This is a genomic window from Mesorhizobium sp. P3_A8 (genome assembly GCF_056402995.1).
The window spans coordinates 1-53,973 of sequence record NZ_JBFUGI010000007.1; the positions used below are offsets into that span (position 1 = coordinate 1).

At 63.5% G+C, this 53,973-nt stretch carries 62 protein-coding genes (1 of these 62 only partly in view); 40 read left to right on the forward strand and 22 right to left on the reverse strand.

Annotated features, from left to right (window positions below):
* Positions 1-233: 233 nt before the first annotated feature.
* Positions 234-665 (forward strand): hypothetical protein, encoded by a 432-nt coding sequence (locus AC1DX4_RS17400; protein ID WP_477221474.1) that lies wholly within the window; start codon positions 234-236, stop codon positions 663-665.
* Between the two features lie 203 nt (positions 666-868).
* On the opposite strand, the gene AC1DX4_RS17405 is transcribed toward AC1DX4_RS17400, so the two are convergent.
* Positions 869-1,936, reverse strand: a complete 1,068-nt coding sequence (locus tag AC1DX4_RS17405; protein ID WP_477221475.1) for a TraB/GumN family protein — start codon at positions 1,934-1,936, stop codon at positions 869-871.
* Positions 1,937-1,998: 62 nt separating this feature from the next.
* Positions 1,999-2,937, reverse strand: a complete 939-nt coding sequence (locus AC1DX4_RS17410) for a tyrosine recombinase XerC (protein WP_477221476.1) — start codon at positions 2,935-2,937, stop codon at positions 1,999-2,001.
* A gap of 119 nt (positions 2,938-3,056) precedes the next feature.
* Here AC1DX4_RS17410 and rimM point away from each other — a divergent pair, with 119 nt between their 5' ends.
* Genes rimM through AC1DX4_RS17425 form a run of 3 tightly spaced genes read left to right on the forward strand, consistent with a single transcriptional unit; the run spans position 3,057 to position 4,790 of the window.
* Positions 3,057-3,656, forward strand: a complete 600-nt coding sequence (gene rimM, locus AC1DX4_RS17415) for a ribosome maturation factor RimM (protein ID WP_477221477.1) — start codon at positions 3,057-3,059, stop codon at positions 3,654-3,656.
* On the forward strand, positions 3,653-4,354 hold the full coding sequence (trmD, locus tag AC1DX4_RS17420) for a tRNA (guanosine(37)-N1)-methyltransferase TrmD (RefSeq protein ID WP_477221478.1): 702 nt from the start codon (positions 3,653-3,655) through the stop codon (positions 4,352-4,354). Before rimM ends, trmD begins: the two co-directional genes overlap by 4 nt.
* On the forward strand, positions 4,347-4,790 hold the full coding sequence (locus tag AC1DX4_RS17425; RefSeq protein WP_477221479.1) for a DUF4279 domain-containing protein: 444 nt from the start codon (positions 4,347-4,349) through the stop codon (positions 4,788-4,790). The genes trmD and AC1DX4_RS17425 overlap by 8 nt, the downstream gene beginning before the upstream one ends.
* 7 nt (positions 4,791-4,797) lie before the next feature.
* On the opposite strand, the gene AC1DX4_RS17430 is transcribed toward AC1DX4_RS17425, so the two are convergent.
* The gene (locus tag AC1DX4_RS17430; protein ID WP_477221480.1) at positions 4,798-5,550 is read right to left on the reverse strand and encodes a sulfite exporter TauE/SafE family protein; all 753 of its coding nucleotides are present in this window, start codon (positions 5,548-5,550) and stop codon (positions 4,798-4,800) included.
* Positions 5,551-5,880: 330 nt separating this feature from the next.
* Between AC1DX4_RS17430 and rplS the strand changes: the two genes are divergently transcribed.
* From rplS to AC1DX4_RS17475, 9 genes are all read left to right on the forward strand, one after another.
* Positions 5,881-6,426, forward strand: coding sequence for a 50S ribosomal protein L19 (rplS, locus tag AC1DX4_RS17435; RefSeq protein WP_477221481.1), 546 nt, complete (start codon positions 5,881-5,883; stop codon positions 6,424-6,426).
* A gap of 155 nt (positions 6,427-6,581) precedes the next feature.
* The gene (locus tag AC1DX4_RS17440; RefSeq protein WP_115141895.1) at positions 6,582-6,995 is read left to right on the forward strand and encodes an organic hydroperoxide resistance protein; all 414 of its coding nucleotides are present in this window, start codon (positions 6,582-6,584) and stop codon (positions 6,993-6,995) included.
* On the forward strand, positions 6,992-7,528 hold the full coding sequence (locus AC1DX4_RS17445) for a MarR family winged helix-turn-helix transcriptional regulator (protein WP_477221482.1): 537 nt from the start codon (positions 6,992-6,994) through the stop codon (positions 7,526-7,528). The genes AC1DX4_RS17440 and AC1DX4_RS17445 overlap by 4 nt, the downstream gene beginning before the upstream one ends.
* Before the next feature lie 158 nt (positions 7,529-7,686).
* On the forward strand, positions 7,687-8,487 hold the full coding sequence (locus AC1DX4_RS17450) for a transporter substrate-binding domain-containing protein (protein ID WP_477221483.1): 801 nt from the start codon (positions 7,687-7,689) through the stop codon (positions 8,485-8,487).
* Positions 8,488-8,713: 226 nt separating this feature from the next.
* A complete protein-coding gene (locus AC1DX4_RS17455) occupies positions 8,714-9,520 on the forward strand; it encodes an amino acid ABC transporter permease (RefSeq protein ID WP_477221484.1) in 807 nt (268 codons plus the stop codon).
* 53 nt (positions 9,521-9,573) lie between these two features.
* Entirely contained in the window at positions 9,574-10,209 is a 636-nt protein-coding gene (locus tag AC1DX4_RS17460; protein WP_477221485.1) for a class I SAM-dependent DNA methyltransferase, read from the forward strand.
* Positions 10,210-10,701: 492 nt separating this feature from the next.
* A complete protein-coding gene (gene leuC, locus AC1DX4_RS17465) occupies positions 10,702-12,111 on the forward strand; it encodes a 3-isopropylmalate dehydratase large subunit (protein WP_477221486.1) in 1,410 nt (469 codons plus the stop codon).
* A gap of 163 nt (positions 12,112-12,274) precedes the next feature.
* Positions 12,275-13,471 (forward strand): GGDEF domain-containing protein, encoded by a 1,197-nt coding sequence (locus AC1DX4_RS17470; protein WP_477221487.1) that lies wholly within the window; start codon positions 12,275-12,277, stop codon positions 13,469-13,471.
* Positions 13,472-13,545: 74 nt separating this feature from the next.
* Positions 13,546-14,757 carry a GGDEF domain-containing protein gene (locus AC1DX4_RS17475; protein WP_477221488.1) on the forward strand — a complete coding sequence of 404 codons (1,212 nt, stop codon included), beginning with the start codon at positions 13,546-13,548 and terminating at the stop codon, positions 14,755-14,757.
* Between the two features lie 63 nt (positions 14,758-14,820).
* Here the strand turns inward: AC1DX4_RS17475 and AC1DX4_RS17480 are convergent, their stop codons facing one another.
* Positions 14,821-15,183, reverse strand: coding sequence for a hypothetical protein (locus AC1DX4_RS17480; protein ID WP_477221489.1), 363 nt, complete (start codon positions 15,181-15,183; stop codon positions 14,821-14,823).
* A gap of 250 nt (positions 15,184-15,433) precedes the next feature.
* Between AC1DX4_RS17480 and AC1DX4_RS17485 the strand changes: the two genes are divergently transcribed.
* The 7 genes from AC1DX4_RS17485 (at position 15,434) to AC1DX4_RS17515 (ending at position 20,872) form a co-directional block, all read left to right on the forward strand.
* On the forward strand, positions 15,434-15,874 hold the full coding sequence (locus tag AC1DX4_RS17485) for a hypothetical protein (RefSeq protein ID WP_477221490.1): 441 nt from the start codon (positions 15,434-15,436) through the stop codon (positions 15,872-15,874).
* Positions 15,875-16,133: 259 nt separating this feature from the next.
* Positions 16,134-16,556, forward strand: a complete 423-nt coding sequence (sdhC, locus tag AC1DX4_RS17490; protein WP_477221491.1) for a succinate dehydrogenase, cytochrome b556 subunit — start codon at positions 16,134-16,136, stop codon at positions 16,554-16,556.
* A complete protein-coding gene (gene sdhD / locus AC1DX4_RS17495; protein WP_477221492.1) occupies positions 16,556-16,954 on the forward strand; it encodes a succinate dehydrogenase, hydrophobic membrane anchor protein in 399 nt (132 codons plus the stop codon). Before sdhC ends, sdhD begins: the two co-directional genes overlap by 1 nt.
* A gap of 1 nt (position 16,955) precedes the next feature.
* Complete coding sequence (sdhA, locus tag AC1DX4_RS17500) at positions 16,956-18,791, forward strand: succinate dehydrogenase flavoprotein subunit (protein WP_477221493.1); 1,836 nt, start codon at positions 16,956-16,958, stop codon at positions 18,789-18,791.
* A 2-nt stretch (positions 18,792-18,793) separates the two neighbouring features.
* Entirely contained in the window at positions 18,794-19,228 is a 435-nt protein-coding gene (locus AC1DX4_RS17505; protein ID WP_477221808.1) for a DUF3052 domain-containing protein, read from the forward strand.
* The gene (locus AC1DX4_RS17510; protein ID WP_477221494.1) at positions 19,228-20,007 is read left to right on the forward strand and encodes a succinate dehydrogenase iron-sulfur subunit; all 780 of its coding nucleotides are present in this window, start codon (positions 19,228-19,230) and stop codon (positions 20,005-20,007) included. The genes AC1DX4_RS17505 and AC1DX4_RS17510 overlap by 1 nt, the downstream gene beginning before the upstream one ends.
* Before the next feature lie 235 nt (positions 20,008-20,242).
* Entirely contained in the window at positions 20,243-20,872 is a 630-nt protein-coding gene (locus AC1DX4_RS17515; protein WP_477221495.1) for a YceH family protein, read from the forward strand.
* Between the two features lie 129 nt (positions 20,873-21,001).
* Here AC1DX4_RS17515 and AC1DX4_RS17520 read toward each other — a convergent pair whose 3' ends face one another.
* On the reverse strand, positions 21,002-21,427 hold the full coding sequence (locus AC1DX4_RS17520; protein WP_477221496.1) for an OsmC family protein: 426 nt from the start codon (positions 21,425-21,427) through the stop codon (positions 21,002-21,004).
* A gap of 108 nt (positions 21,428-21,535) precedes the next feature.
* Between AC1DX4_RS17520 and AC1DX4_RS17525 the strand changes: the two genes are divergently transcribed.
* From AC1DX4_RS17525 to AC1DX4_RS17540, 4 genes are all read left to right on the forward strand, one after another.
* A complete protein-coding gene (locus AC1DX4_RS17525) occupies positions 21,536-21,892 on the forward strand; it encodes a hypothetical protein (RefSeq protein WP_477221497.1) in 357 nt (118 codons plus the stop codon).
* The gene (locus AC1DX4_RS17530) at positions 21,889-22,245 is read left to right on the forward strand and encodes a YciI family protein (protein ID WP_477221498.1); all 357 of its coding nucleotides are present in this window, start codon (positions 21,889-21,891) and stop codon (positions 22,243-22,245) included. The genes AC1DX4_RS17525 and AC1DX4_RS17530 overlap by 4 nt, the downstream gene beginning before the upstream one ends.
* 160 nt (positions 22,246-22,405) lie before the next feature.
* Entirely contained in the window at positions 22,406-22,933 is a 528-nt protein-coding gene (locus tag AC1DX4_RS17535; RefSeq protein ID WP_477221499.1) for a hypothetical protein, read from the forward strand.
* A 278-nt stretch (positions 22,934-23,211) separates the two neighbouring features.
* Entirely contained in the window at positions 23,212-23,610 is a 399-nt protein-coding gene (locus AC1DX4_RS17540) for a GFA family protein (protein ID WP_477221500.1), read from the forward strand.
* Here the strand turns inward: AC1DX4_RS17540 and AC1DX4_RS17545 are convergent.
* Positions 23,607-24,866 (reverse strand): ubiquinone biosynthesis hydroxylase, encoded by a 1,260-nt coding sequence (locus tag AC1DX4_RS17545; RefSeq protein WP_477221501.1) that lies wholly within the window; start codon positions 24,864-24,866, stop codon positions 23,607-23,609. The two genes, AC1DX4_RS17540 and AC1DX4_RS17545, sit on opposite strands and share 4 nt — an antisense overlap.
* 99 nt (positions 24,867-24,965) lie before the next feature.
* Here AC1DX4_RS17545 and tesB point away from each other — a divergent pair, with 99 nt between their 5' ends.
* The 8 genes from tesB to AC1DX4_RS17585 all read left to right on the forward strand — a co-directional run bounded on the left by tesB (position 24,966) and on the right by AC1DX4_RS17585 (position 33,718).
* Positions 24,966-25,826, forward strand: coding sequence for an acyl-CoA thioesterase II (tesB, locus tag AC1DX4_RS17550; RefSeq protein WP_477221502.1), 861 nt, complete (start codon positions 24,966-24,968; stop codon positions 25,824-25,826).
* Between the two features lie 322 nt (positions 25,827-26,148).
* Positions 26,149-26,487, forward strand: a complete 339-nt coding sequence (locus AC1DX4_RS17555) for a P-II family nitrogen regulator (RefSeq protein WP_010912291.1) — start codon at positions 26,149-26,151, stop codon at positions 26,485-26,487.
* Positions 26,488-26,518: 31 nt separating this feature from the next.
* On the forward strand, positions 26,519-27,880 hold the full coding sequence (locus AC1DX4_RS17560; RefSeq protein ID WP_477221503.1) for an ammonium transporter: 1,362 nt from the start codon (positions 26,519-26,521) through the stop codon (positions 27,878-27,880).
* A gap of 280 nt (positions 27,881-28,160) precedes the next feature.
* Positions 28,161-28,436: a hypothetical protein gene (locus tag AC1DX4_RS17565; protein WP_477221504.1), complete on the forward strand. Its 276-nt coding sequence runs from the start codon at positions 28,161-28,163 to the stop codon at positions 28,434-28,436.
* Between the two features lie 207 nt (positions 28,437-28,643).
* Positions 28,644-31,310, forward strand: coding sequence for a DNA translocase FtsK (locus AC1DX4_RS17570; protein ID WP_477221505.1), 2,667 nt, complete (start codon positions 28,644-28,646; stop codon positions 31,308-31,310).
* Between the two features lie 130 nt (positions 31,311-31,440).
* Positions 31,441-32,112 carry an outer-membrane lipoprotein carrier protein LolA gene (locus AC1DX4_RS17575; RefSeq protein ID WP_477221506.1) on the forward strand — a complete coding sequence of 224 codons (672 nt, stop codon included), beginning with the start codon at positions 31,441-31,443 and terminating at the stop codon, positions 32,110-32,112.
* A gap of 157 nt (positions 32,113-32,269) precedes the next feature.
* A complete protein-coding gene (locus AC1DX4_RS17580) occupies positions 32,270-33,076 on the forward strand; it encodes an exodeoxyribonuclease III (RefSeq protein WP_477221507.1) in 807 nt (268 codons plus the stop codon).
* A gap of 105 nt (positions 33,077-33,181) precedes the next feature.
* A complete protein-coding gene (locus AC1DX4_RS17585; RefSeq protein ID WP_477221508.1) occupies positions 33,182-33,718 on the forward strand; it encodes a GNAT family N-acetyltransferase in 537 nt (178 codons plus the stop codon).
* A 2-nt stretch (positions 33,719-33,720) separates the two neighbouring features.
* Here the strand turns inward: AC1DX4_RS17585 and AC1DX4_RS17590 are convergent, their stop codons facing one another.
* On the reverse strand, positions 33,721-34,176 hold the full coding sequence (locus AC1DX4_RS17590) for a cyclic nucleotide-binding domain-containing protein (protein WP_027031869.1): 456 nt from the start codon (positions 34,174-34,176) through the stop codon (positions 33,721-33,723).
* A gap of 223 nt (positions 34,177-34,399) precedes the next feature.
* Entirely contained in the window at positions 34,400-35,083 is a 684-nt protein-coding gene (locus tag AC1DX4_RS17595; RefSeq protein WP_477221509.1) for a response regulator transcription factor, read from the reverse strand.
* A gap of 144 nt (positions 35,084-35,227) precedes the next feature.
* Between AC1DX4_RS17595 and AC1DX4_RS17600 the strand changes: the two genes are divergently transcribed.
* Positions 35,228-35,764, forward strand: coding sequence for a L,D-transpeptidase family protein (locus AC1DX4_RS17600; protein ID WP_477221809.1), 537 nt, complete (start codon positions 35,228-35,230; stop codon positions 35,762-35,764).
* A gap of 172 nt (positions 35,765-35,936) precedes the next feature.
* Here the strand turns inward: AC1DX4_RS17600 and AC1DX4_RS17605 are convergent, their stop codons facing one another.
* Positions 35,937-36,191 (reverse strand): hypothetical protein, encoded by a 255-nt coding sequence (locus tag AC1DX4_RS17605; RefSeq protein WP_477221510.1) that lies wholly within the window; start codon positions 36,189-36,191, stop codon positions 35,937-35,939.
* 166 nt (positions 36,192-36,357) lie between these two features.
* Between AC1DX4_RS17605 and gcvA the strand changes: the two genes are divergently transcribed.
* Complete coding sequence (gcvA, locus tag AC1DX4_RS17610) at positions 36,358-37,287, forward strand: transcriptional regulator GcvA (RefSeq protein WP_477221511.1); 930 nt, start codon at positions 36,358-36,360, stop codon at positions 37,285-37,287.
* 28 nt (positions 37,288-37,315) lie between these two features.
* Here the strand turns inward: gcvA and AC1DX4_RS17615 are convergent, their stop codons facing one another.
* The 7 genes from AC1DX4_RS17615 to tsaD form a co-directional block, all read right to left on the reverse strand.
* Positions 37,316-38,053 (reverse strand): glycosyltransferase family 25 protein, encoded by a 738-nt coding sequence (locus AC1DX4_RS17615; protein ID WP_477221512.1) that lies wholly within the window; start codon positions 38,051-38,053, stop codon positions 37,316-37,318.
* Between the two features lie 15 nt (positions 38,054-38,068).
* A complete protein-coding gene (locus AC1DX4_RS17620) occupies positions 38,069-38,485 on the reverse strand; it encodes a DUF1761 domain-containing protein (RefSeq protein WP_477221513.1) in 417 nt (138 codons plus the stop codon).
* 69 nt (positions 38,486-38,554) lie between these two features.
* Positions 38,555-39,253: a class I SAM-dependent methyltransferase gene (locus tag AC1DX4_RS17625; RefSeq protein ID WP_477221514.1), complete on the reverse strand. Its 699-nt coding sequence runs from the start codon at positions 39,251-39,253 to the stop codon at positions 38,555-38,557.
* Positions 39,208-39,633: an EVE domain-containing protein gene (locus AC1DX4_RS17630; protein ID WP_477221515.1), complete on the reverse strand. Its 426-nt coding sequence runs from the start codon at positions 39,631-39,633 to the stop codon at positions 39,208-39,210. Before AC1DX4_RS17630 ends, AC1DX4_RS17625 begins: the two co-directional genes overlap by 46 nt.
* A gap of 40 nt (positions 39,634-39,673) precedes the next feature.
* Positions 39,674-39,970, reverse strand: coding sequence for a YciI-like protein (locus AC1DX4_RS17635; protein ID WP_027042903.1), 297 nt, complete (start codon positions 39,968-39,970; stop codon positions 39,674-39,676).
* 35 nt (positions 39,971-40,005) lie between these two features.
* Positions 40,006-41,022: an NAD(P)H-dependent glycerol-3-phosphate dehydrogenase gene (locus AC1DX4_RS17640; RefSeq protein WP_477221516.1), complete on the reverse strand. Its 1,017-nt coding sequence runs from the start codon at positions 41,020-41,022 to the stop codon at positions 40,006-40,008.
* A complete protein-coding gene (gene tsaD, locus AC1DX4_RS17645) occupies positions 41,019-42,104 on the reverse strand; it encodes a tRNA (adenosine(37)-N6)-threonylcarbamoyltransferase complex transferase subunit TsaD (RefSeq protein ID WP_477221810.1) in 1,086 nt (361 codons plus the stop codon). Before tsaD ends, AC1DX4_RS17640 begins: the two co-directional genes overlap by 4 nt.
* 100 nt (positions 42,105-42,204) lie before the next feature.
* Here tsaD and hemC point away from each other — a divergent pair, with 100 nt between their 5' ends.
* From hemC to AC1DX4_RS17675, 6 genes are all read left to right on the forward strand, one after another.
* On the forward strand, positions 42,205-43,131 hold the full coding sequence (gene hemC, locus AC1DX4_RS17650; RefSeq protein WP_477221517.1) for a hydroxymethylbilane synthase: 927 nt from the start codon (positions 42,205-42,207) through the stop codon (positions 43,129-43,131).
* A gap of 2 nt (positions 43,132-43,133) precedes the next feature.
* Positions 43,134-43,850: a uroporphyrinogen-III synthase gene (locus tag AC1DX4_RS17655; protein ID WP_477221518.1), complete on the forward strand. Its 717-nt coding sequence runs from the start codon at positions 43,134-43,136 to the stop codon at positions 43,848-43,850.
* A 111-nt stretch (positions 43,851-43,961) separates the two neighbouring features.
* Positions 43,962-45,422 carry a COG4223 family protein gene (locus AC1DX4_RS17660; RefSeq protein WP_477221519.1) on the forward strand — a complete coding sequence of 487 codons (1,461 nt, stop codon included), beginning with the start codon at positions 43,962-43,964 and terminating at the stop codon, positions 45,420-45,422.
* A gap of 10 nt (positions 45,423-45,432) precedes the next feature.
* Complete coding sequence (locus AC1DX4_RS17665) at positions 45,433-47,034, forward strand: heme biosynthesis HemY N-terminal domain-containing protein (protein ID WP_477221520.1); 1,602 nt, start codon at positions 45,433-45,435, stop codon at positions 47,032-47,034.
* Between the two features lie 37 nt (positions 47,035-47,071).
* The gene (locus tag AC1DX4_RS17670; RefSeq protein WP_477221521.1) at positions 47,072-47,551 is read left to right on the forward strand and encodes a tellurite resistance TerB family protein; all 480 of its coding nucleotides are present in this window, start codon (positions 47,072-47,074) and stop codon (positions 47,549-47,551) included.
* An 18-nt stretch (positions 47,552-47,569) separates the two neighbouring features.
* Positions 47,570-48,286: a glutamine amidotransferase gene (locus AC1DX4_RS17675; RefSeq protein WP_477221522.1), complete on the forward strand. Its 717-nt coding sequence runs from the start codon at positions 47,570-47,572 to the stop codon at positions 48,284-48,286.
* Positions 48,287-48,327: 41 nt separating this feature from the next.
* On the opposite strand, the gene AC1DX4_RS17680 is transcribed toward AC1DX4_RS17675, so the two are convergent.
* From AC1DX4_RS17680 to zwf, 6 genes are all read right to left on the reverse strand, one after another.
* The gene (locus AC1DX4_RS17680; RefSeq protein ID WP_477221523.1) at positions 48,328-48,636 is read right to left on the reverse strand and encodes an NIPSNAP family protein; all 309 of its coding nucleotides are present in this window, start codon (positions 48,634-48,636) and stop codon (positions 48,328-48,330) included.
* 44 nt (positions 48,637-48,680) lie between these two features.
* Positions 48,681-49,919 carry an MFS transporter gene (locus AC1DX4_RS17685; RefSeq protein WP_477221524.1) on the reverse strand — a complete coding sequence of 413 codons (1,239 nt, stop codon included), beginning with the start codon at positions 49,917-49,919 and terminating at the stop codon, positions 48,681-48,683.
* Between the two features lie 161 nt (positions 49,920-50,080).
* Positions 50,081-51,181: an aminotransferase class I/II-fold pyridoxal phosphate-dependent enzyme gene (locus AC1DX4_RS17690; RefSeq protein ID WP_477221525.1), complete on the reverse strand. Its 1,101-nt coding sequence runs from the start codon at positions 51,179-51,181 to the stop codon at positions 50,081-50,083.
* A gap of 125 nt (positions 51,182-51,306) precedes the next feature.
* Positions 51,307-51,765 carry a Ros/MucR family transcriptional regulator gene (locus tag AC1DX4_RS17695; RefSeq protein WP_477221526.1) on the reverse strand — a complete coding sequence of 153 codons (459 nt, stop codon included), beginning with the start codon at positions 51,763-51,765 and terminating at the stop codon, positions 51,307-51,309.
* Positions 51,766-51,978: 213 nt separating this feature from the next.
* Entirely contained in the window at positions 51,979-52,683 is a 705-nt protein-coding gene (locus tag AC1DX4_RS17700) for an ROK family protein (RefSeq protein WP_477221811.1), read from the reverse strand.
* Between the two features lie 14 nt (positions 52,684-52,697).
* Positions 52,698-53,973 carry the 3' portion of a glucose-6-phosphate dehydrogenase gene (gene zwf, locus AC1DX4_RS17705; RefSeq protein ID WP_477221527.1) on the reverse strand. 101 nt of this gene lie beyond the right edge of the window, so only the last 1,276 of its 1,377 coding nucleotides appear in the window; its start codon lies off the right edge, out of view; the stop codon is at positions 52,698-52,700.

The window sequence follows — 53,973 nt, forward strand, 5'->3', positions numbered from 1 at the left end:
CAAGCCAGCGGCCAATCCAAGCCAGCGGCCAATCAACTCTCCAAGCGATGGCGGACAAAGACGGCAGGGACCATGATGACGTCGGGTGTTACCCGGTCCTAAGGGCGGTCGCCTGCCGCCGGGACTGCTGGCTGTGATGGGCCGCAGTCCCGGCCGCCAAACTACCCGATCCTTCTCAAACAATCCTATGGCGAAGCAAGGAGCGGAGCGACGCGGCGCAGACCATAGGATCCATGCCGCGACTTCAAGGCGTTGCAGCGGTGCAGGCTTCTGCTCCGCTGCATTCCTTGGCTGATGTCGCGGCATGGATCCTCGGGTCGAGCCCGAGGATGAGGAAGGCGTTGGTGCTTGGCGCTATCGTCCAAATGCAAAACGGCCCGCTCTTCAGCGGGCCGTTCGTATTTGATATCGAGCCGATCAGTTGGCCGGAGCAGGAGCCGGTGCTGGCGCGGGTGCCGGAGCTGGCGCGGGGGCCGGTGCAGGCGCAGGCGCAGGCGCCGGTGCAGGCGCCGGAGCTGGTTCGGCTGGCTTGGCCGGTTCAGCTGGCTTCATCGGCTCTGCCGGCGCGGGCGCCGGGGCCGGTGTGCTGGCCGCTGGCGGCTCGGCGGGTGCCGGATGTTCGCCGCTTCTGCCGAAAACGTAATACGCGACAATCGCCAGGATAACAACGACCAGCGCGATCAGCCAAGGGCTCCCGCCACCGCCGCTTGGCCTGGGAGTGTCGTTTGATGGATTCGCCATAAAAGTGTCCTCCGTGGATGAAAATGATCAATCAACAGCCATCAACGCGCAACCGTTGAATGGGTTTCACGCTAGCGAAGGAAACCGCCGGAAACGCGGCGTTTTGGTCCCCCCACTGCCATCCGACTCAATTGACGGCGGTGACAGTATAGCCGGCTTTGCGGAAATCCTCGACCAGTCCCTGCGGACCGGGAAGGTGGAGCGCGCCGACCGCCATGAAGGCATTTCCTTTGGCCAGGATCGGCTCGGCATGATCGACCATCACCTTGTTGCGGCTGGTGATCATGGTTTCCTCGAAGGCCGCATAGCCGGCGGGATCGTTCTGCTCTTCGGGCATGGCGGCGCGGAACAGCGGCCAGAACATGCCGGTGTCGCCGCGCTGGTAGAGGATGATCATGGTCTCGTTGATGTCGTTGACCTTGTCGCCCAGCTTCAGAGTGTCGACCAGGCCCTTCATGTGAAAGGCGAGCGGCAGCGAGGCCATGGCGCGCAACTGGCTCTCGGCCGTTTCCAGACCTTCCACCGGCTTGCCGGCAGCTTTGGCACTCTCGGCGAGCTTGACGTCGAGCACTGGCGCTCCGCCGGACTGGCGGGCGAGTTCGCAAGCCGGAAGCGCCATCATCGCCGACAGCATCCATGGCTTCATCTTGGCGACCGTTGCCGGCGGGATGCCACGAGCGTCGAGTGCTGCATTCATCGCCGCCGCTTCGTCCGGGGTCAGCAAGGACGACAGCGTCGTGGAGTCGGTGAACATCATCAGGTCCGGCTCTTTCAGCATCGCCGTCATCATCTTCTGCTTGTCGAGCACATCGGTGGTTTCGATGATGAGGGTGCCGGCAGCGTCAAAGGCCTTCTGAGCTTCCGGCGTCAGCGTGGTGACGCGCGGGTCGGTCATGTGCATGGTGCCGAACAAATAGGATGGCTGTTCGCCCGGCTTTTCCAGCTTCCACAGCAGGCCCTTGCCATTGAGCGTGGCGGCGGCTTCCGCCTCGATCTTGCTGTAGGTGGCGGGATTGCTCTTCTGCAGGGCCGACAGCATGTCGGCGCCGGCGCAGGTCGGGACTTCCGCATGCGCCCTGCCGGCCGCGAACAACAGGACGGCAAGAAAGGACAGGAAAAACAGCACGTTGAGCGCGACAAGCAGCTTCAGCGACAGGGAAGCTGCACGATCGGCGATGGCGATGACACGTTTCATGATCCTATTCCTAGGACCGAAAAGCGGCAAAACGGTTAATTGGTACCGCGAAATTGAAGGCTTCACGCCCTCGGATGGGCCGATTCGTAGATTTCGAGCAGCCTTGCTGTGTCGACGCCGGTGTAGATCTGCGTCGTCGACAGGCTGGCGTGGCCAAGCAGTTCCTGGATGGTGCGCAAATCGCCGCCTCGGCCGAGCAAATGCGTGGCGAAGGAATGGCGTAGCGCGTGCGGCGTCGCGGTATCGGGCAGATTGAGCGCCGAGCGCAGCCTGGCCATGTCGCGCTGGATAATGGCCGGGTTGAGCGGGCCGCCGCGTGCGCCGCGAAACAACAGGCCTTTCGGATCGAGATGGTAGGGGCAAAGCCGGCGGTATGCGGCGATTGCCCTGAGCGCCACCGGCAGCACCGGCACCAGCCGCGTCTTGCCGCCCTTGCCGGTGACGCGCAGCACAGTGTCGGCCTCCGAGGCCAGATCGGCGCCGGCGAGACCAAGTGCTTCCGAGATGCGCAGGCCGGAGCCGTAAAGCAGCGTCAGCACGGCGGCATTGCGGGCGGCGATCCAGGGTTCTTCCGCCAATTGACCCTCGACGGAGACGACATGCTTGGCGTCGCTCGCGGTCAGCGGTTTTGGCAGCGATTTCGGCTGGCGCGGTGCGCGAAGTGCGGCGGCACCGGCAGCATTGGCGAGACCGCGCCGCTCGAGAAAACGCAACAGCGAGCGGATGCCGGCCAGACCTCGGCCGAGCGTGCGGGCGCCGGCGCCGGCGTTTCGCCGGGCGGCGAGGAAGCCGCGCAGATCGGCCGGGCGCAGATTGGCGATATCCGAAATGCCGGGCGAGCCGCCGCAATGGCCGGTGAGGAAATGCAGGAACTGGCGCGTGTCGCGCTCATACGCCTCGACCGTTTCCGGCGACAGCCGGCGCTCACGCGCCAGCATCTTCAGCCAGCTTTCGCGCGCCGCCTGGAGATCGGGTTTCGCCGGGATGAGGAATTCCTGCATGGCGGCATTTTCGGGTATTCGGGTTAGGAAGCGGTGAAGAGCCCGTCATTGAAATGACAAGGGGCGATCATTGAAATGACGCCGGGCTGGGGTTAGAGCAGGCCAAAGGATATTTCGCGATGAGCAAGCCGCAAAACCCTGTCCAGATGGCCGTGATCGGCGCCGCCCATGGCATCAAGGGCGAACTCAGGGTGAAAACCTTCACCGGCGAGCCGCTGGCGCTGGCCGACTATGGGCCGCTCTATGCCAGAGACGGCCGCGTCTTCCAGATCATCGATATCCGTCCCGCCAACACGGTTGTCGTGGTGCGCTTCAAAGGCATTGCTGACCGCAATGCCGCCGAGGCGCTCGCCGGTACGGAACTGTTCGTCGACCGGTCGATGCTGCCCGACGATGGCGAGGAGGATGAATTCTATCATGCCGACCTCGTTGGACTGGAGGTTCGGGACGATACGGGTGCCGCGCTCGGCAAGGTCGTCGCCGTGCATAATTTCGGCGGCGGCGACATTCTCGACGTGACGCTTGCCGGCCGCAAGGGCGTGCTGATCCCGTTCACCCAGGCCGCCGTGCCTCAAGTGTCGATCGCCGATGGCTTTGTCCGTGTCGACCCGGCGGCGGCCGGACTTATCGAGGACGAGGATGGCGATGCGCCGCGGGACGACAATTTCGACCCGAAGGGCAGGCCGCGCGGACCGCGCGACGCCGGGGGCAACCGTTGAGTTTCTCGGCTAGCGTGCTGACGCTCTATCCCGAGATGTTTCCGGGCGCGCTTGGCCTGTCGCTGGCGGGCCGCGCGCTCGAGGCCGGCACATGGTCGCTGGAAGCGATCCAGATCCGCGATTTCGCCACCGACAAGCACCGTACCGTCGACGACACGCCGGCCGGCGGCGGCGCCGGCATGGTGATGCGTGCGGATGTGCTGGCCAGGGCGATCGACCATGCCTCGCCGCCGGGTGACACGCGTCCGCGCCTGCTGATGAGCCCGCGTGGAAAACCGCTGACCCAGGCACGCGTGCGCGAGCTTGCCGCCGGGCCGGGCACCGTCATCCTGTGCGGCCGTTTCGAGGGCGTCGACCAGCGGCTGATCGAGGCGCGAGGGTTGGAGGAAGTCTCGATCGGCGATTTTATTCTCTCGGGGGGCGAGCCGGCAGCGCTGGTGCTGCTCGACGCGGTGGTTCGGCTTTTGCCTGGTGTCATGGGAAACGCCGTGTCCGGCGAGGAAGAGAGCTTTGAAAACGGCCTGCTCGAACATCCCCACTACACGCGGCCGCAGGAGTTCGAAGGCTGGGAGATCCCCGAGGTGCTGATTTCGGGCAATCACAAGAAGATCGCGGCATGGCGGCGGGAGCAGTCCGAGCGGCTGACTAGGGAGAGACGGCCGGACTTGTTGGAGAACGGCAAGACCGACAATGGCTGAGATCGCTCAAAGCTCGGCAAGTCTAAGATTCTTTGGCGACGATCTGGACCCTGCTGAGCTCACTAACCTCTTAGCTGGACAACCGACCTATGCGGTTCGGAAAGGGGACCTTCATACGTATCCCCCGAACCAACCACCTCGTGTAGCGCTGAAAGGACTCTGGAGGCTGTCGTCGGAATACGAAAAGCGCGATCAGCTCGATCGTCAGATCACGGACATCTTGAAAACGCTCACATCAGATCTCGCGGTCTGGGTCGATCTTGTGCGGCGGTTCAAGGTCGACATGTTTTGCGGTGTTTGGCTCGATGAGGGAAATCAAGGGCTGGCACTGATGCCACAGACGCTGCACCTGCTGGGCGAACGCGGTGTAAAGCTGGAGCTCGACATCTACTATGAGCCACCGACGGCAGATGCCGATGATGATGGTTCGGAGTGATCTGTCCTCAACCCTTGCTGAAATAGTAAAAAGCCAGAAAAAGACCAACCGCGATGACAAAGCCGCGCACCACGTTTTGCGGCACGCGTTTGGCGATCCACACGCCGGCATAGCCGCCGAGCGCCCCGCCCGGGATCATGACGATCGCCTGCGGCCAGGCGACGACGCCACCCGAGACGAAGACGGTGATCGCCACCGCGGCGATGACCACGGCCAGCATGTTCTTCAGCGCGTTCAGCCGGTGATAGTCGCCGGCCTGTGTCAGGCCGAGCGTCGCCAGCATCATCACGCCCATGCCGGCGCCGAAGAAGCCGCCATAGATGGCGGTGACGAACTGTGCCAGCGAACCGGCGAGCGAGCCGACCGCCGCTTCCTGCCCGGGCATTGGCGCTGGCTTCAGCCACGGCCCGGCGGCAAACAGGGCGGTTGCGGCCAACAACAGCCACGGCACCAGGACGCGAAAGGACGGGTTGTCGAGCGCCAGCAGGATCAGCGCGCCGGCCAGCGCGCCGATTGCCGAGATCAGGCAAAGAAGAAGGGCGCCGCGCCAGAAATGCCTGATGTCGTCCCAATAAGCCAATGTCGAGGTGATGTAGCCCGGGAATTGGGTAACAGACGAGGTGGCGTTGGCGACGATAGGCGGCACGCCGACCAGTGTCATGGCGCCGAAAGTGATGAAGGTGCCGCCGCCGGCGACCGCGTTGGCGGCGCCGGACAGAAAGCCTGCCAGGAAAAGCAGGATGGCGTCGAAGACAGACATGAAATGCCGCCGTGGAAAACTGTGTTATGTCAGGCTTAGAAAGCCCCAGGCAGCGGCGCAACCCGGCACGAAGCGAATACGATGGTGCCATGCCGGCAAAAAAGACTCGGTGTGAGGCGTGACAAAGCGCTGAAATAGCTGTATGTGCCCGCCCGTACCGGACAGAAGAATCTGCCGGACCCGTCAACAATGACGGTGTAGTCGCCCCTGTCCGATGCCTTGGAGACAAAGCTGTCTCAGAGACAAAGGACATAGCCGAGCGGTCAATGGAACTGCAAGGCGAGCGTAGGGCGCTCTGACTGTCGGAAGAACAAGAAGTGGACTATTGAGATGGATATCATCCGTCAGCTCGAGGCCGAGCAGGCCGCCAAGATCGAAGCCAAGCGCAAGCTTCCCGAATTCCAGCCCGGCGACACCGTGCGCGTCCAGGTCCGCGTGACCGAAGGCACCCGCACCCGCGTCCAGGCCTATGAGGGCGTCGTCATCGCCCGTGCCGGTTCCGGCTTCCAGGAAAATTTCACCGTCCGCAAGATCTCCTACGGCGAAGGCGTCGAGCGCGTGTTCCCGGTCTACTCGCCGATGGTCGAAGGCGTCGAGATCGTGCGTCGCGGCAAGGTGCGTCGCGCCAAGCTCTATTACCTGCGCGATCGTCGCGGCAAGTCGGCCCGTATTTCGGAAAACACGGGCGTGCGCGCCCGCAAGCTCAACGATGAGGAGCGTGACGCGCTGAACGCCGAGAAGGCCCGCATCGAGGCCGAGAAGGTCGCCGCTGCCCAGGCGCTCGCCGCCGAAACGGCCGCCAAGGAAGCCGCCGAGAAGAAGGCCGCCGCCGAGGCTGAGGCTGCCAAGGCCGCTGAAGCGACCCCGGCCGAATAAGATTTCGGCAATCCCATTCAAAAAGGCGGCTTCGGCCGCCTTTTTTCGTTTCACCAGACTGTGAACGCTTTCAGCTCCGGAAACTGGATCAGGGTGTTGACGGCATATTATATTGTGTACTAAATAATCGTGCACAAGATAATTGGAGATTTGATATGGCACTCTACACCACACAGGCTCACGTCACCGGCGGCCGCGCCGGCCATGGCGAGACCAGCGACGGTCTGCTCAAGGTCGATCTGGCGATGCCCAAGGAACTCGGCGGGCCGGGTGGCGCCACCAATCCCGAGCAGCTTTTCGCCATCGGCTACGCCGCCTGCTTCGAAAGCGCCATCCGCTTCGTCGCGCGCAAACAGAAGCTGCCGCTGACGGATGCCGGGGTAACCTCGACCGTCAGCCTGCTTCCCAATGGCGAAGGCTTCAAGCTCGGCGTCGCGCTCGCGGCGGAAACGAAAGGCCTTGATCAGGCGGCGGCGGAAGCGCTTGTATCGGAGGCACACAAGATCTGCCCCTATTCCAACGCCATCAGGGGCAATGTCGAGGTGGCGCTTTCGGTAAAGGCGGCATGACGGAAAAGACCACAAAGAGCACCAGCGACGTTCCGGCGGAGGCCGCCGGGACGATCCGGGTCCCGCGGCTCGACCAGCAGCTCTGCTTCGCGCTCTATTCGGCGAGCGGGCTGATGACGAAGCTCTACCGGCCTCTGCTCGATCCGCTTGGCCTGACCTATCCGCAATATCTGGCCATGCTGGCACTATGGGAGCACGCGCCGAGCACGGTGGGCACGCTTGGCCAGGCGCTTGGCCTGGATTCCGCGACGCTGACGCCGCTGCTCAAGCGGATGGAGGCAGGCGGCCTCGTTACCCGCCGCCGCGATGCCGCCGACGAACGCCGGGTGCTGGTCGAGCCGACCGCCAAGGGCCAGGCGCTGCGCGCTCACATGAAGGATGTGTCATCGGGACTTGCCTGCAGCGTGCCGCTGGAGCCGGGCGAAGTGAAGGCCCTGCACGCGACACTCACCCATCTTGTCGCCAGGATGCGCAACGCCGTAACGGAAGACGCATCGGCGGATGCTGAAGCGTTGGTTTCTGGCTCGACATAACCAGATCATCCCGAAATCCCTGAATTGAGGGCATCCGAATCCCTTTTCGCGCGGGCTGACGCAGCGGACCGTCTTGCATGACGCATGCGGAAAGCTAAAGTCGGCGCCGGATTTTCCTGTAAGCCCATCCGGGCGCTTTCAATTTTCGGGAGTGTGTCATGACCAAGTCGAAACTGCTGCTGGCCGGCCTGCTTGCCCTCGTGCTTGCGCCCGTCGCCGCATGGGCGGCCGATGCGCTACCCGATCTCGCCGGCAAAAAGGTGGTGGTGGTGACCGAAAACGCCTATCCGCCGCTGCAGTTCATCGATCCCAAGACGGGAAAACAGATCGGCTGGGAATATGACGCGATGAACGAGATCGCCAAGCGGCTGAACTTCAAGGTCGAGTACCAGAACACCTCCTGGGACGCGATGATCCAGGCGGTTTCCGACAACCAGTACAACATCGGCATGACCGGCATCACCATCAAGGACGACCGCAAGGAGAAGGTCGATTTCTCCGACCCCTATATGCGCTCGGAGCAATTCATGCTGGTGCGCGGCGACGAAAGCCGCTTCACCGACGCCAAGACTTTTGGTGCCTTCAAGGACGGGCTGATCGGCGCGCAGGCCGGTACCACGCCGTTCTACACCGCCGTCTACAGCGTGCTCGACGGCAATGAGCAGAACCCGCGCATCAAGCTGTTCGAGACCTTCGGCGCCACGGTGCAGGCATTGAAGTCCGGCGATGTCGACGTCGTGCTGACCGACGGCACCGCCGGCAAGGGCTATGTCGATGCTTCCGAGGGCAAGCTGAAGCTGATCGGCGGACCGCTCGGCACCGAGGATTTTGGCTTCATCTTCCCGAAGGGATCGGACCTGGTGAAGCCGGTCAACGCCGCAATCGCCGCGCTGAAGGCGGATGGGACGCTGGATGCGCTGAACAAGAAGTGGTTTCTTGATTACAAGATGGGGCAGTGAGCCATCTTGGTGGGGTCTCGGTTGATAGCGCGCTGACATTGCGCCTAGGCACCCCCCTCTGTCCTGCCGGACATCTCCCCCGCAAGTGGGGAGATCGGCTGTTTCTTCCGCTTTCGCCAATCACCACCGTTGCAAGAAGAGTGCCGTCGACAAAGCCGCCGATCTCCCCCCCTGCGGGGGAGATGGCCGGCAGGCCAGAGGGGGGTGCCTTGGCGCGATCCTTTTGATGCCCGCCTCCTCCCCCAAATCTGACTTCCCATGGTGGCTTGCCGTTGCCGCAGCGCTTGCACTGGTCGCGGCACTGTCGATCGCCACCAGCAACCTCTATGCCCAGGTCTTCGCCACTGTCGCCAAGGGTATCGGCGTCACCGTCTTCGTCACCGTGGTGGCCTTCGCGCTGGCGTCGATCATCGGTCTCGGCATTGCGCTGATGGGCCTCTCCGGTTCGCCCTGGCTGCGCCAGATCGCCCGCTTCTATGTCGAGATCATCCGCGGCGTGCCGATCCTGGTGCTGCTGTTCTGGATCGCCTTTGCCGGTGCGCCGGCCTTCGTCGCGGCGTGGAACGCGCTGACCGCGCCGCTGCAAAGCGCCGGCTATCTCGGTGAATTGCTGGTGCGCGACGTGTCGCTGTTGTGGCGAGCCATCATGGCGCTGACCATCGGCTACTCCGCCTTCATCTCAGAGGTTTTCCGGGCCGGTATCCAGGCGGTCGAGAAGGGCCAGATCGAGGCGGCCAAGGCGCTCGGCCTCAGCCGCGCGCAGCGCTTCCGGCTGATCGTGTTTCCGCAGGCGATCCGCACCATCCTGCCGCCGCTCGGCAATGATTTCGTCGCTTTGGTCAAGGATTCCTCGCTGGTCTCGGTGCTCGGCGTCGCCGACATCACGCAGATGGGCAAGGTCTATGCCGCCGGCTCGTTCCGCTTCTTCGAGACCTATTCGATAACAGCCTATATCTATCTCATCCTGACCGTCAGCCTGTCGCTGGCCTTGCGGGCGCTGGAACGGCGGCTGCGAAACCAGCATCAGGAATAGTTTTCCGGCGAAGACGGCGCTACGATCCCCGGCATATCTGTTGAGGAGGTCTCATGATCGTCGACAAGGCCAATGCGGCGCTGGATTCCGTCTACGGCGCCGATACGCCGGAAACGCTGGCGCAAGCCTATGCCGCATGGGCCGCGACCTATGACAGCGAGACCGCCTCGCTCGGCTATTTGCTGCCGTTCCTGATCACCGCCTGGGTGGCGCGCTACGTGCCGGCTGGCGATGGACCATTGCTCGATGCCGGCTGCGGCACCGGCCTTTCGGGGCCGTCGCTGAAGGCGCTGGGTTACGGCGACATTGCCGGGCTCGATCTCTCGGACGACATGCTGAAGATCGCCGGCAGCCGCAACGCCTATAGCGAGCTGAAACAGGCGATGCTGGGCGGGCCATTGCCATGGCCGGACGGCCATTTCCGCGCCTTCTTCTCGACCGGCGTCTTCACCATCAGCCACGCGCCGGCGTCGGGCCTGCATGAACTGGTGCGCATCACCGGGAAAGGCGGCCACGCCATCTTCACCGTGCGCGACCAGGTTTTTGAGAGCGGCGGCTTTCAGGCGGTGTTCGATGAACTGGAGCAGGCGAAGAAATGGCGTCTGGTCGAGCAAAGCCCGTGGTTTCGCTGCTATGCGATCGCAGAGCCTGATGCACTGGTGAAGACGTTTGTGTTTGAAGTGGTTTGAGCCGGTAAGCTTGGCGCTGGTTCCTCGCCCCCGTGAAGCGGGGGAGAGGTGGCCCGGCGAAGCCGGGACGGAGAGGGGGACGACCTACGCGAAGCCAGAACCCAGTGAAAGACGAAGCGCGAGACGGGCCAGGATCGAAGGTATCGGGAGCCAACAAATTCCAGACGCCGCGCAGGCCCCTCTCCGTCCCGGCTTCGCCGGGCCACCTCTCCCCACTTCGTGGGGCGAGGAACTCAAGTCCGGCCTCACACGCCGCAATTGCCGAAAAGCCAAAACATTGGTATGAGCCACGCCATGGAAGAGCTTTTTGGCGATCCGGCTTACAAGGGTTTCGTGCTGCAGGACAGAAAACGCCTGCCGTCGCGCTTTTCCGCGCGCGTCAGCGGTGCGCTGACCAGCCGACTTAGCTAGGCCGACCTGTCCAGGTCGTTGGCCGGCCCGCGATTGCCGGCTTCTGCTCTTTCCCATTCTCATATCGACGGATTTACGCACATGAGCGCACCGCGCACCCTCTACGACAAGATTTTCGAAGACCACGTCGTCGACCGCCAGGACGACGGAACCTGCCTGCTCTACATCGACCGCCACCTCGTCCATGAAGTGACCAGCCCGCAGGCCTTCGAAGGCCTGCGCCTGAGCGGCCGCAAAGTCCGGCATCCGGAAAAGACGCTGGCCGTGGTCGATCACAATGTCTCGACATCGCCCGAGCGCAAGTTCGGCATCAAGAACGAGGAAAGCCGCATCCAGGTCGAGGCGCTGGCCAAGAACGCCAAGGATTTCGGCGTCGAATATTATTCCGAGAACGATATCCGCCAGGGCATCGTCCACATCATCGGCCCGGAGCAGGGCTTTACGCTGCCCGGCATGACCATCGTCTGCGGCGACAGCCACACCTCGACCCACGGTGCTTTCGGCGCGCTGGCGCATGGCATCGGCACCTCCGAAGTCGAGCATGTGCTGGCGACGCAAACGCTGATCCAGCGCAAGGCCAAGAACATGCTGGTGCGCGTCGACGGCCAGTTGCCGGAAGGCGTCACCGCCAAGGATATCATCCTCGCCATCATCGGCGAGATCGGCACTGCCGGCGGTACCGGCTATGTCATCGAGTATGCCGGCGAGGCGATCCGTGCGCTGTCGATGGAAGGCCGCATGACGATCTGCAACATGTCGATCGAGGGCGGCGCGCGCGCCGGCCTGATCGCCGCCGACGAGACCACCTTCGCCTATGTCAAGGACAAGCCGCGCGCGCCGAAGGGCGCGGCCTGGGATGCGGCGCTCGAATACTGGAAGACGCTGCAGTCCGACGAAGGCGCGCATTTCGACAAGGTGATCGTGCTCGACGCGGCGAAACTGCCGCCGATCGTCTCCTGGGGCTCCTCGCCCGAGGATGTCGTCTCCGTGCAAGGCATCGTGCCCAACCCGGACGACATCACCGACGAGAACAAGCGCACCTCCAAGCAGCGCGCGCTCGACTATATGGGCCTGACGCCAGGCACGAAGATCACCGATATCGCGCTCGACCGCGTCTTCATCGGCTCCTGCACCAATGGCCGCATCGAGGATCTGCGCGCCGCCGCCAAGGTGATCGAGGGCAAGACCGTCAATCCGCGCGTCAACGCCATGATCGTGCCGGGCTCGGGCCTGGTCAAGGAACAGGCTGAAGCCGAGGGCCTCGACAAGATCTTCCTCGCCGCCGGTTTCGACTGGCGCGAGCCTGGCTGCTCGATGTGTCTGGCCATGAACGACGACCGGCTGAAGCCGCATGAACGCTGCGCCTCGACCTCGAACCGCAATTTCGAGGGACGGCAAGGCTTCAAGGGCCGGACCCATCTGGTGTCGCCGGCGATGGCGGCTGCTGCGGCAATCGCCGGCCACTTCGTCGACATCCGCGACTGGAAATAACGTCGCGTCTACACGGTTTATTGATTGCCAGACCCCGGATTGCTGTGCGCTTCCGGGGTCTTTTTCGTCCGTGCGGCCGACATATTCGCCGGAGCTTAACCGCTTGTTTGGGCTTGCGCTCTAAGCTCGTCCCTGACGTCAAGCGAGGGGAAGTCACCGTCCTTTGGACACCGGTCTGTTCATAGCGCTGCTCAATCCGACGATCGCGCTGGCCCTCGGCGCGGCCTTCTTCGTGCTGTGGACCTATCAGCGCCACCGGCCCTACCTAGCGGTGCTGGCGCTCAGCTACTGTCTTTCGGCGCCCGGCTTTCTGTTCCAGTATTTCACCTTGCCGCTTGGCATGGCGCTGACCAAGCTGGTGTCGAACATCTGCTTCACCATCGCCGGCTGTTGCCTGTCGGGCGCCATCGTCGCCCGCTACGGCCGCAAGGTGCCCTATTTGGCGATCGGCATCCTCGGTGGCGGCGGGCTGGCGTCGCTGTGCTGGTTCCTGTTCGTCGCGCCGGATCTCACCTGGCGTATCCTGGCGATGAATTTTGCTTTCGGCGGCATCAGCCTTCTGGTCGCCGCCGAATTGCGTCCAGTGCGCAACAACGGCCCGACCGAGAAGATCCTGTTCGTGCTGTCGCTGCTGTCGGGCCTCAACTTCTTCGTGCGCACGCTTGTCGTCGTCATCGCCCACGGCCCCTTCACCAGCTATGACGGGTTCTACGGCTCCTCCTACTGGACGACGGCGCTGCTGTCGCATGCGCTGCTGTCGCTGCTGATCGCGCTTTGCCTGTTCACCGCCGCGGCTCTCGACGTCATGAAGGCGCTGAAGGCCGAGACGCACACCGATCCGCTGTCGGGCCTGCTCAACCGGCGCGGCTTCGAGGAGCGCGCGGCCCAGCTGCTGCAACACTGCGCGATGGCCAGGTTCCCGGTGGCGCTGGTGCTGGCCGACCTCGATCATTTCAAGGCGCTCAACGATGTGCACGGCCATGCCGCCGGTGACCGGGTGATCGCCGATTTCGCCGCCAAGCTGCGCGCGGCCACAGGCGCGCGCGGGGCTGCCGGGCGCATCGGCGGCGAGGAGTTCGCCGTGCTCCTGCCGTTGAGCGATCTGGCGGCCGCGCGGCTGTTCGCCGAGGCTGTACGCACGCTCTACTCGGCAGGCGGCGTCGACGGGCTGCCCCCCGGCACCAAGGTCACCGCCAGTTTCGGCGTGGCGGCCCGCAGCGGCGACGAAGCGCTGGAGCCCTTGATGCGCCGTGCCGACGAGGCGCTCTACAAAGCCAAGAAAAACGGCCGCGACAGCGTGCGCCTGTCCTACGAACGGCCCGAAATGGTGTTCGTGCCGGAGCCGTCCAAGACCGGCTGACGCCGCACGTCCCAGCCTGACGTTAACGTCTTTTTCGCCCGTCGATGCTTAGCTGAGGCACGGGTGCGAAAGAGATGAGCGGCGCGAACTTCATCCTGTTGATCAATCTGTCGGTTGCCGGCCTGCTGGCGGCATCCTTCATGGCGGTCGCGTTCCACGATGTCGGCCGCGCCCCGGCGCGCCGGTTTGCCTTTGGCTATGTCCTGGGCATGGCCTATTCGGCGATCGAATTCAGTATTCCCGCCTTCACCGATGCCCGCATCCCGGTGGTCACCGCCTTCGCTGTCTTCCTTGGCGCTACCATGGCCTTCAATGCCGGACTGGCCCGAAAATACGGCGTTGCGCCGCCATGGCCGCCGATGCTGTTCTTCCTGGTCGCCGCCACCATTGCCGTCTATTTCGTCCAGGACCTGCCGCGCCAGTCGCTGGCCCGCATGATGGCCTACCAGCTTCCCTATGCCGTCATGCAATTCGTCGGCCTGGCCATCGTCTGGTCGTCCAGGCAAGGGCGAGGCCGGCTCGATCGCATCCTCATGGCGGTGCTCGCCGCCAGCGCCGTGCAGTTCGCGTCAAAGCCGTTCATCGCCCATGCGCTCGGTGGCTGGGGCGCCAATCCGCAGGCCTATCTGCAAAGCAACTACGCGCTGGTATCGCAATCGCTCGGCACCGTCTTTGCCCTGGCGCTGGCGCTGCTGATACTGGCCATCCTGGTTCGTGAGGTGCTTGCCGAAGTGACGTCGAGGTCGGAGACCGACACGCTGTCAGGACTGCTCAATCGTGGTGCCTTCACGCGTCAGGCCGAGCAGGCCTTGCTCGGCGCCGTGCGGCAAGGCGTTCCGGTCACGCTGGTCATCGCCGATCTCGACCATTTCAAAGGCATCAACGACAATTTCGGCCATGCCTCCGGCGACCGGGTGATCGAGACCTTCGCCGGTTTCCTGCGCGAGGCCGCCGCCGGCCACCATGTCGCGGGCCGTATCGGCGGCGAGGAATTCGCCATCATCCTGCCGGGAACCAACCTTGCCGGCGCCCGGCTGTTCGCCGAGGGCACGCGCAGCGCGTTCGGCACGCTGCCCATCGACGGGCTGCCTGCGGACATCAGCTGCACGGCGAGTTTCGGGGTCGCCGAACTTCATCCCAGCGAAACCATTGCCGATCTCATGCGGCGCGCGGACGAGGCGCTTTATCTGGCGAAGAATGCCGGGCGCGACTGCGTACGTGTCTCGGCCGGGCCGGGGGGCGAATGGTCGTCCAACGCGGTCGTCATGAGCTCCAGATCAGGATGATCTCCGGACAAACGGGAACCCGTTTGTCCGAGAAAACCGCTTCCCACTTTTCCTGGAATTGCTCTAGCGGCAAGGGCTGAGTTCGGGCATTTCGCCGTCGGACAGCCCGTACATGTAGCTGCGGCCTTTGACGAAGACCGGCGGCCGGTAGCAATCGCTGTAGCCCGAAATCTCGTCGGATTCGTTCTGGTAGATCACCTTGGGCTGACCGGCGCTGGTGTAGTCGGACAGCTGCTTGGCCAGCTTGCCTTCGCCCACGATGATGCGCTTGTAGCCGGCGGCGCTGTCGATGACGAGATTGCCGAAGGAATCGGCGTAGACGCGATCCTGATGGCGCGCGCCGGCAAGTGCGGGTGCAGCCAGCCCGGCGACTGCGGCCGCCACAATGAGCGCCGCTAGGCGCGATTTGCCAGAGTTCGAACGCATGGTGTCTTCCTTTTCGAGGAGCCTCCTCGAATCAGAAATTAACCTTTTATTAACCTTTGTTAAGAGGCTGGCGCGTTGTGCGGCGATGTCTCGTCAAACATGGTTAATTTCCGACTGGGGGGAAAACCCGATGGCCATCATTCGGCCATGCTTGGCCGCACCATCGTGGCTGGCTCCGAATGCGACAGCGGTGGGTGCCCTTGATCTAGGCAAAGCATCGCGGCTAGCTTGTCGCATGGGAGGACAGCATATGGCGTTACGCCGGACGGTTTGGGTGTCCGTTTTCCCGTTGCTCGTCATCGTAGCGGCCTGTGTGCCGCAGGATGGCGGGCCGAAGGCGGCCAATACCGTCTCGCCCGCGCCGGCTCAGCAGTCGATAGCAGCCGCGGCGCCCCCGGCATCCGCGCCTCCAGCACCGGCAACCAAGATCACCACCGATCTCACCGCGCCGCGGTCCACTGTGGGTACAGCGACCTATGGATGCGGCAATGGCAGTGCCATCACCATTCAGAATCTCGGCTCGTCGTTGCGTGTGATCGAGCCGAATGGCACGACCGAAGAGTTTTTGGCGTCGCCCGCCAACCAGTCCAGCCGCTACCAGGAGGCCGCGACGCATAACGCAATCGTGATCGACGGGCGTGAGGCGCTGGTGATGAAGAGGGGCTCGACGCCGCAGACCTGCAAGCGGTAGTTCGAATCCTGACACAGCCGAGCTCTGGACCACATATGCTGCACTGCAGCGATATAGAGCCGGCTGCAGGCCATCAGCCCCTAATCGATTGAAGCCGGAACCTGCCTTTTTGTCAGACTAAATGACGTTTCCAAAACGATTTTCTGGCTTTGACGCGGTGCAAAAAGAGCATTAGAAACCGGCTGTCCGAAGTCGCAACCGGAAGCGGCAATGCCGCATTTTCACCTGCGGCTCCAGAGACGCCGAACCTGGGGGAGCCATGAGCAAATCACCAGCCACCCGCGAATTCGCCAGACGTGAACGGCCGCTCTCGCCGCATCTGACGATCTACCGGCCGCCGATCACGATGACGATGTCGATCATCCATCGCATCACCGGCGGGGCGCTTTATGTCGGCACGCTTCTGGTCGCCGTCTGGCTGATGGCGGCGGCAAGCTCGCAAGGCGTCTTCGACTGGGTCAACTGGGCTTTCGGCACCTGGCTCGGCCGGCTCATCCTGTTCGGGTACACCTGGGCGCTGATGCACCACATGCTGGGCGGCGTCCGCCACTTCATCTGGGACACCGGTGCCGGGCTCGAGAAGCACACTGCATCGAAGATCGCCTGGGCGACGCTTGCCGGGTCGATTGTGCTGACGCTGCTGATCTGGGTCGCCGGCTATATGGCGCGGGGAGCCTCGTGATGAGCAGCAACAAAAGCAACGATATGCGCACGCCGATGGCCAAGGTGCGCGGCCTCGGCTCGTCGCATGAGGGTACACAGCATTTCTGGCGCCAGCGGCTGACGGCGCTCGCCAACATTCCGCTGACGCTGTTCTTCGTCGGGTTCCTGATCGCACTCAATGGTGCCGGTTATGCGGAGGTGCGGGCCGCGCTCGCCAATCCGTTCGTGGCGCTGGTGATGATGCTTTTCCTGATCTCCGGGCTCTACCATATGCGGCTCGGCATGCAGGTGATCATCGAGGATTATATAACCGGCGAAGGCCTGAAGCTGGCGACGATAGCGCTGAACACATTTTTCACCATAGCGGTTGGCGTCGCCTCGATCTTCGCCCTGCTTAAACTTGCATTCGGAGGCTGATTTGGCCAAGGACGCGAAATCAGCCAACACGGCAGGCCACACTTTTGTCGACCACAAATTCGACGTGGTGGTCGTCGGCGCCGGCGGCGCGGGTCTGCGCGCCACGCTTGGCATGGCCGAACAGGGCCTGCGCACCGCCTGCATCACCAAGGTGTTCCCGACCCGCTCGCATACGGTGGCCGCGCAAGGTGGCATTGCCGCCTCGCTGTCCAATATGGGCCCCGATTCCTGGCAGTGGCACATGTACGACACCGTCAAGGGCTCGGACTGGCTGGGCGATGTCGACGCCATGGAATATCTGGTGCGCGAAGCGCCGGCCGCGGTCTACGAGCTCGAGCACTATGGCGTGCCGTTCTCGCGCACCGAAGAGGGCAAGATCTACCAGCGGCCGTTCGGCGGCCACATGATGAATTACGGCGAAGGCCCGCCGGTGCAGCGCACCTGTGCTGCCGCCGACCGCACCGGCCACGCCATCCTGCACACGCTCTACGGCCAGTCGCTGAAGAACAACGCGCAGTTCTTCATCGAGTATTTCGCCCTCGACCTGATCATGGAGCCGGATGGCACCTGCACCGGCGTCGTCGCCTGGAACCTCGATGACGGCACCATCCACCGCTTTTCGGCCAAGATGGTGGTGTTGGCGACCGGCGGCTATGGCCGCGCCTATTTCTCGGCGACCTCGGCGCACACCTGCACCGGCGACGGTGGCGGCATGGCAGCTCGGGCTGGGTTCCCATTGCAGGACATGGAGTTCGTCCAGTTCCACCCGACCGGCATCTATGGCGCCGGCTGCCTGATCACCGAGGGCGCGCGCGGCGAGGGCGGCTATCTCGTCAACTCCGAGGGCGAGCGCTTCATGGAGCGCTATGCGCCATCGGCCAAGGACCTTGCCTCGCGCGACGTTGTTTCGCGCTGCATGACGCTGGAAATCCGCGAGGGCCGTGGCGTCGGCAAGAAGAAGGATCATATATTCCTTCATCTCGACCATCTTGACCCGGCGGTCTTGCACGAAAGGCTCCCGGGCATTTCGGAATCGGCAAAAATCTTCGCCGGCGTCGACCTGACCAAGGAGCCCATCCCGGTGCTGCCGACGGTGCACTACAATATGGGTGGCGTGCCGACCAATTATTGGGGCGAGGTGCTCAATCCCACCGCCAAAAGCCCCGACAAGGTGTCGCCCGGCCTGATGGCGGTCGGCGAAGCCGGCTGCGCCTCGGTGCATGGCGCCAACCGGCTGGGCTCGAACTCGCTGATCGATCTGGTGGTGTTCGGCCGCGCCGCGGCGATCCGCGCCGGCCAGGTCATCGATCGCAAGTCGGCGATCCCTTCGCCCAATGAAGCCTCGGTTGAAAAGATCATGGATCGCTTCGACGGGCTGCGCCACGCCAATGGCTCGACGCCGACCGCGGTGCTGCGCGAAAAGATGCAGAAGGCGATGCAGGAAGACGCTGCCGTGTTCCGCACGCAGGAATCGCTGGAAAACGGCTGCAAGCGCATTTCGCAGATCTGGAGCGAGCTCAAGGACATCAAAGTCTCCGACCGCTCGATGATCTGGAACTCCGACCTGGTCGAGACGCTGGAGCTGGAAAACCTGATGGCCAACGCCATCACCACCGTCTACAGCGCCGAGGCGCGCAAGGAGAGCCGTGGCGCGCATGCGCGGGAAGATTTTGCGTCGCGCGATGACGCGGTTTGGCGCAAGCACACGCTGGCCAAGCTGAGCGAGGACGGCAAGGTGACGCTCAGCTACCGGCCGGTGCACACCGAGCCGCTGTTGGCCGAAAAGGACGGCGGCATCAGCCTCGCCAAGATCGCGCCCAAGGCCAGGGTATACTGATGATGGCGCTGGCGGGCTCAGGCTATTCCGGCACCCTTCCGGCCAAGCTCGGCTTGAAGGACGGCATGGTCGCGGCCTTCATCGCGCTGCCGCCGGAGCTCGACGACCTTGCTGACGCCGTGGCTTTTGCCGGAGTCGATCGGCTGGCCGATTGGTCTGCCATCGCGGGTGCCGCTCTCAAATACGACGCCGTCCATGCCTTCACCAAACAGCGCGCCGAGATCGAGGATCGCCTCGGTGATGTCGAGGCAGCTATCAAGCGTAACGGCATGGTCTGGGTTTCCTGGCCGAAGAAAGCATCGAAAGTGCCAACCGATGTCACTGAGGGCGTCGTCCGCTCTGAAGCGCTGAAGCTTGACCTCGTCGACGTCAAGGTCGCCGCCGTCAATGAAATCTGGTCCGGGCTGAAGCTCGTCATCCGAAAGGACCTGAGGTAATGGTCGAACTGACGCTCCCCAAGAACTCGAAGATCCAGGCGGGGAAGACCTGGCCGAAGCCGGAAGGTGCCACCAATCTGCGGGAGTACCGCATCTACCGCTGGTCGCCGGACGATGACGAAAACCCGCGCATCGACACCTATTTCGTCGACATGGACGATTGCGGGCCGATGGTGCTCGACGCGCTGCTGTGGATCAAGAACAAGATCGACCCGACGCTGACCTTGCGCCGCTCCTGCCGCGAAGGCATTTGCGGCTCCTGCGCCATGAACATCGACGGCTCCAACACGCTGGCCTGCACCAAGGGCTGCGACGACATTTCCGGCGCGGTGAAAGTCTATCCGCTGCCGCATATGCAGGTGGTCAAGGACTTGGTGCCCGACCTCACCAATTTCTACGCCCAGCACGCCTCGATCGAACCATGGCTGAAGACGGTGTCGCCGCAGCCGGCCAAGGAATGGCTGCAGAGCCATGAGGACCGCGAGAAGCTCGACGGACTCTACGAATGCATATTGTGCGCCTGCTGCTCGACCTCGTGCCCGAGCTACTGGTGGAACGGCGACCGCTATCTCGGGCCGGCAACCCTCTTGCAAGCCTATCGCTGGCTGATCGACAGCCGCGACGAAGCCAAGGGCGAGCGGCTCGACAATCTCGAAGACCCGTTCCGGCTCTACCGCTGCCACACCATCATGAACTGCGCGCAGACCTGTCCCAAGGGGCTGAACCCGGCCAAGGCGATCGCCGAGATCAAGAAGATGATGGTGGAGCGGCGGGTCTAGGCGGAGCAGGCTTGCTGCAACCTCGGACGTAGCGATCCTTGGCGCCCCCCTCTGTCCTGCCGGACATCTCCCCCACGGGTGGGGAGATTGGCTGTGATTGCGGCTTTCGCCAATCTCCAAGGTTGAAGGATAGCGCGCTGTCGGCGAAGCTGCCGATCTCCCCCCTTGTGGGGGAGATGTCCGGCAGGACAGAGGGGGGCGCTGTCCCGCCAGCCTCAGAAAGGATTGTAATCCAATGAGCGAAGACCTTCCCATCCTCAATCCCGTCGAAGCGCGCGTGCTCGGCTGCCTGATCGAGAAGAAGGAACTGACGCCGGATGTCTACCCGCTGACGCTCAACGCAGCCCTTGCCGCCGCCAACCAGAAGACGGCGCGCGAGCCTGTCATGGCGCTGGAGCAGACAGAGGTGCACCGGGGTCTGAAGCTGCTCGAGCAGAAGGGGCTGGTGCGGCAGATGTTCGGCTCGCGCGTCGAGCGCTATGAGCATCAGATGGCGCAGCGCTTCTCGCTGACCACGCCGCAGACCGCTTTGCTCGGCCTGCTCCTGTTGCGCGGGCCGCAGACGGCGCATGAGCTCTTGGCGCGCGCTGAGCGCATGGCGCGGTTTTCGTCGATCGAAGACCTGCGCGCTGAACTCGACATGTTGATCGGCCGCCGGCCGCCGTTGATCCAGGAAATCCCGCGCGGGCCAGGCCAGCGCGAGGACCGCTACGTGCATCTTCTCGCCGGACCGGTGGATATTGCAGCGCTATCGGCGCAACGCAGCGCGCCGGCCGTGCCACACTCCGACCTGGAAGCGAGATTGGAAGCGCTGGAGCAGGAAGTCGCAGCCCTTCGCGCCCGGCTTGACGCGTTGGGCGCTTAGGCCGCCATTGTCCGTCATGAAAACGCCGGCCCGAAGGCCGGCGTTTGTCACTTCAGGTCACCCTGCTCTATCTCTTTGTTTTAACGCAATTCCGGACGGAAAACCGTTTCACACTTTTCCTGGAATTGCTCAGCCGAGCCTGGCGTCGAGCGACACCTTGATCGCGCCGAGCGCCTTGGAGACGGGGCATTCGGCCTTGGCCTTCTCGGCCAGTTCCTTGAACTTCGCCGCATCGATGCCGGGCACCTTGCCGACCACCGTGATGGCGCTGCCGGTGATGCCGGTGCCTGGAACCAGCGTCACCACGGCCTTGGCGTCGAGTTCGGCTGCGGGCGTGCCGTTTTCGGCCAGAAAATGCGAGAACTGCATGGCGTAGCAGCCGGCATGCGCCGCGGCGATCAGCTCTTCCGGATTGGTGCCGGATTTGCCGCTTTCATCCTCGAAGCGCGCCTTGAACGAATAGGGCGTGCCCTTGAGCGTCCCGCTCTGGCTGTCGAGCGTGCCTTTGCCTTCTTTCAGATTGCCTTTCCAGACGGCTGTTGCGGTGCGATCCATGAAGTCCTCCTTGGTTTGTCTTGAACTTGGCCTGGGTGAGCCCCGGCATCACCTCAACTATAGCGCGGGCGGGCGCGAAGACCACTGCGCTGTTTGGACCACGGTGCGATGACGGTTCATTCCTTGCGGGAAAATATTCGGGCTCTCCGAAAAAATGTTCGAGCAAAAATGTCGACTTCCATCCGGCCCGGCCGTCCTGCGGGCGGCCATGGGATTCTTGGCCGGATGGAGGTTCACATGGACAATCTGTTTTTCGCATTGTGGAAGAGCCCAGGCGATAGGCCTGAGCGACAGGAAGACTTCTGGCTGGATCCGCCAGCGCCCATCCTCGGCAGGCTGCTGGCGGCTCTTGCCATCATCGGTGTCGCGGCATGCCTTCTCGACCATGCGGCCGCGGTCGAAGGCAAGGCTGACACGTTCGTCACCGCATCTTATGGTTCATCGCAGCAAGGGAGCTGGAAATGAAATATGTCTGCCTGGTCTATGGCGAGGAGAAAGACCTTTACGCGCTCACCGTCGAACGGGGGGCCAAGCTCGACGCCGATTCGCTGGCCTATGACAGGTCCCTGGACCAAGAGGGAAAGCTGATCATCGCGCAGGCGCTGCAATCGGTGAGGACATCGAAGACGGTGCGACGGCGTGAGGGCAAGCGCCTTGTCATCGACGGCCCCTTCGCCGAAACCAAGGAGCAGTTGCTTGGCTTCGTGATGGTCGAAGCGGGCACTCTCGACGAAGCGCTGGACATCGCCGCCGGCATCCCGCTGGCCGAACTCGGCACGATCGAGGTACGGGCGATCTACGACATACCGGGATCATAGGCGGAGCCTGGCTTTGGCGGTTGGGGTCGCAGATCGGCTTGTTCAATCGCCTAAGCTTCACCAGCCGCAAATTGAGTTTTCTTCATCAGAAGCAACTCTTGCGTGTTGAAGCAGCGCGACAGTTCTCCTATCGTCCGCCGGATTCCTGGGGGATGTCGACATGCCTTTTCTGATTGCTATCCTTGGCGTGCTCGGAGCGGCGGCGTTCTGGTGGTACCGGATGAAGGCCATGAACGACGCTGCGCGCGAGGTCGCCGATGTCGTCGGGCGCGTGCAAGGCAACATCAGGCGCAAGAAGCTGCGCAAGCAGGCGGCGCTGTCGCCGCTGACGGCGATCGACGATCCGGTGGTGGCCGCCGCGACGCTGATCACATCGATCGTCTCCGAGAGCGGGCCGATCCTGCCGCAGCGCGAGGCCGTCATCCGCGCGGTCATTTCCGAGATCGCCGACAAGAAGAAGACCGACGAGGCGGTGATCTACGCCAAATGGGCAGCGTCACAGATCGACGACACCACTGTCGTCATCGACAAGCTGGCGCCGTTCCTGCGCGAGCGTCTCGATGTGGCCGAGCGAAACGATCTGCTGCAGATGGTCAACCGAGCCGCACAAGGCGGCGAGAAGCGCCTTGAGATCGCCGACCAGCGCATGCTTCGGCTGCGGCAGAAGCTGGGTTTCGAGGTCAACTAGGCTGTGCTGATATTCAGGTGAGGCCGGCCTGCAAACGACGGCTTCCTGCGCTTCCGGCCTTCGCCGGCCGAAGCACTCATGAGTGGCGTTGCGGTCAAGGCTACGGCCGGCGCAGGCCAATGCTCCCGTACTTTGTGTACGCCCCGCTCCGTTCTCAAAAACTACCGTTCTCGACCCGGTGTCGGAATTGAGCGCCAGCTCAGCGCATTTCATGCCGGCTCCCTTATTACGACCGGTATAAACTATCGGTCCGGTCGGCCGACCCAAGGAGACTTTGCATGCGTGGTCATTGTTTATGTGGCGCTATTGCTTTTGAAGTCGATGGGCCGGCACAAGCATGCGTGAGCTGTCATTGTGAAAGTTGTCGGCGGCAATGTTCCGCGCCGATGACCACCTACATTGGCGTTTTGGACAGCCAATGGCGATGGCTGGGCAAGCCACCGAAGGTATTCAACTCTTCTCCCGGTGTGGAAAGAACATTTTGCGATCATTGTGGCTCGCCGCTGTCCTTCCGCTCAAAGAACATGTCCGGTGTCATGCATTTTTTTGCCGCGGCGATGGAGGAGCCGGAAAAATTTGCTCCAACGCTGCATGTTGCTTTTGAGGAGAAGCTCCCTTGGTTGAAACTCGCCGACGGCCTGCCGACACGTGTTGGACCTGACTATACAAAAAACTAGATCGCCTCGCCCTTCAACAGCCTCGGCGTGCCGGCCGACAGCCCCGATGCCTGCCGGATGAAAAACTCCTTCAGGCGCGGCATGCGCTCGACGAGGCCAAGGCCGATGTCGCGGACGGTGCGCAGCGGGGTGATGTCGTTGGAAAACAGCCGGTTCAGCACATCCGTCGTGATGCCCATCTGCACCGTGTCGAAGCGACGCCATTGCTGGTAGCGCTCGAGCACGTCGAGCGCGCCGATGTCCTGGCCGAGCCGGTCGGCCTCGACGATCACTTCGGCAAGTGCCGCCACATCCTTGAAGCCGAGATTGAGGCCTTGGCCGGCGATCGGATGGATGCCGTGGGCGGCGTCGCCGGCAAGCGCCACGCGCGGTGCGACGAAGGCGCGCGCGATGGTCAGGCCGAGCGGCCAGGCGCGCGGCTTGTCGGCAACGCGGATTTCGCCGAGCTTCAGGCTGAAACGCTGTTCGAGTTCGTGCTCGAAGACGAGATCGTCGCCTTCCACCAGCGCTTTCGCATCTTCCGCGCGTTCGACCCAGACGATCGACGAGCGGTTGGTGCCGTCCGCGTCGGGTTTCAGCGGCAAGGTGGCGAAGGGGCCGGCGGGCAAAAAGTGCTCCTCGGCGCGGCCATTGTGCGGGCGTTCATGCGCCACTGTGCAGACGATGCCGGACTGGCCGTAGTCCCACTTCACCGTCTTGATGCCGGCCATGTCGCGCAGCTTCGAATTGACGCCGTCGGCGGCGACCAGCAGCCGTGCGGTCAGCGCGGCACCGTCGGCCAGATGCACCGTGATGCCGGCGCCATTGGTCTCAAAACCCTGCACCGCGACACCTTCGATGATGTCGATGCCGAGCGTCTCGGCCCTGGCGCGCAAGGCGCCGTTCAGCGCCCGGTTTGCGACCATATGCGCGAAGGGCTCGCCCGCCGCCACTTCACCGCCGAAGGTCAGGAAGACCGGGCGCACCGGATCGGCGCTGCGCGAATCGGTGATGATCATCTCGGTGATCGCCTGCGCCTGCGGCGCGATCTCGGCCCAGACGCCGAGCTGGTCGAGCATGCGGCAGGCGGCAGCGGCAATGGCCGAGGCGCGGCCGTCCCGTTGCCAGGCACCGGCGGGCGCGGCATCGACCAGCGCCACGGCCAAATGGGGTCGTGCCTGCTTCAGCGAGACGGCGGTGGCCAGCCCGACATAGCCGGCGCCGGCGACGAGGACATCGAGCCCTGATCTGGTCTTGGCGTCCGCCTTGCTTTCCATTGTCTTGGCTCCTTGCGCGCCGGCCCGGGCCTGCGCCCTTGACGGCTCGTTCTTCCTGTCGGAAACCGCCATAGCAATTTTGCGGCGAGGTCACAAAACATGACGGCGGCCATGGACGAGCTTCTGAGCATTCTCGACCTCGAGAGGCTGGAACACAATCTGTATCGTGGTCGCAGCCCCCAGGTGGAGTGGCAGCGCGTGTTCGGCGGCCAGACCATCGCCCAGGCGCTGGTGGCGGCGCAGCGGACGGTGGAGCCGGACCGCTTCGTGCATTCGCTGCACGGCTATTTCATGCGGCCGGGTGACATCAGGGTGCCGATCGTCTACGAGGTCGACCGCATCCGTGACGGTGGCTCCTTCACCACCCGCCGCGTGCTGGCGATCCAGCACGGACAGGCGATCTTTTCGCTGGAGGCCTCGTTCCAGGTCGACGAGAAGGGGCTGGAGCATCAGTTCGCGCTGCCCGATGACGTGCCGCCGCCGGAAGGGCTGGAGACGCAGCGGCAGCTGCTCGAAAGGGCCGAGCGGGTGCCGGAAGCGGTGCGCCGCTTCTGGGCGCGCGAGCGGCCGCTGGAGCTCAGGCCGGTCAATCTCCAGCACTATGAAAGCCGCGACAAGCTGCCGCCCCGGCAAAATGTCTGGATCCGGCTTGCCGGGCCAGTTCCCGACGACCGCGCGCTGCAGTCGGTGCTGCTCGCCTATCTCTCCGACATGACATTGCTCGACACCTCGACCTTCGCGCATGGGCGCGGCCTGTTCGATCCCGACATCCAGGCGGCGAGCCTCGACCATTCGATGTGGTTCCACCGGCCGCATTCGCTCGACGGCTGGTTGCTCTACGCGCAGGACAGCCCGTCGAGCTCGGGATCGCGCGGCTTCAGCCGCGGCACGCTCTATGCCCGCGACGGCACGCTGGTCGCCTCGATGGCCCAGGAAGGCTTGATCCGGCTCAAGCGTTGAGCATTGCGAGTCATGTTTGAGCAGGATCTCTGGACAAACGAAAACCTTTTGTCCGAGAAAACCCGGCTCGCCTTTTCGGCGTCACGCTCAAAGCCGGCAAAATAGGCAAAATCGAAAAATTGCATAAATTTTAAGCATGTGACGTGCCACAGGCACCGGCACCAGATGGCATCGGCCATCCCATTCCCTTTGTTTGCAACAGGTTAACATGCTGCTTCGGCACTTGGCACGAAGCTTGAATTCTTGGGAGCACTCTCCGGCTCTTTGGGATCGGTGAAGTCGTGCAAACGCGGGGGACCGCAACAGCAAAGGGTGAAACCTTATGAAAATCGTGATGGCAATCATCAAGCCGTTCAAGCTGGACGAGGTACGCGAAGCGCTTACCGCCGTCGGCATCCAGGGCCTGACCGTCACCGAAGTCAAAGGCTACGGGCGTCAGAAAGGGCATACGGAAATCTATCGCGGGGCGGAATACGCGGTCAGCTTCCTGCCGAAGATCAAGATCGAGGTCGCGGTCAGTGCCGACACGGTCGACAAGGCCGTCGAAGCCATCACTGCCGCGGCCAAGACCGGCCAGATCGGCGACGGCAAGATTTTCGTTTTCGGCATCGACCAGGCGGTGCGCATCCGCACCGGCGAAACAGACACCGACGCGCTCTGAGCGGCGAACACGTATTCCAATGGAGAGTTCAATGAATATTCCTTCCACCTTGAAGACGACGGGACGGGCGGCCCTGCTGGGCTCGCTTGCTCTCGCAGCATTGGGCAGCGTCGCCGCCTTCGCGCAGGAAGCCGCTCCGGCCGTTGCCGCTGCCGCACCGGCAGCCGCTCCGACCCCGGTGCTCGACACCGGCAACACCGCCTGGATGCTGACCTCGACGGCGCTGGTGCTGATGATGACCATTCCGGGCCTGGCGCTGTTCTACGGCGGCATGGTGCGCAAGAAGAACGTGCTCGCCACCATCATGCAGAGCTTTGCCATCACCTGCCTGGTGACGGTGCTGTGGTTCATGTTCGGCTATTCGCTCGCCTTCACCACCAATGATTCCGCCAGCCTGAACCAATATATCGGCGGCTTCTCGAGGTTCTTCCATCACGGCATCACCGTTTCGACGCTGTGGCTGCCGGGGGTGGCGAACATTCCTGAATTCGTCTTCTCGATGTTCCAGATGACCTTCGCCATCATCACGCCAGCGCTGATCGCCGGCGCCTTCGCCGAGCGCATGAAGTTCTCGGCGATGCTGATCTTCATGGCGCTGTGGCTGGTGTTCGTCTATGCGCCGATAGCGCATTGGGTCTGGGGCGGCGGCTTCCTTGGCGCGGCTGGCGTGCTCGACTTCGCCGGCGGCACGGTCGTCCACATCAATGCCGGTGTCGCCGGTCTCGTCTGCGCGCTGGTTCTCGGCAAGCGCGAAGGCTACGGCACCACCAACATGGCGCCGCACAACCTGGTCTATTCGGTGATCGGCGCCTCGCTGCTGTGGGTCGGCTGGTTCGGCTTCAACGCCGGTTCGGAACTCGCGGCTGACGGCCTTGCCGGTGCTGCCATGCTCAACACCCAGGTCGCCACCGCCGCTGCGGCACTGGCCTGGATGTTCGCCGAATGGATCGTCGCCAAGAAGCCTTCCGTGCTCGGCATCATCTCGGGTGCCGTCGCCGGCCTGGTGGCGGTGACGCCGGCTTCCGGCTTCGTCAACCCGACCGGCGCCTTCATCGTCGGCATCGTCGCCGGCGTGGTCTGCTACATCTCGGCGGTCAAGGTGAAGCACATGTTCGGCTATGACGACTCGCTCGATGCCTTCGGCGTCCATGGCGTCGGCGGTGTGGTCGGTGCGTTGCTGACCGGCGTGCTCGCCGATCCGGCGATCAATGCGCTCGGCAAAGACGCTTCGATTTTCAAGCAGCTCTATGGCATCGCCTTCACCATCCTGTGGACGGCGGTTGCCACCTTCGTGATCCTCTACATCGTCAAGGCGCTGGTCGGCTTGCGTCCGACGACTCAGGAAGAGGTCGAAGGCCTCGACATCTCCCAGCATGGCGAAGTGGTGCCGTAAGGCCAGCCTCGCCAAGGGGCCGGCGGAACCCTCCTCCCGCCGGCCCCATAGTTTCTCAAGAGATCCCGTCGTGACGTTCTCGAAAGAGGCTCACGCATTGAGGCCCGGAGCGATCCGGGCCTCTTTTTTGGCAAACTCATCCTGACCGAGATCGGTTCTGCGCAATCACGTTCGCGTGAACAAGATTTTCGAGGAAACATCGACCATCCTGGCTCCGAACTGTGAATGCGATCGTCGTTCTGACGCTCGTGTTTTGAAAACACAGGGAAGGAATTTTCTCATGAAGCTCAAGAATATCTGCCTCGGGGCACTCGCTCTTTCCATGGTCAGCGGCGTTGCATTGGCGGGCGCCCTCGACGAACCTGACAACATGGCGCCGTTCTTCACCGATGCCGGCATGAAGACCATGAAGTCGGAGGCGGACTTCAAGGCAGCCTGGGCCTCGACGGCCAAGGACAAGCAGGACACGATGATGAAGGAATGCCAGGACGCGGCGATGAGCAAGCCTCATGCCGAATTCTGCGCCAACCTGATGATGTATGCCGGTCACAAGTGATTGCGCGAGATCGGGTCCGGAAGGGCCCGATCGCTCCGGCGTTTCAAGACAGGGATGGCGGGCTTCACGGCCCGCCATCTTTGTCTGGATGAGGCGTTGGTAAAAAGCCATGGTTAATGCGCCCTTAACCTTCCCACGGCTAGTCTGACCCCCGAATCTGCCGGAGTGCGTCATGCGCTCGGGCCAGGCAATCTGACGGGGAAGAGCATGCGTTCAGGGGCTTCAGCACCGCTCGCGCTGGCCGATACGGGGCACGGCATCCAGGCTTTCGCACGGCGCCAGGTCGGGCGGCTGGTCGGCGCCGGCCTGTTCCTGGCTGTCGCCTTCGGGGTCGCCAGCCTCGCCACATGGAACGTTGCCGATCCAAGCTTCTCGCACGCCACCAACAACACCGTCACCAACGCCATGGGCTATGCCGGTGCCGTGTTCTCCGACCTCGCCATGCAGTTCTTCGGCCTCGCCGCGGTTGCCGCGCTGGTCCCGGCCGTCATCTGGGGATACCTCCTGTTTTCGGCACGCGGCGTCGACAGGCTGCCCAAGCGCGGGCTGTTCTGGTTCGGTTTCGCGCTGCTCGCCGCCGCGATCGCCGGCTGCATCGTTCCGCCCAAGACCTGGCCGCTGCCTACCGGCCTCGGTGGCGTGCTCGGCGACATGGTGCTCAAGATTCCCGGCGTCCTCATCGGCGGCTACCCGACCGGGCTGATCGCCAGCGTGCTTGCCGTTTTGCTGGCCGCGCCGACGCTCTGGCTGTTCGCCTATGGCGCGGCGCTGATCGGGCGCAAGAACGGCTTCGCCGTCATGGAAGAGCCTGCTGTCGCCGATCCACGCGAAGATGATCTTCTGTTCGACAATGACGAGGATGAGGGCGACGAGGGCATATTGGCGCTCGGCGCCATCACCCATTGGTGGCTCTCGCTGCGCGCGTGGATGCATCGCCGCGCCGTGCGCCGTAGGCAGGAACGGGACGAATACGAGCCACAGATGGAGCAGCGCTCCACCGCCTGGCGCCGGGCCGCCGAACGGGTCGAATCGGCCGAGTTCGCCGAGTCACGGATGAGCCAGGACGGCCGCGCCCGTGTCGAACCGGAATTCTTCGCCGCCATGGTCAACGACCGCAGCGTTTCCGTCGACCCGGACGATGACGATATCTTCGAGCGCGATGACGAGGATATGGATTTCGACGAGGAGCCCGTCACCCAGCGCCGTGCGGCGCCAACGGCCAAAGTGCAGCAGTTCCGCTCCGACGCCGCTACCCGCGTCGAGGCGCCGGCGGCGCGCCCCGTGCCGGGCGCGCGCGTCCAGCGCGAGGCGCAGACCTCGCTGATCGGCTCGGACACGTTCGAAATGCCATCGCTGCATTTCTTGTCGGAACCGAAGAACGTCGCCAAGGACGCAAGCCTGTCGAAGGATGCGCTGGAGCAGAATGCGCGCCTGCTCGAAGGCGTGCTGGAGGATTTCGGTGTCAAGGGCGAGATCATCGCCGTGCGACCCGGTCCGGTGGTCACCCTTTATGAGCTCGAACCGGCGCCCGGCATAAAATCGTCGCGCGTCATCGGCCTGTCCGACGACATCGCGCGCTCGATGAGCGCTATCGCCTGCCGCGTCGCCGTGGTTCCCGGCCGCAACGCCATCGGCATCGAACTGCCGAATGCCAAGCGCGAAACCGTCTACCTCCGGGAGATACTGGCCAGCCGCGATTTCGAGACGACCAAGTCCAAGCTGGCGCTGGCGCTGGGCAAGAGCATCAATGGCGAAGCGGTCATCGTCGACATCGCCAAGATGCCGCACGTTCTGGTCGCCGGCACCACCGGCTCCGGCAAATCCGTCGCCATCAACACCATGATCCTGTCGCTGCTCTACAAGCTGACGCCGCAGGAATGCCGGCTGATCATGATCGATCCGAAGATGCTGGAACTGTCCGTCTATGACGGCATCCCTCATCTTTTGACACCCGTCGTCACCGATCCAAAGAAGGCGGTGGTGGCGCTGAAATGGACCGTGCGCGAGATGGAGGACCGCTACCGCAAGATGTCCAAGGTCGGCGTGCGCAACATCGACGGCTTCAACGCGCGGGTCCAGCTGGCTGAGAAAAAAGGCGAGAAAATCTCGCGCACCGTGCAGACCGGCTTCGACCGCCAGACCGGCGAGGCGATCTACGAGACCGAGAATCTCGATCTCGAGCCGATGCCCTATATCGTCGTCATCATCGACGAAATGGCCGACCTGATGATGGTCGCCGGCAAGGACATCGAAGGCGCGGTGCAGCGCCTGGCGCAGATGGCGCGCGCCGCCGGCATCCATGTCATCATGGCGACGCAGCGTCCGTCGGTCGACGTCATCACCGGCACCATCAAGGCCAACTTCCCGACCCGCATTTCCTTCCAGGTGACGTCGAAGATCGACAGCCGCACCATTCTGGGCGAGCAGGGCGCCGAGCAGCTGCTCGGCATGGGCGATATGCTCTACATGGCCGGCGGCGGCCGCATCCAGCGCGTGCACGGCCCGTTCGTCTCTGACGACGAGGTCGAGAAGATCGTCGGGCACCTGAAGCTGCAGGGCGTGCCTGAATATCTCGACGCCATCACCGAGGATGACGGCGAGGACGACGACGAACCGTCCGGCAAGGGTGGCGGCTCCGGTGGCGGTAGCGGCAACAGCAATCTGGATGATTCCGACGATCCCTACGATCAGGCCGTCGCCGTGGTGTTGCGCGACGGCAAGGCGTCGACCAGCTACATCCAGCGCCGTCTCGGCATCGGCTACAACCGCGCCGCCTCGATCATCGAGAAGATGGAGAAGGAAGGCATTGTCGGCCCGGCCAACCATGCCGGAAAACGTGAAATCCTGGTGCCGACCGAAGATGATAAGTTCTGATGGGAAGTCGGCCGCAACCTTGAACCTTGCGGCGCGTTGAAGCGAGGAGCACCTTCTGTCCGCCAAACTTCAGCCCAACTGGGGGCTCAGGACAACGACAGATACAGGAATCATCACGAGAGTGACCGCTATGAAAAACGATCTTTCAGCACTCGCCCCGACCCGCCGCCAACTGCTTGGCCTCGGCCTTGTCGCCGCGGGCGCCGCCGCACTCAATGTGGTGCCCGGCTTCGAATTGCTGGCCTCGGCGCAGGCGGCCGTGCCGCCGGCCGCGCAAAAGATCGCCGACCATTTTTCCTCGGTCAAATCGATGAGCGGTGAATTCGTCCAGTTCGGCCCCAAGGGCGAGCAGACCGGCGGCAAGTTCTTCCTGGAACGGCCGGGCAAGATCCGCTTCAATTATGACGGGGCGTCGAATTTCAAGGTGATTTCGGATGGCAAGTCGGTGGTCATCCTCAACAAGAAAATGAACACTTCGGACCTTTATCCGCTGTCGAAGACGCCACTGAAGCTGCTGCTCGACGACCGCATCGACCTCTCCGGCGACCGCGTCAAGAGCGTCAAGGAAGAAGACGATCTCACCACCATCAAGCTCGCCGACAAGTCGGTGTTCGGCAATGCGATGATCACCATGATGTTCGATCCGAAAACCTATGATCTGCGCCAGTGGACGATCACCGACGCGCAAGGCAAGGATACGACGGTGATGATCTTCAACACCAAGGAAGGCGTCAGCTTCGCGCCGGACACGTTTGCCATCGACTATACGGCCAACCGCGAGCTGAATACGAAGACGCGGTAAGTTACGCACCTTAGGCCCAGCCTGAGCAGGTTCCAAGCATAGCCCGGCTTGTCTTTGCGGCGCCCGGCTGGCAATTTCAGGACTGACTCCCTCAAAAGGTGTCTTCTCCGTCAGGCCTATCGATCCTGGCCGGAAGCACGCTGTCCCGGATTGCCAAATGCCCTTTTCCATCGCCACCTGGAACATCAACTCCGTGCGCCTGCGCATGCCGATCGTCGAGCGGCTGCTCGATGAGTATGCCCCCGATGTGCTCTGCCTGCAGGAAACCAAGGTTCCCGACGAGCTGTTTCCCGAAAAAGCATTCCGCAGGCTCGGCTACCAGCACATCGCCTTCCATGGCCAGAAGGGCTATCACGGCGTGGCGACGGTGGCGCGGCGGCCGATCGAGGTGGTCGAAAAGCGCCGTTTCTGCGAGATCGAGGACAGCCGGCATCTGTCGGTGACGGTGCGCGCCGGCGGCAAGACGATCCTGGTGCACAATTTCTACGTTCCGGCGGGTGGCGACGAACCGGATCCCGAGATCAACAAGAAGTTCAGGCACAAGCTCGATTTCGTCGCCGAGATGAACGCCATCCGCGCCGAGCACAGCGAGGTGTCCGCCTCGGTGCTGGTCGGCGACCTTAACATCGCGCCGCTCGAGCACGACGTCTGGTCGCACAAGCAATTGCTCAACGTGGTCAGCCACACGCCGGTCGAGACCGAAAATTTCGAGGCGATGCGGCTCGCCGGCGACTGGATCGACTTGATGCGGCTCAACGTGCCGCTTGATCAGAAGCTCTACACCTGGTGGAGCTATCGCGCGCAGGATTGGGAGCTGTCCAATCGCGGCCGACGGCTCGACCATGTCTGGTCGTCGCCGAACCTGGTGCCTGATTTCGCCGGCTATGAGATCCTGAGGGCGGCGCGCGGCTGGGACCGGCCGTCGGACCATGTGCCGGTGATTGCGCGGTTCGATCTGGATTAGGTCGCAGGCCGAAGGGGTCGTTGAATGGAGATAGTGGCAGCACGAGAGCCGGATGTTACATCGGCGGCCGACTGTCTGGCGGCTGCCTTTGCCAATGATCCGCAGATGGCGTTTTTCTTCTCGGGCGATCCTCCGCGGCGTCAGGACCTGGTGACGGAGTTCTTCTCGATCCTGATGGCGGCGCGCCTGGCGCTTGGAATGCCTGTGCTGCTGTTAAAGAGCGAGGGTCGCATCCTTGGTGCGGTGATGGGCTATGATACGCAGCGGCCTGAATGGCCTCCGGCGCACCAGCAGAGATGGGCTTTGCTTCAGCAAAGGCAGGCATCGATAGCTTCGCGCTTCGAGAGGGCAGACGCCATCAGTGAAGAATACAAGCCGCAGGAACCGCATTTCTACCTTGGCGTCCTGGGCGTTCACCCCTCGATGCAGGGAAAGGGGGCTGGCGGCGCGCTCATCAAGGCCTATTGCGATCTTGCCGAAAGAGATCCTGTCTCGGCAGGAACGTTTCTCGAAACCGCTCAACGCAAGAATTTGGCTTTCTATGAGCGTTGGGGGTTTCAACTCCTCGGCCAAGGTGAACTTGCGCCCGGGAAGCCATTCTGGTGCCTGTTCAGGCCAAAACCCGTTCGAGACGGCAATTAGATTTACCCGGAAAACCGCGGCGCCAGTTTCTCGATGCGGCGGATCATGGTCTGGAATTCCTCGGAAATGCGCTCGTGGAGTTTCACCGCGACTTCGGGATATTCCTCCAGGATGCGACGGAACATCTTGCGGCTCAGCCGGATCACTTCCGAATCGATTTCGGCCGACGCGCTGGTCAGCCGGTTGCTGTCGGCGATCAATGCCAGTTCGCTCAGGATGGTGCCGGGGCCGGCGGTGCCGATCGGGATGCGCTCGCCAGTCTGCTCGCGATAGAGCACGATGCGTCCGCTGACCACGACATAGGCCGAATCGGCCTCGTCGTCCTCGCGGTAAAGCTTGTGGTTGGCCTGCAACAGGGTGTTCTCGGCGCCGAAGGCGAGCAGGCGCAGCTGTTCCTGCGTGAAGCCCTGGAAGAGCTTCACGGCGGACAGGATGCGGATGTCGTCATCCAACGCCATCTCTAGCTGCGTCCCCGAACGGTCAGTCCAATCCCTCCTTTAGAGCGCCGCGCGTCCTCTTGGACGCGCAAAGGACGCTCTAACATCTTCAATCTGCGCATCGTGCTTTCCAAAAATCGAATCCGATTTTTGGGCCGATGCGCGGGGCCGATCCTGAATCTCCTCCAACAGGATCGCACCCGAACGCGGCCCCGCCCAGACCGCTTATTGGATAATGAAATGTTTAAGGAACCAGCTTGTAGCCGCCGCTTTCTGTCACAAGAATTTCCGCATTGGAAGGATCGCGCTCGATCTTCTGGCGCAGCCGGTAGACATGGGTTTCCAGCGTGTGCGTGGTGACGCCGGAATTGTAGCCCCAGACCTCCTCCAGCAGCACGTCGCGCGTCACCACCTTCTGGTCGGCGCGGTAGAGATATTTGATGATCGAGGCTTCCTTCTCCGTCAGCCGCACCTTGCCGCCGCGCGGGTCGATGAGCAGCTTCTGGCTGGGCTTGAAGGTGTAGGGGCCGACCGAGAAGGTAGCGTCCTCACTCTGCTCATGCTGGCGCAGCTGCGCGCGGATGCGCGCAAGCAGCACCGCGAAGCGGAACGGCTTGATGACATAGTCGTTGGCGCCGGCCTCGAGACCCAGAATGGTGTCCGAATCGGTGTCATGGCCGGTCAGCATGATGATGGGCGCCTTGTAGCCGCCCTTGCGCAAGATTTTCACCGCCTCGCGACCATCCATGTCGGGCAGGCCGACATCCATGATGAGCAGGTCGATGAGGCCGCCGCGTGCCGCGGTGACGCCTTTTGCCGCAGTCGCTTCCTGCAGCACGTCGAATTCCTCATAGAGGGCGAGTTGCTCGACCAGTGTGCCGCGCAGGTCGTCATCGTCGTCGACGATCAGAATGGTGCGTGAAGTCATGGATCAATCCGTTGTTTTGAAAAGTGAATTCATTTGACCGCTGCGTATTTATGCGGAAGCTGGCCGACACAATAGCCGATCACAGTGATTTGTTCCGTGGCACGATCATACAAGAAAAAACGCGATCGCAATGCAGCCGGCGCAATTTTGCTGAAACGGCTGCGTGTGCTGACCGTGCGGGCAAGGCCCGGCCACCCCAGCCAGGGCCTGCTGCAGGCAGGAAATGCGGTGTTTGCCTGCGCGCTGGGGCGCGGCGGCATCTCGGCCGCCAAGCGCGAGGGCGACGGCGCCACGCCGCTTGGCTCGATGCGGATCCTGTCGGGTTATTTTCGGGGAGATCAGTTTGCCGGTGGCCGCCGGACGCGGCTGGCGATGACGCCGATCGGGCCCGATCTCGGCTGGTGCGAAGTGCCGGACGACCGCAACTACAACAGGCCGGTCAAGATTCCCTATGGCGCCAGCCATGAACGCATGCGGCGCGACGACCGGCTCTACGACGCCTGCCTGGTGCTCGACTGGAACATTTCGCCACGCCGCAGGGGACGCGGCAGCGCCATCTTCTTCCACCTGGCGCGTCCCGGCTTCACACCGACGCAAGGCTGCGTCGCGGTGACCGCGCGCACGATGGCGCGGCTGTTGCCGCTGCTGTCGGACCGGACGGTGGTGAGGGTGGTGAGGTAGGCAGTAGGCAGTAGGGCAGTAGGGCAGTAGGGCAGTAGGGCAGTAGGGCAGTAGGGCAGTAGGGCAGTAGGGCAGTAGGGCAGTAGGGCAGTAGGGCAGTAGGGCAGTAGGGCAGTAGGGCAGTAGGATGTGTCGTCCGTAGCTGCCTGACTTCCCCTAGTGCCGTATTGCCTTACTCCCCTATTCCCCTCCGGTGCGGCTGCTGCCAGCCGATGTCGAGCAGGCCCAGCCGGCCGATCTCGCGGTCCATGGCCCGGCCTATATCCTTGCGGCCAGCGCCGATATCGCGCAGCTGCCGTTCAGACAGGTCCTCGACGTTCTGGTGCGGAAGATTGACCGCGACCCTGGCCTGACGCAGCCAATCGCGGACTGCCGAAAGCCAGGCCGGCCGGGCGGTGTATGCGGGGTGAAGAGCGATGTGAGACATGATGCGATCCGTTTCTCTCCGGACTTCAAATCCGGTTTAATGGTACTTCGATGCTCACACCATGCCTGATTGAAATCTTGGGAGGAAACGAGTAGTTTTTGCTCAATCATCAAGTTTTGTTTGAGGATCGAGACGCCATGATCCGCTCTTTCGAATTTATGCGCTGATGGCCCGCCTGCTGCCCGGAACGCGTGCGCTGAGGACCTTCGAGGCGGCGGCGCGTCATCTCAATTTCACCCGCGCCGCCGACGAGCTTGGGCTGACGCCAGCCGCGGTCAGCCACCAGGTCAAGGAAATCGAGGAGCAGCTCGAGCTGGTGCTGTTCACGCGCACCAGCCGCACCATGCGGCTGACGGAGGCGGGAAACGTGCTGTTCGAGGCGTCGATCGACGCGCTCGACCTGCTCAACCGGGCTGTGTCTCGGGCCCGCAAGCTGACGCGCGGCACGGCGCTGCTGAAAGTGACGCTCGACGCGCAGTTCGCGACAAAATGGCTGATGCGGCGCATCGACGATTTCCGCCGTCAAAAGCCGGGCATCGAGCTGCGCTTCGACATCACCTACGATGTCAGGGACTTCGAGCGCGACGACGTCGATATCGGCATTCGGTTCGGCACCGGCAAATATGCGGGGCTTTGCGCGCACCGGCTGTTCGACAACATCATCATCCCGGTGTGCAGCCCGGCGCTGCTGGCGTCAGGGCCGCCGCTCAATGAACCGCGCGACCTCTTCCAGCACACGCTGGCGCATATCGAATGGTCGCGGCAAGGCGTCACCTGGCCGAACTGGAGCATGTGGATGCAGGCAGCCGGCGTCGACGATTTCGACGACAGCCGCACCCTCGTCTTCGGCTCCTCGACCGATGCCACGCAGGCGGCCCTCGACGGCAACGCCGTGGCGCTCGCCGACTTCGCCATGGTCGCCAACGACCTGTCGCAAGGGCGGCTTGTCCGTCCCTTCGAGCTCGGCATCAAGGTCGCGCCGGAGTTCGCCTATTTCCTGGTCTATCCGCAAACCGTGAAGGACGACGCGCGCATCGTCGCGTTTCGCGAATGGCTTCTCGAGGAGGCGGCAAAGACGCACAGCACGGAGGCATGAGCCGGCAGCGCCGAGCCCGGTCTTTCGGTCACGACCGGGCGTTGTGACCGAAGATCATGCGGCGGTACTTCTTCAGGTTCCATTTCAGCTTTTTGTAGAAAAGTGGCTGCTTTTTGCTGGCGACGGAGGTGTGAAATGCTCCATTCTCGCTGCCCTGCTCGGCAATCGGCCGCTCGAACCAAAGCATTTCAATCCCGAGCTTCTCGTCCATCTGCTCGATCTGGTGGTCTATCGCCGTTGAGATCCTGTTTTGCGCGATCCAGGCGCAACGAGCCTCGGCAACCGGGCGGGTAATAAGATAGGAATCGGCGCATCTTGCATGCAGTGCCGGGTAAAGCTTTTGGCCCTTCCGCAATTTCCAGCTCGGCGTGTAGTAGTTGCTGCCATTGCCCAGATAGATGACGGCCTTGCGCGTGGGACTGCCGAGTTCGGCCAGCCCTTGCTGGAACTTGGCGACAAAGTCGCGGGCTAGGAAGACGTCATCCTCGAACACCAGGCAATAGGGCAGGTCGGTTTCGAGGAAATCGCGCCAGATGCCGACATGTTTCAGCGCCAGCGAGACAGCCGCCGGGTATGTAAAGGCGGGCGCGATCAGCTCGTTGCGGATTTCTGGCGTAATGTCGGCCTGATCCCAATCCGTGTAGAAATAGACCGGCACGCCACGCCGCTCGAATTCGCGGACGATGTGGCGGCGCCGGTCGTCATAGCCTTGCTTGACGTGGCAGATCCGGGTGAACACCAGGTCGCGTGGAAATCCGGCTGCCATCGTCAACGCACCGTCTCAGCTTGCTGCCGCGCCGAACCAGCCGATCACCGCGCCGATGATCAGCAGGACACCCAGCCAGTGGCCGCCATCGATGAGGGTCAGGTCCCAGCCGAAATTCTCGTAGCGATGGTTGACCGACAGCGTCGTGGCGACAAAACCCAGCCAAAGCACGAAGCCGAAGATGAGCCCGGCAAGCCATGTCGGCTCACCGCCGGTCATCGCGCCGACAACCAGCGCCATGATGGTGGCCATGAGCAGTTCGGCGATGAAGCTGATGACGAAAGGCAGCGGTGACTTCTTCATCGTTGCCGGATCGAGCCTGGCGGCCTTCAGCCACGGCTTGCTCAACGCCATGTACCAGGCGGCGCCGAACAGCCAGGCGACGACGGCGGCGGCGATCACCGCCAGCCAGTTCACTGCTGAAAAATCCATGAGCTTCCCCCTCCAGATGCAGGTCGGACGAACTGCATGCCCGTTGTATCAAGCGCTTCGGCGATGGCGTCAAGCAAAGCGCCAGACGGTGGTGCGCTTGACCAGGGAATCCTCCAGTGCCCGGGTGACAACGACCTCATAGACCGCAAGCGGCTCCAGGCCCGCTTTGGGCATATACGACCGGCCGGGATCGCCGACGAAGATCTCTGCGCCGCGCGCCTTGAGCGTCGCGAACCACGGCATCAGGCTATCGGCGAAGGATTTGTCGTAGAAAACGTCACCGGCGAGTATCACGTCCCAGCCCGCATCGCTGCCGATGCAGTCCGTGCCGAGGAAATCGATGCCGATGCCATTGGCCTCACTGTTGAGGCGGATCGCGGTGGCGCAGAAAGGGTCGATGTCGGCGGCGGTCACTTGAGCAGCACCCGCCTTGGCGGCGGCGATGGCGACGAGGCCGGAGCCCGAGGCGAAGTCGAGCACGCGCTTGCCTCGCACCGTATCGGGATTGTCCAGGACATAGCGGGCGAGGCCTTGGCCGCCGGCCCAGGCAAAGGCCCAGAAAGGCGGCGGCAGGCCGATCTCGACCAGTTCGTCCTCGGTCCGCTGCCAAAGATCGTGCGCTTCATCGGCGAGGCGCAGAACAATCTCAGGCACATGCGGCGGCGCTATCAGCGCCGTGTTGTCGAGAATGAATTTTTGCGCGCTGTTCGGCGTAAGGGCCGTCACGGAGCAGGTGAAAGGCCGCCCATGCGGCAGACTTCCTTCCATTCGGCCGGAGTGACCGGCTGCACGGAAAGCCGTCCAAGCCGCACCAGCGCCATCTCGGCAAGCTTTGGATTGGCTTTTACGTGTTCCAGCGTCGGCGGGGTCGGCACATCGCGAACCGCGCGGATGTCGACGCATTCCCAGCGCGGGTCGTCGGACGTGGTGTCGGGGTGGGCGAGCGCGCAGACTTCAGCGATGCCGACCACGTTCAGCCCCTCATTGGAGTGGTAGAAGAAGCCGAGATCGCCGATCTGCATGGCCTTCATGTTGTTGCGGGCGGCGTAGTTGCGCACGCCGTCCCATTGCGTGCCGGCCTTGCCCTTGGCCTTCAGCATCTCGAAGGAGAACTTGAACGGCTCCGATTTGAACAGCCAGTAGTTCATTTTTTCTCCTCCTTGCGAGCCAATTGCGGGCTATCGGAAATTAACTAGCCGCCGGCTTGTTGAACGTCCAGTTCCACTGGCGGATTTCGACGCTTTCGAACAGGCCGGCCTTGGCATAGGGGTCAGCGGCCGACAGGGCCTGCGCCGCCGCCAGGTCAGGCGCCTCGACGACCACCAGGCTGCCATTGGGCTTGCCATCGGCATCGAGGAAGGGGCCGGCGAAGGCCAGTTTCTTCTCTGCATTCAGTCCTTCGAGGAAGGCGACATGCACGGGCCGCGTGTCGAGGCGCACCTGCAGGCTTCCGGGCTTGTCCTTGCAAACAAAAGCAAACAGCATCGTCTTTCTCCTGGTCTTGGGATTGAGATTGCGGATCAATCGTTGGTTTCGGTTTTCAGCGGCCGGGTCATCAAGGCGGTCACGGCCTGGCGGATGGTGATGGTGCCGTCCAGTATGGCTGCCACGGCGGCGATGATCGGCGCATCGATGCCGCGCTCGGCTGCGATGCGGGCGGCGATCGCCGCCGTCGGCACGCCCTCGGCCAGCGGCAGTCCGGCAAGCGCCTTGCCTTGCCCGAGCGCCAGCCCATAAGCGAAATTGCGCGATTGCGCCGACGAGCAGGTCAATAAAAGGTCGCCGAGGCCGGAAAGCCCCATCAAGGTCTCGGGCCTGGCGCCGAAGGCGGCACCGATGCGGCGCAGCTCGACAAAGCCGCGCGTCACCATGGCGGCCTGGGCGCTGGCGCCGAGCCCGGCGCCGGTGACGGCACCCGCGGCAATGGCAAAGACATTCTTCAAGGCGCCGCCGATTTCGACGCCGATCAGGTCGTCGCTCGAATAGCAGCGCAGGTTCTCCGCGGAAAAGCGGGCGGCAAGGTCGGCGGCAAGCGCCTCGTCGCCGGCGGCGACCACGACCGCTGTCGGCAAGCCCCGGGCAACATCGGTGGCGAAGCTCGGGCCGGACAGCGCGGCGATCGGATTTTGCGGCAGGATCTCCCTAGCGATTGCCGACAGCAAGGCGCCAGTGTCGCGCTCGATGCCCTTGGCGCAAAGGACAAGCGGGATGCCAGGAGGCATATGGTCTTTCGCGGCTGTTAGCGTCGCCCGCAAGGACTGCGCCGGGGTCACCGCCAGCACGCAATCGGCGCCCGCGAGCGCTGCCTTAATGTCTGATGTCGCCTCGATGCCGGGCGCAATCGCAATGCCGGGCAGATAGCGCGGGTTCTCGCCACGGCCGATCGCGGCAACGGTTTCCGGGTCGCGCGCGAACAACCGCACCGCATGGCCGGCGCGCAGCATGGCCAGCGCCAGCGCCGTGCCCCAGGCACCGCCGCCGAGCACGGTGACGCGCCAGCCGCTTTTGTCTGGGGTGTTCTTGGCTAGACCGGTCATGCCTTGGCTCCGCGCCGGCCGGAGCCGACCATCGGCGCCGAGATGCTGTCCAGCGGCCAGCGCGAGCGCGGCACGAAATCGAAGCCGTTCTCCTGCGCCATGCCTTCACGCAACCGCTCGATGCCGGCCCAGGCGATCATCGCCGCATTGTCGGTGCAAAGTTTCAGCGGCGGCGCGACGAAGGTGAAACCGGCGTCGGTGCAGAGCCGTTCCAGCGTTGCCTTGATGGTGCGGTTGGCGGCGACGCCGCCGGCAACCACCAGCGCGGGCTTTTTCGTGCCGGGGAATGTCTGGCTGAATCGTGCCAGCGCGCGTGAAACGCGGTCGGCCAGCGCATCGGCGACCGCCGCCTGGAATGAGGCGCAGATGTCGGCGACATCCTGGTCGCTCAGCGGCTCGATCGCCGTTGCTGCCTGGCGCACGGCGGTCTTCAAACCGGAGAAGGAGAAATCGGGCTGAGCCGAGCCTTTCATGGGGCGCGGGAAGGCGAAGCGCGTGGCATTGCCCGTCTGTGCCGCGTTCTCGACATTCGGCCCGCCGGGATAGGGCAGGCCGAGCATCTTGGCGGTCTTGTCGAAGGCTTCGCCGAGCGCGTCGTCGATGGTGGTGGCCCAGCGCTGATAGTCGCCGACGCCGCGCACGGCCAGGATCTGCGTGTGGCCGCCGGAGACCAGCAGCAGCAGATAGGGGAAATCGAGCCCGTCGGTCAGCCTTGCGGTCAAGGCATGGCCTTCGAGGTGGTTGATGGCGATCAGCGGCTTGCCGGCCGCCGCGGCAATCGCCTTGGCCGTCATCAGCCCGACGATCAGGCCGCCGACCAGACCTGGCCCGGCGGTGGCGGCGATCGCATCGATATCGGCAAGTTCTGTGCCCGAATCGGCGAGTGCCGCCTCGATGATGCCGTCCAGCGCCTCGACATGGGCACGCGCGGCGATCTCCGGCACGACACCGCCGAAGGCGGCATGTTCCTCGATCTGGGAAAGCACGACGTTGGACAGGATTCTTGGCGCGGCATCGCCCTCCAACGCCACGACGCTGGCGGCGGTCTCGTCACAACTCGTCTCAATACCCAGAACGCGGATCAATTCGTCGCTATTCCCGAAGATTGTATCGCGAAGCTTTCCCCTTTAGGAGAAAGCCCCGAACGCCTCGCTTGCCGGGGGTTATCACGGACGGCGCGCCATGCAAACAACCTTGAAAATCGGAACACGCGGCAGCCCGCTGGCATTGGCGCAGGCGCACGAAACACAGGCGCGGCTGATGGCCGCGCATGGCCTGCCGGCGGAAGCGTTCGAGGTCGTCGTCATCTCGACCAGCGGCGACCGCATCCAGGACCGACCGCTGTCGGAAGCCGGCGGCAAGGGCCTGTTCACCAAGGAGATCGAGGAAGCGCTGCTCGCCGGCGGGATCGACATCGCCGTGCATTCGTCGAAGGACATGTCGACGCAGCTGCCCGACGGCCTGGAGCTTTCCGCCTTCCTGCCGCGCGAGGATGCGCGCGATGCCTTTGTCGGCAAGGCGGTGAAGACGATCGCCGAATTGCCGCACGGGACAAAAATCGGCTCGTCTTCGCTCAGGCGGCAGGCGCTGATCCGCCGGATGCGGCCGGATCTCGACGTGGTGATGTTCCGCGGCAATGTGCAGACGCGACTGCGCAAGCTGGACGAAGGGATCGCCGCCGGCACCATCCTCGCCTATGCCGGGCTGAAGCGGCTGGGGCTGGAGCATGTCGCCACCGATTTGATGCCGCTCGACATCTTTCCGCCGGCACCCGGACAAGGCGCGATCGGCATCGAGACCCGCATCGGCGACCGCGATGTCGAAAAGATGCTGGTGGCGATCCATGACGTGCCGACCGGACAGGCGCTGGCTTGCGAGCGCGCCTTCCTGGCCGCACTCGACGGCTCCTGCCGCACGCCGATCGCCGGCTATGCGGCGATCGAGGCCGGAAAGCTCTCTTTCGCCGGCCTGATCATCTCGCCCGATGGCACGCAGTCGCACACGGTCGAGCTTCAGGGGCCGGCACAGGATGCCGCCCGCATCGGCGACGAGGCGGCGCGGACGGTGCGGGCCAAGGCCGGCGAAAAATTCTTCGACGGCTGGCTCTGAAGATGCTTCGCGTCCTGGTGACCAGACCGGAACCGGGCGCGTCGCGCACGGCGCGGCGGCTTCAGGACATGGGATTCCAGCCGATTCTCCTGCCGCTTACCGAAACGGTGGCGCTGCCGGTCGATGCCGGGCTTATTCCAGATGAGGCTGTCGCCGTTGCTGTCACCAGTGCCAATGCGGTGCGCCATGCGTCAAAAGAGGTGATCGCGGCGCTTGCTGCTCTGCCTTGCCATGCCGTGGGCGCGAGAACCGCCGAAGCGGCGCGCAAGATGGGCTTTTTGTCGGTCATTGAAGGTTCTGGCGATGCCGAGACGCTGGCCGGCAGCATTGCGTCCGCGCTTCCCGGCAAGGCAATCGTCTATCTCTGCGGGCGCGTGCGGTTTCCGGTGTTTGAGCAGAGGCTGGAAGCGGTTGGTGTCCAGGTCTCCGCCGTGGAGACATATGACACACTCCCGGTGCCTTATTCCGACGAGGCCATCCTTGCACTGCTGTCCGACCAACCGGTCGATGCGATGCTGCTCTATTCGGCCAAGGCGGCGGCCGCGATGCAAGCCTTGGCCAAACGTCCGGCTCTGCAGGCGACCTTTGAAAAAACACGGGTTTTCGCGCTTTCCGCCCGCATCGCCGCTGCTTTCGACGAGAGTGCCGGCAAAGCAATCGGCATTGCCGCACAGCCCGACGAGGAGGCGCTGCTGGCACTTTTGCGGGTGCTGCCCTGAGCCGCGTCATCACACCGCCCCTTTTCACCGCTTGGTGATGTGCTAGACCCTTTCTGAACCATCACGCGCCGCCAGGCGTTGAGACGAAGCGAATTTTTGCGGAGCCCCGGCATGGTCAAGACGCCGAAGATGCGACACTCGAAAAGCCGCCGCGAGCCGGTGACCATCGATCTCGAACCCGGTGCTGTTTCGCGCATCGTCGACGAGGATGCCGCCAAGCCGGAGCCTGGCGCCGAAGAAGCGCTGGTAGAGACCACTTCTCAAGCCGAGATACCTGAAGAGCCGGTGCATGCCGACCAAGCCGATCTTGAGCCTTGGGAGCATGCCGATGCCGCCGCGGTGTCGCCCGAAGCAAACACATCCGCGGCGGCCAAAGCCGCTGAGCCGGAGCTGCCCTATCCCGGTTCAGATGCGCCCCCCAGCCGCGCCAAGGCCTCCGATTACAATTTCGAGGATGCATCGGCGAAGCGCACCGACGACAGCAAGGCGAAAACTCAGACGCGGGACGAAAAGATGGCGCCGCCTCCGGCAAAGCGTGGCGGCCTCAACGGCATTGCCGCCGGCATTATCGGTGGTGTCATCGCGCTGGTCGGCGCCGGCGGCCTGCAATTTGCCGGTCTGCTCGGCGCACCGGGTTCCGGTTCGGGCGTGTCGCTCGATGGCGTCAATGGCGAGATTGCGTCGCTGAAGAGCGACATCGCCGGCCTGAAGGAGGGCGGCGGCAACAATGATGCAGAGGCCAAGGTGGTCGGGCTTTCCTCGGGCCTGGAGCAGGTAAAGGCCGATATAGCGGCGCTGAAATCGGCGGTAGGACAAGGTGGCGCCGGCGACAATGCCGGGCTTGCCGCCCTTGGCGACAAGGTCAAGCAGATCGAAACCGCGGTCGCCGCCCTCGGCAAGGCCGGCAGCGCGGCCCCGGTCGATCTTGGCCCGCTCAACGAAAAGCTGGCCGACCTCGATGCGCTGGTGAAATCGACAGGCGAGGCGGCGAAGGCGCAGGATGGTCGGCTCACCGCGCTGGAACAATCGGTGTCGCAGCTTTCCGGCAAGGTCGAGGCGGCGGCAGGACAGCCGAAGATCGCGCTCGCCATCGCCGCGTCGGCTTTGAAGTCGGCGCTCGAACGCGGCGCGCCGTTCTCGGCGGAACTCGATACGCTGGCTGCGATTTCACCCAATGCACCTGAGATCGCGACCTTGCGGCCCTATGCCGAAAAGGGCGTGCCCACCCGTACCGAGATCGCCTCGCAAATGGATGCCGCCGCCAATGCCATGGTCGCTGCCGCAACGCCGGTCGATCAGAATGCCGGCTTCCTGCAGAACCTGATGTCGAGCGCCGAATCGCTGGTCAAGGTCCGGCCGATCGGCGCCGTCGAAGGTCCTGGCGCGCCGGAAACTGTGGCGCGCATGGAGGTGGCGGTCACGCAGGGCGACTATGCCAAGGCGCTCAGCGAATATGACAAGCTGCCCGAAGCGGTGAAGGCGGCAGGCGCCGACTTTGCCGGCAAACTGAAGGCGCGCATCGAGGTCGAAACCCAGGTCGACGCACTGATCTCCGGCGCGATGAAGGCATGAGGGCAACAATATGATCCGCCTGCTCGCCTTCCTCATCGTCGTCTTCGCGCTCGGGCTGGGCTTTGCCTGGCTGGCCGACCGGCCGGGCGACATGGTCGTCACCTTCAATGGCTATCAGTACCAGGTCAGCCTGATGGTGGCTGCGGTGGCCGTTGTCACCGTCGTTGCCGCGGTGATGATCCTGTGGTGGCTGGTCAAGTCGCTGTGGAACAGCCCTTACACCATCTCGCGCTATTTCCGCGTGCGCCGCCGCGACCGTGGCTATCAGGCGCTGTCGACCGGCATGATCGCCGCCGGCGCCGGTGACGGCGCGCTGGCCCGCAAGAAGACCAAGGAAGCTGCCAAGCTGATCCGTTCCGACCAGGAGCCGCTGATCCACCTGCTCGAAGCGCAGGCGTCGCTGCTCGAAGGCGACCATGAAGGCGCGCGGCAAAAGTTCGAGAGCATGCTCGACGATCCCGAAATGCGGCTGCTCGGCCTGCGCGGGCTCTATCTCGAAGCCGAACGTCTGGGCGACCGCAACGCCGCCAGGCACTATGCCGGCCGTGCCGCCGCCGTGGCGCCGCAACTGGCCTGGGCTGCCGAATCGACGCTGGAAGAGCTGACCGCGCGCGGCGATTGGGACGGCGCGCTGAAACTCGTCGATGCGCAGAAATCGACGCGGCAGATCGAACGCGATGCCGCCAACCGCCGCCGCGCCGTGCTGTTGACCGCCAAGGCGCAGGCGCTCGCCGGCAGCGATCCCACGGCCGCCAGGACAGCGGCGCTGGAGGCGAACAAGCTGCAGCCGGATTTCGCGCCTGCCGCCGTTGCCGCCGCCGCCGCGCTGTTCAAGCAGAACGATGTGCGCAAGGGCTCGAAGATCCTCGAGGCCGCATGGAAGGCCGAGCCGCATCCGGAGATCGCTGAGCTCTATACCCATGCAAGGCCGGGCGATGCCGTGCTCGACCGGCTCAACAGAGCCAAGAAGCTGCAGGAGATGAAGAAGAACCACGCCGAATCGTCGATGACGGTGGCGCGTGCCGCGCTCGACGCCCAGGATCTTTCGACCGCCCGGCGCGAGGCTGAGGCGGCTATCCGGATGGACCGCCGCGAGGGTGCCTATTTGCTGCTGGCCGATATCGAGGAGGCCGAGACCGGCGACCAGGGCAAGGTGCGGCAGCTGCTGTCCAAGGCTGTGCGGGCGCCGCGCGATCCGGCCTGGGTGGCCGATGGCGTGGTGTCGGAGCGCTGGGCGCCGGTATCGCCGGTCAGCGGACGGCTGGACGCTTTCGAATGGCGTGCGCCGATGGAACGGCTTGGCCAGTTGATCGACAGCCGTGACGATGCGCCTGACGCCGCAGTTGTAGCTATCGAAGCGCCGGCTAGACCGGTGTCGGAAAAGCCGATCGACGCGATCGATCATGCCACGGCGGGCAGCGAGGCAACGGGCAAGGGAACCGATAGAAGCGAAGACCAGGTCACGCCGGTCACGGCGGCCGCGTTTGCGGCGGTGCCGGCCGATGCCGAGGCGGTGGAGCCGGCGGAAGAACTGGCGCGCTTGCCGGACGACCCGGGCGTCGATCCGGACGAGGAAGCGGAAAAGTCGCCGCGCCGGTTCCGGCTGTTTTGATTTTGGGCCGGCCATGGGGCCGTTTGGGAATGGATTGATGTTCGAACGCGTTCTGTCGTTTCTCAGGGATTTGCCGGCCGCGTCCAGCGCGCATGCCAGCACGGACGATCCGCGCGTCGCAGCCTCGGCGCTGCTCTACCATGTGATGAACGCCGACGGCGTGCGCCAGGATGTCGAGTGGGAGCGGTTCAAGGCGGTGCTCTCCGAGAGCTACTCGATCAGCGGCGCCGAACTCGAAGCGCTCGCCGCCGCCGGTGAGCGTGCCGACAATGAGGCGATCGATCTCTATGCCTTCACCAGCGTGCTCAAGCGCCACCTCGACGCGGACGGGCGCAAGGCCTTCATCGGCCTGATGTGGGAGATCGTCTATGCCGATGGCGAGCTGCACGAGCTCGAGGACAATACGGTGTGGCGCGTTGCCGAGCTGATCGGCGTCGAGCGTCACGACCGGGTCGAGGCGCGCCGCAAGGCGGCGGCGCAGGCGCCGGGTGCCCGTGGAACGTCGAGCGACGAATAGACGGGATCTCGCCTACCGATGCCGCGCCAAACGAGTTCGAAGCCCAAAATCCTGGTCGTGCTGCATCAGGAGAATTCAAGCCCCGGACGCGTCGGCCATATGCTGCTCGAAGAGGGGTTTGAGCTCGACATCCGCCGGCCGCCGCTCGGCGACGCCTTGCCGGAGACGCTGGATGGCCATGCCGGCACGGTGGTGTTCGGCGGGCCGATGAGCGCCAATGACGACGACGAGTTCGTCCGCCGCGAGACCAACTGGCTGGAAATTCCGCTCAGGGAAAACCGTCCATGCCTTGGCATCTGCCTCGGCGCGCAGATGCTGGTCAACCATCTCGGCGGCAAGGTCGAGGGTCACGGCGAAGGGCTGGTCGAGATCGGCTGGTATCCGCTCAAGGCGACCGAGGCCGGCAGGAAACTGATGCACTGGCCAGATATGGTCTACCAGTTCCACCGCGAAGGCTTTTCATTGCCGAGGGACGCGACGCTGCTGGCGACGGCCGATACCTATCCCAACCAAGCCTTCCGCTACGGCGACAATGCCTGGGGCATCCAGTTCCATGGCGAACTGACAAGGGTGATGATGCAGCGCTGGGTGGTGCGCGGCGAGCATCGCTTCGAATTGCCGGGCGCGCAGCCCGGCCGCGACCATCTCGGCGGCCGGCTGATCTGGGACATGCATCTGAAGCGCTGGCTGGACGAGTTTTTGCGGATGGTGTTTGGGACGCCGGCGGTGCGATAGCTTCATCACAATTCCGGAAGGAGAAGCCGTTTCGCGTCTCTCTAGGGTTCGAGCACCGGCCGCAGGAAGCTGCGCTCATAGCTGAGAATGCTGCGATTGCGCTTTTCCGTTTCGAACACCTCCTGGCATTCCGGGTCGGCAGCCATCCGCTTGCGATACTCCTCGTAATCGGCAAGGCTCGGAAAGCTGAACATGGCATAGGCGATATTGTTCGCTCCTTCGCTCGGAAGGAAATAGCCATGGTGGTTTCCGCCCAGGCGATTGACCAGACCGATCCAGCGACGGCCATAGTCTTCAAACTCGGCAAGCTTGTAAGGGTCGATGACATATTTCAGGTAACAGGTGATCATGGGAATTCCTGTGACAGGGTGATGTAGCTTGCTGACCGTCAGCGTCAGTTTCGCGAGTTGAGATGGCGAACTCTACGCAATTGTGGGAACAGATACGCCCACAGCCCGGCAACCGCGATGGCGCCGACGCCGCCGATCACCACGGCTGGCACGGTGCCGATCAGCGCCGCCATGGTGCCGGCGCGGAATTCGCCGACTTCGTTGGAGGCGCCGACGAAAACCTGGTTGACGGCGTTGACGCGGCCGCGCACCTCGTCCGGCGTCCACAGCTGGATCAGCGTTTCCCTGATATAAACGCTGAACATGTCGGTGGCGCCGAGGAGGGCCAATGCGACGATCGACAACCATGTGATCGTCGACAGGCCGAACAATACGGTGCAGGCGCCGAATGCCGCGACGAAGCCGAGCATGATCTTGCCGGCATTGTCGCGAAGCGGGTGCCCGGCCAGCCAGACCGCAACGCAGATGGCGCCGATGCCGGGCGCCGAGCGCAGCAGGCCGAGGCCCCAGGGGCCGAGTTCAAGAATATCGCGCGCATAGACCGGCAGCAGCGCCGAGGCGCCGGACAGGAGAACGGCGAAGAGATCGAGCGAGATGGCGCCCAGCACGATCTTCTCGCTCCAGATATAGCGGAAGCCGGCAAACAGCGTCTCCATCGTCGGCTTGTCGGTGGCGGTCTGCTGGGCGGGCTTGGGAATGGTGAAGATCAGCAGGCCGGCCACCAGCATCAGCACAGCGGCGACGGCATATGCGGCCTCCGGCGAAACACCGTAGAGCAGGCCGCCGGCGACGGGCCCAACGATGGTCGCCGTCTGCCAGGCGGACGAGTTCCAGGCAATCGCATTGCCGAAATCCTCCGGCGGCACGAGATTGGCGAACAGCGACGACGAGGCCGGTCCGTAGAAGGCGCGCGCCATGCCGAACAGCGCTAGAACGACGAAGATCGGCAGCGGACTGACGAGGCCGCGCAGTGTGAAGTACAGGAGAACGAGCGCACAGGCTGCCTCGACCACCGTTGCCAGCGCCATGATCAGGCGTCGGCCGAAGCGGTCGGCGACGACGCCGGTGACCAGCACCAGCAGCAGCGACGGCAGGAACTGGACGATGCCGACAATGCCGAGATCGAAGGGATCGCGCGTCAGATCATAGATCTGCCAGCCGACCGCGACGGACACGATCATGGTGGCGAAAGTGGTGAGGAAACGCGCCGTCCAGTAGCTGAGGAAGGCTTTGTGCCGGAAGGCGGCGTAACGCTGCTCCGGCGATATTTGTACTGATGTCATGGAGAGAGGCCCCGTTGCGAGTGCATTGGCCGGCGGGGCACTTCCCGGATGGGCGCTGGTCCGACCAATAGAACGTCTAACAAAGTTCGCGGCGGGATGTGCGTTAAAATCAGGCCTGGATCAAGGGATTTTCAGCCTGTTCCTTCGATCGCACAAGGAAGTTACTGTCTCAGCGCGGCCGAAATGGCGTCGAGCCCGCCCCGCAATTCGGCTTCCGTCGGCCAGCCGAAGCCGACGCGGAAGAAGCGTTTTTCCATTTCGAACCAGTGGCCGGGCCCGACATAGGTGCCGTGGTTTTCCAGCAGATCGACATAGAACCGGTTGAGGTCGAAACCGGGTTCGACATTGAGGCGCGGGAAGCCGACGACACCGCCTTCGGGCCTGATCCAGTCGACCAGCGGTTCGCGGTCGATCCAGGCCTGGACGATGTCGCGGCGATTGGCCATTTCGGGCAGCAGCACGCCCAAGAAGGCATCCCGGCGCTCCAGCATGCCGCGCGCGATGCCTTCATCGATGACACTGCCGCAGATGCCGATCTGCTCCTTGGCGGCGAGGAATGTCTCCTGAAGAACCGCATCCGTGGTGATCAGCCAGCCGATGCGGATGCCGGGTATGCCGAAGGCCTTGGACAGCGATGAAACGCTGATCGCCTTCTTGCTCAGCGAGGCCGCCGACGGCAGGCGCCTGCCATAGGAGAGGTCGCGATAGGTCTCGTCGACCAGCAGATGGCAGTTGCTGCTTTCCGCGAGCGCCACCAGTGCGTCGAGATTGGCGCGGCTCATCATCGTGCCGGTCGGGTTGTGCGGGCAGGTAACGCTGATCAGTTTCGTGTTCGGCTGCATCGCCGCCTTGACGCGCTCGACATCGATGGCAAAGCCGTCCTCAAAGGCGAGGTCGACGAAGCTGATGGCGCAGCCGATCGCCCGCGGCGTTTCGATGTTGGTGGCGTAGTTGGGCCTGATGACGACGAGATGATCGCTGGCCGACAAAAGCGAGGTCGAGATGATGAACAGCGCGCCTGCGGCCCCGGCGGTGACCAGGACATCACCGGGCGAAACGCCGGCATCCTGCGCCGCGATCAGCGCACGCAATTCCTTGTCGCCGCGATGCTCGCCATAGAAGAGCGTCAGATCTGGCAGCGACAAGCCGATGTCGGAGAGTTTCTGGTCGGCGATCGAACTTTCGGAGAGATTGTAGCGGATACGGTCATAACCGTATTCTTCCGGCGCATCTTTCTCGATCACCATCCTGGTGTAGTTCATGGCTTTCCCCCAGATCACCTTTTGTCTGGTCTATCCAAGCCACAAAAACAGGAAGCCTGCCAAGGCAGTTTCGCCGGCAGGCTTCTGTTCCAGTCGTCCTAACTATTGGCTCAGGACTGAATTGCTCAGGCTGAAACCTTGACCTTGCGGCCCTTGGCCTTGACGGGCACCACTTCGACGGCCTTGCGGCCGAGGCCGATCGACTTCGCCAGCTGCGAGCGCGAGGCGGCGTAGTTGGGGGCAACCATCGGATAGTCCGACGGCAGGCCCCATTTGGCGCGGTAGGCGTCCGGGGTCAGGTTGAAATGCACGCCGAGATGGCGCTTCAGCGATTTGAATTTCTTGCCGTCTTCGAGGCAGATGATGAAGTCCGGCGTCACCGACTTCTTCGGGTTGACCGCGGGAACCAGGGGTGCTGCCACCGGCACGGCCGGCTTGCCGAGGCCGCCGATCGAGGTGGCGACGCTGGCGATGAGGTCGGCCAGGCCGGAGACGGGCAGGCGGTTCTTTTCAACGTAAGCGGATACGATGTGGGCGGTCAGCTCGAGAAGGTCGATGCGAGCGTCGTTGCTATCGTCGGTCAATGATTCCTCCGTCTATGGCGCGCGGCCTCGAAAATCGGGATCGTTTTCGAAAGGTCAGGGCGCAAAATCAAAAAATGCTGAAGCGTCTTCAAGCGTATCCAGTGGAGCACGCCGGGCGGTGCGCGAAATTCCTAGTCGGCAAATCTGCACAACGCAATGATTAAGCGCGGCGTCACACGTTATTTTGAACGACTATACTAAACTGTAATAATATCAGACGATCAGGGCCTTGTCTCGCCACAGACGAAATCCGCCTTCGAAGGCACGTGTGTTGTCACCGCGCCTGGAGTCGGCCGGCAATTCGTCGAGCTTGTCGACATTGCCGCCGCCAATGACGACATAGTCTGGCTGCAGGGCGGCGCGCAGCCGGTTGACGACGTCGAAGACAGATTCGCGCCATTTCTTCTTGCCGCGCCGTTCCAGGCCGCGCTCACCGACATAATCCTCGAAGCTCTTGGTCTTCTTGTAAGGCAGGTGGGCGAGTTCCATGGGCAGGCCGACATGGTCGGCGATCATCGCCGCGCCGAGGCCGGTTCCGAGGCCGAGGAACAGCATGCGCCCGCCTTCATAACTGCCGATGGCCTGCATCAATGCATCATTGACCAGCTTGACCGGCTTGCCGAACTGCGCGGCGAAATCGAAGCCGGCCCAACCCTTGCCGAGGTTCATCGGGTCGAGCACGGGCTTGTTCTGACGCACCGGGCCGGGATAGCCCATCGAGATGACGTCATAGGACAAGCCTTCGGCGAGTTTCTTCACCGTAGCGATCATCTGCTGCGGCGTGAGGTCAGGGCCGGAATCGGCCCGGCGCTCGGCGCCACCGTTGCTGGTCAGGATCTTGACGTGCGAGCCGCCAATATCGATCGCCAGCACGATCTGCTCGGTGTCGGATGCTGTCTGCTTGACCGCCTTGGCCATCGCGTCCCCTCCGCTCATGCTACCGGATCGATCCAGCCATTGGGCGGCCCGAAGCCGGCCATGGCGTCCGCCGGCCCCCATGTTTTCGGCTCGTAGAGATGCGGCGGCGTGGTGTCGCCAAGCACTGGCCCGACAATGCGCCAGGCGAGCTCTGCCGCGTCCTGGCGGGTGAACAACTGGCCATTGCCATTCATGGCGTCGCCAATCAGCCGTTCGTAAGGCGGCATATCGCTCTTGCTGTCGTCGAGCGCGGTGAGTTCCACCTGCTCGCCGACCATGTCGTCGCCGGGCGCCTTGCGCTGGGCGCCGATGGCGATCACCACCTGCGGATCGATGCGGAAGCGCACGTAATTCTGGTCGGCGGGCTTGATCGGATCGAAGACGTCGAGCGGCGGCCGCTTCAGCCGCACCACCACCTCGGTGACATGCACCGGCATGTTCTTGCCGGCGCGGATGAAGAACGGCACGTCCTGCCAGCGCCAGGTGTCGACGAAGAAGCGCACCGCCGCGAAGGTCTCGACCGGCGAGTTCGGCTTAACGCCGGGCTCGGCGAGATAGCCGGTGAACTGGCCGCGCACGACGTCGTCCCTGGTCAAGGTGCGGATTGCCCGCAGCACTTGCACCTTCTCGTCGATCAAATCGTCGGCCGAGCGACCGACCGGCGGCTCCATGGCCAGCAGCAACAGGATGTTGAGCAGGTGGTTCTCGATGACGTCCCGGATGCAGCCGACATCGTCATAAAATTTACCGCGGCCCTCGACGCCGAAATCCTCGGCCATGGTGATCTGCACGCTCTCGACGTAATTGCGGTTCCAGATCGGCTCGAGGAAAGAATTGGCGAAGCGGAAATAGAGCAGATTCTGGATCGCTTCCTTGCCGAGATAATGGTCGATGCGGAAGATCGACTGTTCGTCGAATACCAGATGCAGCACCCTGTTCAGCCAGCGCGCCGACTGCAAATCATGGCCGAAGGGCTTTTCCACCATCAGCCGCGCGCCATGTGCGGTGCCCGACTGCTCCAATCCTTGCACGACAGTCTCGAACATGGTCGGCGGCACCGCCATGTAGTGCAGCGGCCGCTGGGCACTGCCGAGCGCGGTCTTCAGCTTCTCGAACGTGGCCCCATCGCGATAGTCGCCGCTGACATAGCGCAGCAGCGAGGCGAATTTGGCGAACACCGTCTCGTCGATGGCGCTGAGCGCATGGACGATGCCGTCGCGGGCGCGGTCCTGCAACTGCTTCAAATCCCAGGCATCGAAGGCGACGCCGATCACCGGTTCGGTGAGCGTG

What these genes read in the sequence shown, in the direction of transcription:
- AC1DX4_RS17545 (WP_477221501.1), bottom strand. Translation starts at nt 24,866, where the DNA reads ATGGAAAGCAAGGCGGACGCCAAGACCAGATCAGGGCTCGATGTCCTC.
- AC1DX4_RS17425 (WP_477221479.1), top strand. Translation starts at nt 4,347, where the DNA reads ATGGCTGAGATCGCTCAAAGCTCGGCAAGTCTAAGATTCTTTGGCGAC.
- AC1DX4_RS17515 (WP_477221495.1), top strand. Translation starts at nt 20,243, where the DNA reads ATGAGCGAAGACCTTCCCATCCTCAATCCCGTCGAAGCGCGCGTGCTC.
- hemC (WP_477221517.1), top strand. Translation starts at nt 42,205, where the DNA reads ATGCAAACAACCTTGAAAATCGGAACACGCGGCAGCCCGCTGGCATTG.
- AC1DX4_RS17440 (WP_115141895.1), top strand. Translation starts at nt 6,582, where the DNA reads ATGGCACTCTACACCACACAGGCTCACGTCACCGGCGGCCGCGCCGGC.
- AC1DX4_RS17430 (WP_477221480.1), bottom strand. Translation starts at nt 5,550, where the DNA reads ATGTCTGTCTTCGACGCCATCCTGCTTTTCCTGGCAGGCTTTCTGTCC.
- AC1DX4_RS17670 (WP_477221521.1), top strand. Translation starts at nt 47,072, where the DNA reads ATGTTCGAACGCGTTCTGTCGTTTCTCAGGGATTTGCCGGCCGCGTCC.
- AC1DX4_RS17570 (WP_477221505.1), top strand. Translation starts at nt 28,644, where the DNA reads ATGCGTTCAGGGGCTTCAGCACCGCTCGCGCTGGCCGATACGGGGCAC.
- AC1DX4_RS17535 (WP_477221499.1), top strand. Translation starts at nt 22,406, where the DNA reads ATGCCTTTTCTGATTGCTATCCTTGGCGTGCTCGGAGCGGCGGCGTTC.
- AC1DX4_RS17445 (WP_477221482.1), top strand. Translation starts at nt 6,992, where the DNA reads ATGACGGAAAAGACCACAAAGAGCACCAGCGACGTTCCGGCGGAGGCC.
- AC1DX4_RS17400 (WP_477221474.1), top strand. Translation starts at nt 234, where the DNA reads ATGCCGCGACTTCAAGGCGTTGCAGCGGTGCAGGCTTCTGCTCCGCTG.
- AC1DX4_RS17630 (WP_477221515.1), bottom strand. Translation starts at nt 39,633, where the DNA reads ATGAACTACTGGCTGTTCAAATCGGAGCCGTTCAAGTTCTCCTTCGAG.
- AC1DX4_RS17525 (WP_477221497.1), top strand. Translation starts at nt 21,536, where the DNA reads ATGACGGTTCATTCCTTGCGGGAAAATATTCGGGCTCTCCGAAAAAAT.
- AC1DX4_RS17580 (WP_477221507.1), top strand. Translation starts at nt 32,270, where the DNA reads ATGCCCTTTTCCATCGCCACCTGGAACATCAACTCCGTGCGCCTGCGC.
- AC1DX4_RS17565 (WP_477221504.1), top strand. Translation starts at nt 28,161, where the DNA reads ATGAAGCTCAAGAATATCTGCCTCGGGGCACTCGCTCTTTCCATGGTC.
- AC1DX4_RS17485 (WP_477221490.1), top strand. Translation starts at nt 15,434, where the DNA reads ATGGCGTTACGCCGGACGGTTTGGGTGTCCGTTTTCCCGTTGCTCGTC.
- rimM (WP_477221477.1), top strand. Translation starts at nt 3,057, where the DNA reads ATGAGCAAGCCGCAAAACCCTGTCCAGATGGCCGTGATCGGCGCCGCC.
- AC1DX4_RS17575 (WP_477221506.1), top strand. Translation starts at nt 31,441, where the DNA reads ATGAAAAACGATCTTTCAGCACTCGCCCCGACCCGCCGCCAACTGCTT.
- AC1DX4_RS17625 (WP_477221514.1), bottom strand. Translation starts at nt 39,253, where the DNA reads ATGGAAGGAAGTCTGCCGCATGGGCGGCCTTTCACCTGCTCCGTGACG.
- AC1DX4_RS17455 (WP_477221484.1), top strand. Translation starts at nt 8,714, where the DNA reads ATGCCCGCCTCCTCCCCCAAATCTGACTTCCCATGGTGGCTTGCCGTT.
- AC1DX4_RS17700 (WP_477221811.1), bottom strand. Translation starts at nt 52,683, where the DNA reads ATGGCCAAGGCGGTCAAGCAGACAGCATCCGACACCGAGCAGATCGTG.
- AC1DX4_RS17675 (WP_477221522.1), top strand. Translation starts at nt 47,570, where the DNA reads ATGCCGCGCCAAACGAGTTCGAAGCCCAAAATCCTGGTCGTGCTGCAT.
- AC1DX4_RS17540 (WP_477221500.1), top strand. Translation starts at nt 23,212, where the DNA reads ATGCGTGGTCATTGTTTATGTGGCGCTATTGCTTTTGAAGTCGATGGG.
- AC1DX4_RS17635 (WP_027042903.1), bottom strand. Translation starts at nt 39,970, where the DNA reads ATGCTGTTTGCTTTTGTTTGCAAGGACAAGCCCGGAAGCCTGCAGGTG.
- AC1DX4_RS17680 (WP_477221523.1), bottom strand. Translation starts at nt 48,636, where the DNA reads ATGATCACCTGTTACCTGAAATATGTCATCGACCCTTACAAGCTTGCC.
- sdhD (WP_477221492.1), top strand. Translation starts at nt 16,556, where the DNA reads ATGAGCAGCAACAAAAGCAACGATATGCGCACGCCGATGGCCAAGGTG.
- AC1DX4_RS17560 (WP_477221503.1), top strand. Translation starts at nt 26,519, where the DNA reads ATGAATATTCCTTCCACCTTGAAGACGACGGGACGGGCGGCCCTGCTG.
- AC1DX4_RS17585 (WP_477221508.1), top strand. Translation starts at nt 33,182, where the DNA reads ATGGCGTTTTTCTTCTCGGGCGATCCTCCGCGGCGTCAGGACCTGGTG.
- AC1DX4_RS17620 (WP_477221513.1), bottom strand. Translation starts at nt 38,485, where the DNA reads ATGGATTTTTCAGCAGTGAACTGGCTGGCGGTGATCGCCGCCGCCGTC.
- AC1DX4_RS17520 (WP_477221496.1), bottom strand. Translation starts at nt 21,427, where the DNA reads ATGGATCGCACCGCAACAGCCGTCTGGAAAGGCAATCTGAAAGAAGGC.
- AC1DX4_RS17460 (WP_477221485.1), top strand. Translation starts at nt 9,574, where the DNA reads ATGATCGTCGACAAGGCCAATGCGGCGCTGGATTCCGTCTACGGCGCC.
- AC1DX4_RS17410 (WP_477221476.1), bottom strand. Translation starts at nt 2,937, where the DNA reads ATGCAGGAATTCCTCATCCCGGCGAAACCCGATCTCCAGGCGGCGCGC.
- AC1DX4_RS17405 (WP_477221475.1), bottom strand. Translation starts at nt 1,936, where the DNA reads ATGAAACGTGTCATCGCCATCGCCGATCGTGCAGCTTCCCTGTCGCTG.
- sdhC (WP_477221491.1), top strand. Translation starts at nt 16,134, where the DNA reads ATGAGCAAATCACCAGCCACCCGCGAATTCGCCAGACGTGAACGGCCG.
- AC1DX4_RS17665 (WP_477221520.1), top strand. Translation starts at nt 45,433, where the DNA reads ATGATCCGCCTGCTCGCCTTCCTCATCGTCGTCTTCGCGCTCGGGCTG.
- gcvA (WP_477221511.1), top strand. Translation starts at nt 36,358, where the DNA reads ATGGCCCGCCTGCTGCCCGGAACGCGTGCGCTGAGGACCTTCGAGGCG.
- AC1DX4_RS17555 (WP_010912291.1), top strand. Translation starts at nt 26,149, where the DNA reads ATGAAAATCGTGATGGCAATCATCAAGCCGTTCAAGCTGGACGAGGTA.
- AC1DX4_RS17595 (WP_477221509.1), bottom strand. Translation starts at nt 35,083, where the DNA reads ATGACTTCACGCACCATTCTGATCGTCGACGACGATGACGACCTGCGC.
- AC1DX4_RS17655 (WP_477221518.1), top strand. Translation starts at nt 43,134, where the DNA reads ATGCTTCGCGTCCTGGTGACCAGACCGGAACCGGGCGCGTCGCGCACG.
- AC1DX4_RS17480 (WP_477221489.1), bottom strand. Translation starts at nt 15,183, where the DNA reads ATGCGTTCGAACTCTGGCAAATCGCGCCTAGCGGCGCTCATTGTGGCG.
- rplS (WP_477221481.1), top strand. Translation starts at nt 5,881, where the DNA reads ATGGATATCATCCGTCAGCTCGAGGCCGAGCAGGCCGCCAAGATCGAA.
- AC1DX4_RS17615 (WP_477221512.1), bottom strand. Translation starts at nt 38,053, where the DNA reads ATGGCAGCCGGATTTCCACGCGACCTGGTGTTCACCCGGATCTGCCAC.
- AC1DX4_RS17505 (WP_477221808.1), top strand. Translation starts at nt 18,794, where the DNA reads ATGGCGCTGGCGGGCTCAGGCTATTCCGGCACCCTTCCGGCCAAGCTC.
- AC1DX4_RS17475 (WP_477221488.1), top strand. Translation starts at nt 13,546, where the DNA reads ATGAGCGGCGCGAACTTCATCCTGTTGATCAATCTGTCGGTTGCCGGC.
- AC1DX4_RS17640 (WP_477221516.1), bottom strand. Translation starts at nt 41,022, where the DNA reads ATGACCGGTCTAGCCAAGAACACCCCAGACAAAAGCGGCTGGCGCGTC.
- AC1DX4_RS17590 (WP_027031869.1), bottom strand. Translation starts at nt 34,176, where the DNA reads ATGGCGTTGGATGACGACATCCGCATCCTGTCCGCCGTGAAGCTCTTC.
- AC1DX4_RS17510 (WP_477221494.1), top strand. Translation starts at nt 19,228, where the DNA reads ATGGTCGAACTGACGCTCCCCAAGAACTCGAAGATCCAGGCGGGGAAG.
- AC1DX4_RS17605 (WP_477221510.1), bottom strand. Translation starts at nt 36,191, where the DNA reads ATGTCTCACATCGCTCTTCACCCCGCATACACCGCCCGGCCGGCCTGG.
- AC1DX4_RS17450 (WP_477221483.1), top strand. Translation starts at nt 7,687, where the DNA reads ATGACCAAGTCGAAACTGCTGCTGGCCGGCCTGCTTGCCCTCGTGCTT.
- AC1DX4_RS17660 (WP_477221519.1), top strand. Translation starts at nt 43,962, where the DNA reads ATGGTCAAGACGCCGAAGATGCGACACTCGAAAAGCCGCCGCGAGCCG.
- AC1DX4_RS17690 (WP_477221525.1), bottom strand. Translation starts at nt 51,181, where the DNA reads ATGAACTACACCAGGATGGTGATCGAGAAAGATGCGCCGGAAGAATAC.
- AC1DX4_RS17530 (WP_477221498.1), top strand. Translation starts at nt 21,889, where the DNA reads ATGAAATATGTCTGCCTGGTCTATGGCGAGGAGAAAGACCTTTACGCG.
- tesB (WP_477221502.1), top strand. Translation starts at nt 24,966, where the DNA reads ATGACGGCGGCCATGGACGAGCTTCTGAGCATTCTCGACCTCGAGAGG.
- leuC (WP_477221486.1), top strand. Translation starts at nt 10,702, where the DNA reads ATGAGCGCACCGCGCACCCTCTACGACAAGATTTTCGAAGACCACGTC.
- AC1DX4_RS17685 (WP_477221524.1), bottom strand. Translation starts at nt 49,919, where the DNA reads ATGACATCAGTACAAATATCGCCGGAGCAGCGTTACGCCGCCTTCCGG.